Raw genomic sequence first — 46,548 nt, forward strand, 5'->3', positions numbered from 1 at the left:
GCCCGGCTGCGGTCCAGCGCCAGCCGCTGCCGCCGATGCAGCAGCAGGAACACGATCGCCAGGACCAGTCGCGGCAGCAGGCCGAGCAGGGCCAGCAGGGCCAGCAGCACCCCGGCCCACAGGCCGCGGTCGACCGCCGGCGAGCGATCGATCAGCAGCGCGGCGACGGCTTCGCGATCCGGCGCGGCGACCCCCGGCCACAGCGCGCCGACCCGGCCCAGTGCCTCGATGACCGGGGCCAGCGCATCCGGGCCGAGCAGCGTCGAGCCCCAGGCGAAGTCGAAGCGCAGGCCGATGAAGGCGGCGGCCAGCAGCAGCAGGGCGCCGGACAGGTAGCCGGCCCAGAACAGGTGGGTCGCGGCGCTGGCGATCCGAGCGCCGCCGGAGCGGCCGTACTCGGCCAGCGCGCCGGCCGCCGCCCGGCCCCGGCCGGAGGCGTCGAAGCGGCGCGCCAGCGCGGCGGCCGCCAGCCAGATCGAGCGGCCGGGCAGGCCGGTGGCGGCATTGCGCGGCCACAGCCAGGCGACCAGCCAGATCGCCAGCATCAGCGACGGCAGGCCGAGCAGCGTCAGCAGCGCCCACGAAAGCTGGACCACGCCGTCGCCGCCGAGCAGCGCCCGGGCCGCCGCAGCACCGAGCAGCGCGCCCAGCACGGCCAGTACGAGCAGGCCGATCCGCACCCCGGCCAGGGCCCGGCGCAGCGATTCGCCGAGGCGCACCCCGGCCGGATGCAGCCGGGCCCTGAGCGCGATCCGCTCGGTCAGGCCGCCGTCGCTACGCGCCGCCCGGCGGGTCGCCGGGTCGTCGAGCGAGGGACCGCCTTCGGCGTCCTCGAAACGGCGCAGCGCCTCGCAGCGCAGCCAGTCCGATGGAGCGAGCGGCATGTCGGCGGGCGGTCGGTGGTGGGCGGTATCCATGAGCGGCAAGGATACCCCGGTCGATGATTCGGGCCGCGTTCGTGGCCGGCCGCGTGAAGAGTTGACACCGATCAACTCGACCCGATCGCCGGGCCACGAGAATGTCGCCCGAACGCTGCCATCGGAATAAAAAGCTCATGGAACAAGCAACGACGTACGATGATCGGGTCGCGTCCGGGGCCACGGCCACGACCTACAACGATCGGGTGGTCAAGCAGTTCGCGGTCATGACCGTGGTCTGGGGGATCGTCGGGATGACGGTCGGTGTCCTGATCGCCGCGCAACTGATCTGGCCCGACCTCACCTACGGCATCGAGTGGCTGAGCTACGGCCGTCTGCGTCCGCTGCACACCAACGCGGTGATCTTCGCGTTCGGCGGCTCGGCGCTGTTCGCCACCAGTTACTACGTGGTCCAGCGCACCTGCCACGCGCGATTGTTCGGCGGGCCGCTGGTCGGCTTCACCTTCTGGGGCTGGCAGGCGGTGATCGTCGGCGCGGCGGTGACCCTGCCGCTGGGCATCACCATGGGCAAGGAATACGCCGAGCTCGAATGGCCGCTGGCCCTGCTGATCGCCGTGGTCTGGGTGTCCTACGCAATCGTGTTCTTCGGGACGATCGCGAAACGGCAGATCAAGCACATCTACGTGGCCAACTGGTTCTACGGCGCGTTCATCCTGACCATCGCGGTCCTGCACATCGTCAACAACCTGTCGATTCCGGCCGGCATGTGGAAGAGCTACCCGGTCTACGCCGGTGCCGTTGACGCGATGGTGCAGTGGTGGTACGGCCACAATGCGGTCGGCTTCTTCCTGACCGCCGGGTTCCTCGGCATGATGTACTACTTCGTGCCGCGCCAGGCCGGCCGTCCGATCTACTCCTACCGGCTTTCGATCGTCCACTTCTGGTCGCTGATCGCGATCTACATGTGGGCCGGTCCGCACCATCTGCACTACACCTCGCTGCCGGACTGGGCCCAGACCCTCGGCATGGTGTTCTCGCTGATCCTGCTGGCGCCGAGCTGGGGCGGCATGATCAACGGGATCATGACGCTGTCCGGCGCCTGGCACAAGCTGCGCACCGACCCGATCCTGCGTTTCATGATCGTCGCGCTGTCGTTCTACGGCATGTCGACCTTCGAAGGGCCGATGATGTCGATCAAGACGGTCAACTCGCTGTCGCATTACACCGACTGGACGATCGGCCACGTGCACTCCGGTGCGCTGGGCTGGGTCGCGATGATCTCGATCGGCAGCCTCTACACCCTGTTCCCACGGCTGTGGGGCGTGGAGAAGATGTATTCGATCAAGGCGATCGAGTGGCACTTCTGGACCTCGACCATCGGCACCGTGCTGTACATCACCGCGATGTGGGCCGCCGGCCTGATGCAGGGCCTGATGTGGCGCACGTTCAACGATGACGGCACGCTGACCTACACCTTCATCGAGGTCCTGAAGCGCACCGAACCGTTCTACATGCTGCGCCTGCTCGGCGGTGTCGTGTTCCTCAGCGGCATGGTGTTCATGGTCTGGAACGTCTACAAGACCTGGCAGAACGCGCCGGAACGCAACAAGGCCGTGGCCATCCCGCAGCCGGCCTGAAGGAGAGACCGACATGGCACATGAAACAATCGAGAAGAACATCGGCCTGATGGCCGTGCTGATCCTGGTCGTCATCAGTCTCGGCGGGTTGACCCAGATCGTTCCGCTGATGTTCAAGGCAACGATCGTCGAGCCGGCCGATGGCGTGGAACCCTACAGCGCGATCGAGCTGGCCGGCCGCGACGTCTACATCGCCGAGGGTTGCTACGGCTGCCACAGCCAGCAGATCCGCCCGTTCCGCTCCGAGACCGAGCGCTACGGCCACTACTCGGTCGCCGGCGAGTTCGTCTACGACCGGCCGTTCCAGTGGGGTTCGAAGCGCACCGGGCCGGACCTGGCCCGGGTCGGCGGCAAGTACTCCGACGATTGGCACGAGCTGCATCTGATGGACCCGCGCGCGGTGGTGCCGGACTCCAACATGCCGGCCTACCCGTGGCTGGCCGAGAAGCGGGTCGACCCGGCCGAGATCCAGGGCCGGATGCGTGCGTTGCGCCGCGTCGGCACGCCGTACACCGACGAGCAGATCGCTGCGGCCGGCGACGACCTGGTCGGCGTGACCGAACTGCAGGCGGTGATCGCCTACCTGCAGGGCATGGGGCAGGACTGGACCGGTCAGCGCACCGCGCCGGTGGTCGCCGGAGGCAGCCAGTGAGCGGCGGCATCGTCACGCTGCTGTCGCTGCTGGGTTTCCTGGCCATCGTCGTCTGGGTCTTCATTGTCAAGCGCCGCGAGGATTTCGACGAGCAGGCCCACCTGCCGCTCGAGGATTCCGACGAACAGGGCGACGCCGCTGAACACGAGCATCGGGAGAAGGAGTCATGAGCACGTTCTGGCACTGGTACATCATCGCGCTTACGGTCGGCACGCTGATCGTCACGGTCTGGTTCCTGGTCTGGTCCCAGAAGCTGCGCATCGAATCGAAGAAGGAAGACGACGGCAGCGAGACCACCGGACACGTCTGGGACGGCGACCTGCGCGAACTGAACAACCCCCTGCCGCGCTGGTGGCTGGGCCTGTTCTGGATCACGATCGCGTTCTCGATCATCTACCTGATCCTGTATCCGGGTCTCGGTCGCTACGAAGGCGTACTCGGCTGGACACAGGAAAAACAGTACGAGGAAGAGATGGCCGATGCGCGTGCCGCCTTCGAGACGCAGTTCGCCGAGCTGGCCAACATGGAGCTCGAGCAGCTGGCCGTCAACGACCAGGCCGTGGACATGGGCCGCAACCTGTATGCCCACAACTGCTCGACCTGCCACGGCGTCGACGCGCGCGGTGCGACCGGTTATCCCAACCTGACCGACGACCACTGGATCTGGGGCTCGGAGCCGCAGCAGGTCCTGACCTCGATTCTCAACGGTCGCCGTGCAGCGATGCCGCCGTTCGGTGACGCGCTGGGCGCCGAAGGCGTGACGCGGACCGCCGTCTACGTCCAGCAACTGGCCGGTCAGGAGGTCGACGCGTCGATGGCCGCCGCGGGTCGGCAGCACTACATGCAGGTCTGCGCGGCCTGCCACGGACCCGAGGGCAAGGGCAACCCGATCCTCGGCGCGCCGGACCTGACCGCCGGGGTCTACACCTACGGCGGCGACCTGGATACGATCCGCGCGACCATCCGGAACGGACGGGCCGGCGTGATGCCGGCGCAGAAGGACCTGATCGGCGAGACCCGGACGCGCCTGGTCACGGCCTACATCCTGAGCATGCAGGACCGGTTCGGCGGAGAGTGACGGCGTGAGCGAATCGACGAGCGGCTTCATCGAGCATCCGCCGCGCCCCCTGGCCCAGCGCCTGGGGGCGATCCTCTGGCCCTCGTTCTTCGGCGCCGGCGTGGCCACCATGGTGCTGTTCGCCTTCGTCGATCCGATCGACCTGGCGATGATCAGCTTCCCCGAGGTCGAGATCTCGCGCGAGGCCGGCTACACCATCGCCTTCATGGGCTTCTGGGCCGGCTTCGCCTCGGCCTGCACCTTCACCTGGCTGCTGCTGAGGCCGCGGTCCCGGTTCCATTGATGCCTGGAAGCCTTTTTCGAAAACGTCCGAACCGCAGATCACCGCAGATGACAAAAGGAGAAGCGGAGCAATCGAGATGCCGGCCGGCAGGCCGGACAGCGAGTATCGAGCGGCGGAGCGCAGACCCGGGTGGTCCCTTTCTTGCTGCTGGTCCTCTGCGTGTCTCCGCGAAATCTGCGGTTCACTGTTTTTCCAGGATCTCAACATGAGCACGAGTGCACCCGACGAACTGAAGCTCTACGTCAAGGCCCCCAAGGTCTACCCGCGCGAGGTGTCGGGGCGTTTCTCGCGGCTGCGGGTGCTGGCCGCCTGGGTGTTGCTGGGGCTGTTCTACGTGCTGCCCTGGATCAACCTGGGCGGGACGCAGATCGTGCTGTTCGACCTGCCGGCCCGCGAGTTCCACGTGTTCGGGCTGACCTTCTGGCCGCAGGACTTCTTCATGCTGGCGCTGCTGCTGGCGATCGCGGCGATCTCGCTGTTCTTCTTCACCGCGCTGGCCGGGCGCTTGTGGTGCGGGTATGCCTGTCCGCAGACGGTCTGGACCGAGGTGTTCCTGTGGATGGAACGCTTCGCCGAGGGGCCGCGCAACAAGCGCATGAAGCTCGACAAGGCACCGTGGACGGCCGAGAAGGTGCGCAAGAAGGCACTCAAGCAGTTCCTGTTCATCACCTTCTCGTTGTGGACGGGCATCACCTTCGTCGGCTTCTTCACGCCGATCCGGGAACTCGTGCCGTCGCTGCTGGCCTTCAACGCCGGCGGCTGGGAGGTGTTCTGGACCTTCTTCTACGGCTTTGCCACCTACGGCAACGCCGGCTACCTGCGCGAGCAGGTCTGCAAGTACATGTGCCCCTACGCCCGCTTCCAGTCGGCGATGTTCGACGACGACAGCCTGGTCATCTCCTACGACCGCGAGCGGGGCGAGCCGCGTGGCAAGCGGCGCAAGGATGCCGACAAGGACGCGCTGGGTCTCGGCGACTGCATCGAGTGCCAGGGCTGTGTCCAGGTCTGTCCGACCGGCATCGACATCCGCGACGGCCTGCAGATCGAGTGCATCGCCTGTGCGGCCTGCATCGATGTCTGCGACGAGGTCATGGACAAGATGGGCTATCCGCGCGGGTTGATCCGCTACACCACCGAGAACGCGCTGGCCCACAAGCCCACCCGCGTGCTCAGGCCGAGGCTGTTCATCTATCTCGGCGTGCTGCTGGCGCTGATTGCATTGTTCGGCCTGGTCCTGACCGGCCGCGAGGCAATCCATCTCGACGTGCTGCGCGACCGCAACGCGCTGTACCGCCTGGCCGGTCCGGAGATCGAGAACCCGTTCTCGCTGAAGATCACCAACCGCACCGAGCAGATGCAACGCCTGACCGTGACCGCCTCGGGTCTGGAGGGATTGCGCGTGGTCACGCCGACCGGCGCGATCGAAGTGCCCGCCGGCGAGGTCGTCGACCGACCGATGACGCTCTCGGTGCCGGCCGACCGGGTCGGTCCGGGCATGCAGACGATCGAGATCCGGCTCGACGCCGAAGACGAGGACGGCCCCGACACCACCGCCGAGACCCGGTTCTTCGTGCCGTCCGGCGGCTGACGCCGATTCGATCGGCGCGCTCGGTCAGCCGCCGCATCGATCGGCCTTCCGCTTGCAGATCGGCTCATCCGATCGGCCGGGCCGATCGAATTCGGCGCGTACAATGGCGTGAAGGTTTGACGCCCATCAACCCGGCGGCCCGGATCGTCGGGGAAGATGCGCAAAACGCCGGAGACCCGCGATGCAGCGCACCGATTCCACCCCCTGGTACAAGCAGTTCTGGCCCTGGTTCATTCTCGCGATCCTGGGCTGGGGCGTGGTGTCGGCGACCACCACGCTGGTCTTCGCGGTGCTCAATCCGCCGCAGATGATGACCGGCGACTACGCCAGGCTCGGCAAGGCGCTGGTCGACACCCACGTCCGCTTCGACCGGGCCGAAGCGCTGGGGCTGGCCGGCCGCCTGGCGCTGAGCGGCGACGAGCTGCGGCTGGACCTGCAGTCGGTCGAGGCCGATGCGCTGGCCGATACCGTCCTGCTGCTGGCCCAGCACCCGACCGACGCGTCGCGTGATCGCCAGCTGATGCTGATCCGCACGGCCGACGGGCGCTATGCCGGCCGGGTCGAGTCCCTGCCGCCGCGTGGCCGGATGATCGTGTCCGACCTGGAGCAGAGCTGGTGGATCTCGTCGGCCTATGAGCTCGAGGACGGCGTGGTGGACATCCAGCTCGTCCCGGAACATCTCTGACCGCGGCGCGCGGTCGGTCTTGGACGACGTTCACGTTCGGGTCATGAAATCGATGCCGGTGATTCTTCGATGAGTGAAACTTCCTGCTTCCACTGCGGCGAACCGGTGCCGCCCGGGGTCGAGCTGTCGGTCGAGATCGACGGCGAGGCCCGGCCGATGTGCTGCAGCGGCTGCCGGGCCGTGGCCACCTTGATCCACGAATCCGGCCTGGGCCGCTACTACGACTTCCGTGACCGCCTGCCCGAGCGCCCCGAGGCCGACCGGGCCGGCGACTACCTGGCCTGGGATCGAGACGCGGTGCTCGACTATCACGCCACGGCGCCCGGCGCGGACCGGCGCAGCATCGTGCTGGTGCTGGAAAATGTCCATTGCGCGGCCTGCGCCTGGCTGGTCAACCACTACCTGTCGGGGTTCCCCGGCGTTGCCGAGAGCCGGCTCGACGTCGGCGACGGCCGCCTGCGGCTGACCTTCGATCCGGCCGCCACGCCGCTTTCGCAGCTGGCCGCGGCGCTCGATCGGCTGGGCTACCCGCCGCACCTCGACACCCCGGATTCCGGCGTCGAACGCGATCGCAACGAGCGCCACCGGATGCTGCGCTACCTGATGGTCTCGGCACTGGGCATGATGCAGGTCATGAGCTACGCGCTGGCCAAGTACATCGGCGCCTTCCAGGGAATGGATGCCCAGACCGAGGAGTTCTTCCGGCTGATCAGCATGCTGGTTGCCGTGCCGGTGGCGCTGTATGCCGGCCAGCCGTTCTACCGATCGGCGCTGCGGCATCTCATGCAGCGCCATCTCGGCATCGATGTGCCGGTGGCCGCCGCGCTGCTGATCGCGCTGTTCTCCAGCGTGCTGATCACGCTGTTCGGCGAGGGCGAGGTCTACTTCGACTCGGTCGTGATGTTCCTGTTCTTCCTGCTGCTCGGCCGATTCGCCGTGATGGTGGCGCGCCAGCGTTCCGGCGCGGTGCACAGCGCGCTGGCCCGGGCGCTGCCCGACCAGGCGCGGCGGGTCACCGACCGCGGCACCGAGACCGTGGGCGTGGTCGAACTGGCCGCCGGCGACCGCGTGCTGGTCGGCGATGGTGAAGTCGTGCCGGCCGACGGTCGGGTCGTCGAGGGCCGCGGCCGGGTCGACGAGTCGCTGCTGTCGGGCGAATCCGAACCGCGCGGCCGCGTGCCCGGCGATGCCGTGCTGGCCGGCAGCCTGGTGGCCGGCGGCTCGCTGACCGTGCGGATCGAAGCGGTCGGCCAGGCCACCGTGATCAGCGGCATCATCGAGCTGCTCAGCGAAGCGCGTCGACGTCGCCCGAGGCTGGCCCTGCTGGCCGATCGTGCGGCCGGCATCTTCATCGCCGTGATCCTGGCCTCCTCCGTCGTCGCCGGCGTCGCCTGGGGCCTGCACGATCCGTCGCGGGTGATTCCGATCACGCTGGCGATGCTGGTCGTGGCCTGCCCCTGCGCGCTGGCTCTGGGCACGCCCACGGCGCTGGCCGCGGCCACCCGCAGCCTGGCCGAGCAGGGCGTGCTGACCGCGAACCCCGATGCGCTGGAAGCCCTGCCGGACATCACCCACGTGATGCTCGACAAGACCGGCACGCTGACCGAGCCGAGAATGGCCATCGTCGATGTCCGCGCCGCGCAGCCCGACCGCGCGCTGGCCGTCGCCGCAGCCCTCGAGCGGGCCAGCGCGCATCCGATCGCAAGCGCATTCCGGACCCACGACGACGGCCGCCCGGTCATCGACGCCGACAGCGTGGCCGGGGCCGGGGTCAGTGCCGAAATCGATGGCCGCCGATGGTGGCTCGGCCGGGCCGACTGGGTCGCCGGGATGGCCGGGCATGCGATCGAGGTACCGGCCGAAGGGATCTGGATTGCGCTGGCCAGCCACGACCCGGCGTCGATCGCGACCTTCGGCATCGACAGCCGGTTGCGCCGCGGTGCCCGCGAACTGGTCGCCGGCCTCGAGCAGGCCGGCATCGAAGTCCACCTGGCCTCCGGCGACCGCGCCGTGAACGTGCGGCGGATCGCCGAGCAACTCGGCATCGAGCACGCCGAGGCCGGCATGTCGCCGCAAGACAAGCTCGCGCGCGTGGCCGAACTGCAGGCGCAGGGCGCACGGGTGGCCATGGTCGGCGACGGGATCAACGACGCTCCGGTGCTGGCCGGCGCCGACATCGCGATCGCACTGGCCGAAGGCGCGGCGATCGCACGCACCCAGGCCGACCTGGTGGCCACCGGGCGCGACCTGCGGCCGCTGGTCGACCTGTTCCGGCGCGCCCCGAAGGTTCGCCGCGTGATCCGCCAGAACCTGACCTGGGCGCTGACCTACAACATCTCCGCGCTGCCGCTGGCGGCGGTCGGCCTGGTTCCGCCATGGGCCGCGGCGATCGGCATGTCGGCCAGTTCGCTGGCCGTGGTGCTGAACGCGCAGCGGCTGGGCCGCCGGACGGTGCCGGCCCGCGGCGCTGCGTCGATGGCCGCCGGCGAAACCGCGCCGGGCGCGGCATGAACATCATCTACCTGCTGATTCCGCTGTCGCTGCTGCTGCTGTCGCTGGCGGTCTGGGCCTTCTTCTGGGCGGTCCGCAACAACCAGTTCGACGACCTCGAAACGCCGGCCCTGGACGTGCTCGAAGACGAAGACGATGTGCGCAAGCGTCGGTCGTCACGGCAGGCCGCCGGCTCCGGCGAGAACTCGACGGCGGACGAGGACCGGGAATGACCCCGGGTGCGGCGCTGGTCACCGGACTGCTCGCCGGGCTGTTCGGTTCGCCCCACTGCGTGGCGATGTGCGGCGGGATTCTCGCCGTGCTGCACGGCCAGGTGCCGCGCGGCCGGGACGCCCTGGCCGCGGGGTTCCACGTCGGTCGCCTGACCAGCTACCTGATTCTCGGCCTGTTGCTGACTGCACTGGGCATGCTGCCCGAGCAGGTCCTGCCGGCCGGCGGCGTGGTCGTCTTCCGGGTGGCGCTGGGCCTGCTGCTGCTGCTGATCGCCGCCTACATCGCGCTGCCGGGCCGGCTGCGCGACGTGCTGGGCGAGGCCGCCGCGCCGCTGACCCGCCGGGTCATGCCGCTGTTCGCCCGCATGCTGCCGGCCGATCGCTTCGACAAGGCGGTCGGCCTGGGGCTGCTGTGGGGGCTGCTGCCGTGCGGCCTGCTGTACGGCGTCCTGGCCGCGGCCTGGTTGCTCGGCGACCCGGTCGCCACGATCGCGCTGGTGCTCGGCTTCGGCCTGGGCACGCTGCCGCTGCTCGTCGGGGGCGGGCTGGCCGTGGCCCGGTTGCGCAGCCGGCTGCGGGCGGTGTGGCTGCGCGGCACGGCCGCCACGGTCGTTGCGCTGACCGGTGTGCTGGTCGCCGCCGGCCCCTGGCTGGCCCACGCGACCGATCACTCGGCGGTGCGCTTCCTGGTCGACTGCGTCAGCGGTTGATGCACGAAATCTTCGGCAAAGTTGATTGCGGTCAATGATTGACCGGTCGACGCTCCCTAGACTGCCTAGCCATCGGAAACCGCAGCAACTGCCCTCCAGATCGCGATGAGCCAAGCGATGCGACCACGATTCGATGCCGACCTGATCGCCCGTTACGGCGGCGAAGGGCCGCGCTACACCTCCTACCCGACTGCCCTGCAGTTCGACGACGCGTTCGACGCGCGCGCCTGGAAACGTGCCCTGGGCGAGAGCAACCGGCTGCCGATTCCGGCCGACCTGTCGATCTACGTCCACGTGCCGTTCTGCTTCAGCCCGTGCTTCTATTGCGGCTGCAATCGGGTGATCACCCGCTCGCCGTTCGCCGGCCAGGAGTTCCTCAACGACCTCGAGCGCGAGATCGACCTGGTCGCGCCGAACATCGACGACGATCGCGAGGTCCGCCAGGTGCACCTGGGCGGCGGCACGCCGACTTTCCTGCAGCCGATGCAGATCGAGCAGTTGATCCGGATGCTCAAGGCCCGGTTCCGGTTCGCCTCGGATGCCGAAATCGGTCTCGAGGCCGATCCTCGTTCGCTGGAGCCGGAAGACCTGCCGCAGTTGCGGCGGATCGGCTTCAACCGCCTGTCGCTGGGCATCCAGGACCTGGATCCGGACGTTCAGCGCGCGGTCAACCGGGTGCACGACCTGGCCCGGATCGCCTCGATCTTCGGCGCGGCGCGCGCGGTCGGCATCGACTCGATCTCCGTCGACCTGATCTACGGCCTGCCGCTGCAGACCACCGAGGCCTTCGCCCGGACGGTCGAGGACATCCTGAACGAGCTTCGCCCGGACCGGATCTCGCTGTTCAACTACGCCCACATGCCCCATCGCTTCAAGGCCCAGCAGCGGATCAAGGGCGAGGACCTGCCGACCCCGACGGTCAAGCTGGCGCTGTTTCGCAATACCTTGTCGCGTCTTCTCGATGCCGGGTACGAGTTCATCGGCATGGATCATTTCGCCTTGCCCGACGACGATCTGGCCCGAGCCCACCGCGACGGCACCATGACGCGCAACTTCCAGGGCTATTCGACCCATGGCGGGCTCGACCTGCTGGCCTTCGGTCCGAGCGCCATCGGCCAGGTCGGCGACGCCTTCGCGCAGAACCATCGAGGGTTGCCGGACTGGCAGGCCGACGTGCGCGCCGGCCGGCTGCCGATCGCGCGCGGCCTGGTCCGGACCACCGATGATCGGCTGCGCGCCGAGGTCATCAGCACGATCATGTGCACCGGTGAGGTCCGCTACGCCGATTTCGAGCAGCACTACGAGTTCCGCTTCCGCCGCTATTTCGCCGACGCGCTGGCGCGTCTCGAGCCGCTGGTCGACGACGGTCTGATCGAATGGGTCGAGGACGGGTTCCGCGCGACTGCGGCGGGCCTGCTGTTCCTGCGTGCGGTCGCGATGGCGTTCGACGCCTACCTCCAGCCGGCCGGAGACTCCAGCGGTCCGCGTCGGTTCTCACGGATCATCTGAGCGCCCTGGATCCGGGCCGAAGGGCGACGGCCGGGCCCGCATCGGCGATCGGAAAAACATCGGCGATTCCATTGTCTGACCCTGCTGCGTGAAGGACGCATCGTCTGCTATCCTTCGAATATCAGCAGGTGATGATCCAAGGAGTCCGGCGATGAGTGAACCGATTTCCCTGAAAGAAGCCGGCCAACCGACGACATCATGCCGCGACTGCGGCCTGTTCGACCTGTGCTTCGCCCAGGATGTGGCCGAGTCGCGCCGCGACGACCTGGACCGGATCATCCGCCGGCAGCGCCCGCTGGGCCGGGATGTCCATCTCTTTCACGCCGGCCAGAAGCTCAAGAGCATCTGCGTGGTTCGTTCCGGGACCGTCAAGACCTACCAGATTTCCCGCGATGGCGACGAGATCGTCACCGGCTTTCACTTGCCCGGCGAGCTGATCGGTCTTGATGCGATCGGCAACGAGGCCCATCCGGAGTTCGCGGTGGCGCTCGAGGACAGCCGGTACTGCGAGATCCCGTACCGCGAGCTGCAGAAGATTCTCGACGACAGCCCGGACCTGAACCATCTGCTGCTGAAGCTGCTGTCGATCGACATGGCCGAGACGCGCGAACTGATGCTGGTCATCAACCGGCTCGACGCGCGGGCCCGCGTGGCGACCTTCCTGCTGAACCTGTCGCGCCGCCTCACGCGGCGCGGCAAGGACGGCGACAGGTTCCGGCTGGCGATGGACCGGCGCGATATCGCCAACTACCTCGGCCTGACCATCGAGACCGTCTCGCGCACGCTGAGCTGGATGCAGAAGCAGGGCATGCTCGCCGTGCGCGGCAAGCTGGTGTCGATCGTCGAGTCCGACGCGCTGCTCGACGTGGCCGGCCGGGAACACGAGGACCTGGTGGCCGGCACCGGCTGATCGAGGCCCGGCCCGGACCCGACCCGGATCCTCGAGCCGGGCCGCAGCCCGGCTCGTTTCGTTGTTCCTTCAGGATCGCGCCGCGGCGGGTTACGGTCGGTTTGTCCGCCGGACCTGCTGGCCGTGGAACAGCGCGTTGGCCAGCAGCCGCTCGGCGCCGGCCCAGTAGCCCCGGAACACCACGTCGTCGGCAATCCGAACGACCAGGCCACCGCCGAAGCGGTCGGCGCCGATCGCGGTGGTGGCGGCCAGCTCCTCGGCGACCGGAGCCGCCAGATAGCCGGCCACCAGCGGTGATTCTGTGTAGCGCGCCGGACGCGCGTAGCGATTGTCGGTGGTCTTCAGCACGTGCGCGCCCTGGCGGAACAGCACCAGGCGACGATTGTCGCGACGATCGTCGCGACGATCGTCGGCATCATCGCTCCGGGCCCGGCCATAGCCCCAGCCCAACGGGTGGGTAGGGTCCAGCGTCACCGCCAGCGCCGAGCCGCCGATCAGTCGCCGAGCGGCGTCGAGCTCGAAGTCGGCGTAGCGCGCCGGGGTGGTGTCCGGGTCGGCGTCGCCTGCCTCTTCGTCGATGAACGACCAGCCCAGGTCCAGCGACTCGACCCAGGCGGCGGCATTGCGCACGGCGATCAGCTGGCCGCCGCCGCGGACGAACTCGACCAGCCGCGCTTCGAACGCGTCGCCGAACCCGTCGTAGCGGCCGCCCGGCAGCAACAGGTGGGTGTAGTCGTCGAGTTCGCCGGGCAGGTCGGTGACATCCAGCATCGTCACCGGCTGGTCGAGGTGAACGTCGAACCAGCGCCAAAGGGCGCCGGCGCTGTAGGGGTTCAGCCCGTCGCCGGTCAGCAGCGCCGCGCGCGGCGGCTCGATCACCGGCAGGCTCGGGCTGCCGAGGTCGAGGCCGTCGCGGGCCAGGCCGGAGCGGACCGCGTGGATCGCGACGGCGTGTCGCTCGCCCAGGGCGGCCAGTCGTTCGGCGACCGGCGCCAGGTGGTCGGGCTGGATTCCGCCGTGCACCACCACGCTGCCCCGATCGAAGTCCAGCGTGCCCGAGCTCGTCTGCAGGGTCATCGGCGCCTCGGCGGCCTGGACGCGGTAGCCGTCGGCCAGCAGGGCGGCGAGCACGGCCGGCGCCCGGTGCTGGCGCCAGTCGATGGCCCAGGCCACGGCGTCGACGGCCGGGCTGTCCGGCGCCGGCCCTGCCAGCGTGGCCTCGGTCAGCGCTGCGCCGGTCGCCGGCAGGCGGCGGACCGGCTCCAGCGGCAGGTCGAAGGCGTACTGCAGCGGCCAGGCCGAGACGTCGTAGAAGGTCTCCATCGGCAGCTCGGTCGGCGTGTCGAAGATCGCCTCGACGAATCGGCCGAGGTCCTGGCGGGCGGGAATCGCCCAGGCCGAGCCGGCCGGAAACTCCCTGCCGTCGATCGAGATCGCGCCGCTGACCGTACGCACGTCGATGCCGTGACCGACCAGCATTGCCAGCAGCCGTTCGGCGCGGGCCGGGTCGCCGCCGTCACCGAGCAGCCAGCCGCCGCGGCGGTCGTTGTCCAGCGCCTCGGCGAAGAAGTCGGCCTGGTGGGCGCGCAGCTCGTCGCGCAGCGCCACGCTCGCCTCCAGCGTCGACAGCGAGGTCCGGACCTGGTTGGCGATGGCCTCGGCGAAGGTGCGCCGGCCGTAGGGCGTGTCCATCACGTGACCGCGCGACGAGCCCTGCTCGAACAGGATGCCGACGCCGCCGGTCAGGTCGGGGTAGGTCGAGCCCTTGCCGAGGTAGTAATCGTCGAAGCTTTCCCGGCTGTAGTACGGTTCGCCGGCGGCGTCGAGCCGCTCGGCATGGTACTCGGCGATGCGGGCGGTCAGCGCGTAGACGCGCTCCGGCGTGGCCGGGTTGTTGCGCTCCGGAATGCCGGGCTGGAAGAAATAGGTCGACCGCGATCCCATCTCGTGGACGTCGGTCAGCACGTGCGGGCGCCACTGCCGGTAGTGCCGGATGCGGTTTCGCGAGACCGGGTGGGTCAGCGGCAGCCAGTCGCGGTTCAGGTCGAACCAGTAGTAGCTGGTCCGACCGTTCGGCCAGCCCTCGTTGTGCTCGCGGTCGTTCGGATCGGCCGACGGGTTGCGCCCGCGGTGCATGTTGGCCCAGTGCGCGAAGCGGTCGACGCCATCGGGATTGATGACCGGCTCCATGACCACGACCACGTGCTCCAGCCAGGCCGCGACCTCGGGGTCGTCGCTGGCCGCCAGCCACCAGGCGACGATCGGCGCGGCCGACGCACCCGAAGCCTCGTTGCCGTGAACCGAGTACCCGAGCCAGACCACGACCGGCCCTTCGCCGTCCCGGCTGGCCTCGATCCGGCCGCGGCGCAGATCGTCCAGTCGGGCCAGTCGATCGGGCGTGCCGAACACTGCCAGCACCTGTTCGCGGCCGCCGCTGGAGCGGCCGATGGTCTCGATCGTCATTCGGTCGGAGACCTCGGCGAGCGCCCGGTAGTACCGCACCAGTTCGTCGTTGCGCGGGTGGCGCGCGCCGGGCTCGAAGCCGAGCAGCGTGTTCAGCGTCGGCAGCCCGGGGCGCGGCGCGGCCGGCCGGTCGAGCCCCGGCAGATCGTCTGCGCCGACCGCCGAGGCCGATAGCATCAGCAGCGTGGCGGCGCAGAAAAACGCGGTGAAGCGAGGACGGCGGGGAGTGCACTGGGTCATGGAAGCAGCCTGTTGGAATGGACGTAGGTCGTCGGCAGCGCCGGGTCGGCCTGCGACGGGGGCCACCGGAAGAACGGTCTCCCTGACAATCCTTCCGATCGTCCGAGTAGGATACCGAGGTCGCATCGACGAGTTTTTCTTCCGGTCCCACGTTCGACGAGGTGAACATGAAGCTCAATTCCAACGACATCCAGGACGGCCGGCCGATCGATCCGCGCTTCGCGTTCGGTCGCCTGTCCGACGACGCGCCGATGGAGCTGTCCGACAACGTCAGTCCGCACCTGGCCTGGGACGACGTGCCCGAGGGCACCCGCTCGTTCGCGATCCTGTGCGTCGATCCCGACGTGCCGTCGATGGCCGACGACGTCAACCGGGAAGGTCGGACGGTCCCGGCCACGCTCAAGCGTGTCGACTTCTATCACTGGGTCATGATCGACCTGCCCGCCGACCGTCGCGAACTCGAGACCGGTGAATGCGGCCGCGGCGTCACGCCGGGCGGCAAGCGCCAACCGCCGGGCCCGGCCGGCACCCGCCAGGGCCTGAACGACTACACCTCGTTCATGGCCGGCGACGAACGGATGGCCGGCCAGTACTACGGCTACGACGGCCCGTGCCCGCCGTGGAACGACGAGCTGCTCCACCACTACCGTTTCGTCGTCTACGCGCTGGACGTCGATCGCCTCGAAGTCTCGCCCGACTTCGATGGCCGCGAAGCCGCCGAGGCCCTGCGCGACCATATCCTGGCCGAGGCCAGCCTGACCGGCACCTACACGCTGAATCCGGAGGTGGGCTGAAATCGGCGGTTTCCGGTTTCCGATTCCCGGTTGTTGGTTGTTGGTTGTTGGTTGTTGGTTGTTGGTTGTCGGTTGTCGGTTGTCGGTTGTCGGTTGTTGGTTGTTGGTTGTCGGGAAGACCGCTCGGAATGGATGCAATGATCTGCGATCGTGAGTTCGACCCCGGAGTCCGGAACCCGTGAACCCCTCCGCTGAAGGCGCCGACCCGTCGTGACGTTCTTCCAGCTCATCGTGCTGGCCCTGATCCAGGGCGTCAGCGAGTTCCTGCCGGTGTCCAGCTCGGCCCATCTGGCGCTGGTCGCGCCGCTGACCGGCTGGGCAGACCAGGGGCTGGCGTTCGATGCGGCGGTGCACGCCGGGACGCTGGTCGCGGTAATGCTCCACCTGCGGCCCGAGCTGACCGGGCTTCTCCGGGACGGGCTGCCGGGCCGCGACCCGGTACAGCGCGTGCTGCTGATCGGCCTGGTGATCGCAACGCTGCCGGCGCTGCTGGTCGGTGCGTTCGCCGCCGACTGGATCGAGGCCTGGCTGCGCAGTCCGCTGCTGATCGCGGTGACCACCATCGTGTTCGGGCTGCTGCTCGGCGCGGCGGATCGCTGGGGGCGGGGCGCCCGGCCGGTCGAGTCGGTCGGCTGGCGCAGCGCCCTGCTGATCGGCCTGGCGCAGACCCTGGCGCTGATTCCGGGCACGTCGCGCTCGGGTGTAACGATCACCGCCGGCCTTGCGCTGGGCCTGGCCCGCGAGGCCGCGGCGCGCTACTCCTTCCTGCTTTCGATCCCGATCATCGCCGCGGCCGGCAGCTGGGGCTTCGTTCGCGGCCTGCGCGACGGCGGAAGCTTCGAGCTGGCCCAGTTCGCGCTGGCCGCGGCGGTCTCCGGCCTGTTCGCCTGGCTGACCATCGCGGCGTTCCTGGCCTGGCTGCGCCGGGCCGGCATGCTGCCGTTCGTGGTCTACCGCCTGATACTGGGCATCGCGCTGCTGGTGCTGTTCTGGCCGCAGCCCGGCTGAGCCGACCCGGACCGCAGGGCTCAACGGATCGAGCCCCTGCGCGCGTCCTCGGCGGCCCGGCCGATCCAAACAATCGAAACAATCGAAAAATCCTCTCGTGTGGTGCCGCGAGGCGCGCGCCAATCCGCTACCATACTTTTGCCTCCCATTCAACAAGGACGACTGTCCCATGAGCGCTGATGACATCCTGAAACGCATCAAGGATGACGAGATCGAATTCGTCGACCTGCGGTTTACCGACACGCCGGGCAAGGAGCAGCACGTGACCCTTCCGGCCTCCGCCGTCGACGCCGACCTGCTCGAAGAAGGCAAGATGTTCGACGGCTCGTCGATCACCGGCTGGAAGGGCATCAACGAGTCCGACATGGTCCTGATGCCGGACCCCTCGACCGCCTTCCTCGACCCCTTCGCCGAACACGCCACCCTGAACGTCACCTGCGATGTGCTCGAGCCGGACACGCTGCAGGCCTACACCCGCTGCCCGCGCTCGCTGGCCAAGCGTGCCGAGGCCTACCTGGCCGCCAGCGGCATCGCCGACGCCGCCTACTTCGGCCCGGAGCCGGAGTTCTTCGTCTTCGATGATGTCCGCTGGAAGAACGACATGGCCGGCTGTTCCTACCACATCGATTCCGAGGAAGCGGCCTGGAACACCCACAAGGAATACGGCGAGGGCAACACCGGCCATCGCCCGAAGATCAAGGGCGGCTATTTCCCGGTGCCGCCGGTCGACAGCCTGGCCGACCTGCGCTCGGTCATGTGCATGACGCTGGAAGCCTGCGGTATCCCGGTCGAAGTGCATCATCACGAAGTCGGCACCGCCGGCCAGTGCGAGATCGGCACGCGCTTCAACTCGCTGACCCGCAAGGCCGACGAGCTGCTGATGCTGAAGTACATCGTGCACAACGTCGCCCACCTGCACGGTCGGACCGCGACCTTCATGCCGAAGCCGCTGGTCGGCGACAACGGCTCGGGCATGCACGTCCACCAGTCGCTGGCCAAGGAGGGCAAGAACCTGTTCTCCGGCGACGGCTACGGCGGTCTTTCGGAAACCGCGCTGCACTACATCGGCGGCATCTTCAAGCATGCCCGCGCGATCAACGCCTTCTCGAACTCGACCACCAACAGCTACAAGCGCCTGGTGCCGGGCTTCGAAGCGCCGGTGCTGCTGGCCTATTCGGCCCGCAACCGCTCGGCGTCGTGCCGGGTGCCGTGGGTGGCCAACGCCAAGGCACGACGGATCGAAGTCCGCTTCGGCGACGCCTCCGGCAACCCCTACCTGACCTTCGCGGCGATGATGATGGCCGGCCTGGACGGCATCATGAACAAGATCGACCCGGGTTCGCCGATGGACAAGGACCTGTACGACCTGCCGCCGGAAGAAGAGCGCGACATTCCGCGCGTCTGCCATGCGCTGGACCAGGCGCTGGACGCACTCGACAAGGACCGCGACTTCCTGAAGGCCGGGGACGTGTTCTCCGACGACCTCATCGACGGCTACATCGCGCTGAAGATGAACGAAGTCACCCGGTTCCGGATGGCGACCCATCCGATCGAGTTCGACATGTACTACTCCGCCTGAACCGGCGGATGGGCGGCGCCGGTCTTCCGGCGCCGCTGTTGTCGGGGTTGCGAATCCGGCTCGCGCGCCGGAACCATCGGTCCCGGACATCGTCCAATGTCGTGAACCGGAAGCGCGCCGTGGCGACACGGCATTGCTTCCATGGAATCCAGTCCGGACCCGACTGGCCGGAGGAGTCGACCCCCATGTCCCGAATCAAGTGCCTGAAATTCCTGCCGAATCCGACCGCTATCCTGGTCGCGCTCGTGCTTTCGCTGATCCTGGCTCCCTGGGCGATTTCCGTGGGGCAGGCGCAGCAGATCTACAAGACGGTCGACGAGAACGGCAACGTAGTCTACACCGATCAGAAGCCCTCGGACGATGCCGAACCGATTCCCCTACCGGAGTTGACCGTCGTCGATCCGGTCGATCTCGGCAACCCGGCCGTTGCCAGCGATGACGACGAGCCGGAGCCGCGGACGATCGAAATGTCGATCGTCTCGCCGCTGGCCGATGAGGTCATCATCAATACCGCGTACCGACTGGACGTCGAAGTCGAATTCGATGCCGAACTGCCGCGCGGGGTGGAGATCGTCTATCGCATCGACGGCGAGGAACGGCTGACCAGCCGCGAGCGGTCGGTGACGATCGACGAGGTGATTCGCGGCCCGCACACCGTCAGCGCAGAGCTGCGAACCACCGACGGCCGGGTGCTCGGGCGGACCGAACCGGTGAGTTTCTTCATGCGCCAGCAGTCGGCGCTGTACAACCGCCCGGGTTGAGCCCGGCTCAGTCCACCTCCAGCCAGAACGTGACCGGGCCGTCGTTGACCAGGTGAAGCTGCATGTCGGCGCCGAATACGCCGAAGCCGGTGCCCGGCCAGGCGTCGTCGGCCTCGTTCTTCAAGGTCTCGAACAGTGCCCGACCCCGGTCCGGCGCGGCCGCCGGAGTGAAGCTCGGCCGGTTGCCCGAATCGGTGTCGGCCGCCAGCGTGAACTGCGGCACCAGCAGCAGCCCGCCCTCGATGTCGCGCAGGCTGCGGTTCATGCGGCCCTGGTCGTCGGCAAAGATCCGGTAGTTGAGCAGCCGCTCGACGAAGCGCGGAATCCGTTCGGCGCGATCGCCGGTGCGGAAGCCGACCAGCACCAGGCTGCCGCGCCCGATCCGGGCGACCTCGCCGCCGTCGATGACCACGCGGGCTTCGGAAACGCGTTGAATCAGACCGATCATGACAGGCAGCCATCCGGCGGAGGATCAGCCGCCGGATGGTAGCATTCCGGGCCATGAAGATCGCCGTGTTCCGACTGCTGCTGGGCCTGCTGGCCCGGCTGCCGCTGTCGCTGGTCCGGATCGCGGGGCGCGCGCTCGGCGCGCTGCCGTTCGGCGGTCGACGGCGCCGGGTGGCGGCGAACCTGGCGCTGGCGTTTCCCGAACTCGATCCCCCCGCCCGGGCCCGGTTGGCCCGTCGCAACCGGCAGGCGATGGTGACCACCGCGCTCGAGACGGGCCCGCTGTGGGGGCGTTCGCGCGACTGGGTGATGCGGCACTGGGGGCCGGCCGAGAACCGCGCCTGCGTCGACAGCGCGCTCGCGTCCGGCCGCGGCCTGCTGCTGATCGGAGGTCACCTCGGCCACTGGGAGGCGAGCATCCTGTACGGCACCCTCCAGCTTCCGATCACCTACCTGTACAAGCCGCCGGGCGACCCGGCGCTGGACCGTGCGCTGACCGCGCGCCGCAGCCGTTTCGGCGGCGAGTTCGTCGCTACCGGCAGCGCGGGCATGCGTCGGGCGCTGCGCCGCCTGCGGGCCGGCGAGGCGGTCGGCCTGCTGTTCGATCAGCTGCCGAAGGGCGGTGAGTTCGTCGAGGCGCCGTTCTTCGGCCGCGACGTGCCGACCATGACGCTGGCCTGGCGGCTGGCCCGTCGGACCGGGTCTGCGGTGGTCCTGGGCCACGTGCTGCGCACCGAGGCCGGCTGGCAGGCCCGGTTCCGGGCACTGGACGGGCTGGCCGACGAAACCGACCCGGTCGGTGCCGCGGTGCGGATGAACGCGGCGCTGGAGCAGGAGATCCGCCGCGCGCCCGAGCAGTACCTGTGGCGCTACCGGCGCTTCGACCCGGTCAGTCGCCCGACGCCTCGCGATCCAGCCGCCGCAGCCAGACACCGATGACCTTCTCCGATTGCTTGTCGCCGTTGGCCTGAGCGGCGGTTTGTCCGCGCTCCCACGCAGCGCGGGCGCCGTACGGATCGCCCAGTTCGTTCAGGCATCGCCCCAGTTCCTGCCAGGCCGCGGTGCGCGACGGCTCGTGCCCGGTGGCGGTCCGGAAGTGCGCCGCGGCCCGCTCCAGGTCCCCTGCCGCCCGCCGCGCCTGCCCGGCCGCCAGCCGCGCCTCGTAGCCGTCGCGGCCGTTGTCGATCAGCTTTTCGATGGTTTCGGGATTCATGGGGCATGACGCTAGCACGTCGAGCTGATCCGAGGCAGGGCTACGGGTGGCCGCACGGCAGAAAACGATCAAACCGCGGATGAACGCGGATGAATGCGGATTCGGAACAGAGGAAATCGACCGCCCGGACGAGCTCCATTCTGCGCGAGCGGTGACGGAGTTCGGGTCGCGAAGATGATCGAGTCATGCCGCAGGGTTCGGCCAACGGTCGAGTGTGTTCGACCTGGCCTGCTTCCGGACTCCAGCGAACGGGCTGGAGAAACGGCGAACACGTTTGCGGGTGGTGATGAGGCAGGGCTCGGCGTCGGCCGAAGCCCCGGTTTTTCATCTGCGCTTATCTGCGTTCATCTGCGGTTCGATCGAAGGAACGCCATCCAGTGCGCAGCGCGGCCGGAAAAGAAAACGCCGGCACCCAGGGGGATGCCGGCGAATGGACATGGGAGATGTCCGGGATGGAGAGGGTCAGAAGCGGAAGCCGACCGCGGTCGTCAGGACCCACGGGTCGATGTCGACGTCCAGGGTGCTGTTGAAGATGACCTCGGAGCCGTCGGTGTCGAAGGTCCGGGTGCGCAGCGAGGCATCGGCCTTGATGTCGATGTAGCGGGCGTCGAAGTTCAGGAACCACTTCTCGTTGAGGTCGATGTCGACCCCGGCCTGGAACGCCAGACCGAACGAGTCGTCGATGCTCAGCTTGGTCGCACCGCCGGAGTACGAGGTGCCGAGGGCACCGTTGGCGGTCCCGACGATGCCGTCCTGCAGGCTCTGGGTGGTGTCTTCGTCGAAGAAGAGCGTGTAGTTGATACCGGCGCCGACGTACGGACGAATGGTCTGGTTCGGCGCGAAGTGATACTGGATTCCCAGCACCGGCGGCAGGTGCTTGGTGCTGCCCAGCTTGCCGAGTGCGGTCAGCGCACGGTCGCCGTCGATGTCGTGCTCGAACGGCGTGGCCAGCAGCAGTTCGACGCCCCAGTTCGGCGACAGGAAATAGGTGATGTTGAAGCCCAGCCCCAGCTTGTCGTCGACTTCGGCCTGGAAGCCGTCGAGCGCGGTGCCTTCGAACACCAGGTTGCCGCTGTCCGAATTCGGTGCCACGTAGGTCGCGCCGATGCGGAACAGCCAGTCGCCGGCTTCCTGGGCCATTGCCGGTGCGGTCACGGACGAGGCGATGACCGCGGCGGCCAGCAGGGTACGGGGGGTGAGAGTTTTCATTGGGCTACGCTCCTTGAGCGGGTTGAGAAGACGGGTGTAGTGTGCGGAGTCTGAAGGGTCGAGCTATTGATGGGTGTCAAACCACCCTTTGATCCCGATCAAATTGCCGTATTGACGCCGATCGAACCGGCCATCGGCGACACTTGCAGACCTTTCGGAGGAATCCCGATCGCATGCCGCGTCTGTGCCTCGTCCTCGGCGACCAGCTGTCGCCGTCATTGTCCTCGCTCGCTGCCGTCGACCGGGGAACCGACCACGTGCTGATGGCCGAGCTGGCCGACGAAGCGAGCTACGTCCGGCACCACCGCAAGAAGATCGCGCTGATCTTCGCTGCGATGCGCCACTTCGCGGCATCGTTGGAAAACGACGGCCACCGCGTGTTCTACCGTCGCTTCGATCCCGAGTCCGAGGTCCGCAGCTTCTCCGATGCGGTCCGCGCCCACTGCGCCGAGCATTCCATCGACGACATCGTGGTCACCTGGCCCGGGGAATGGCGCGTGCTCGAGCAGCTCCGGTCGCTCGAGCGGGACATCGGGGTGCCGGTCCACCTGCTCGAGGACGATCGCTTCGTGTCCACGCCGAAGGACTTCGCCGACTGGGCACAGGGCCGCAAGACGCTCCGGATGGAGTTCTTCTATCGGGAAATGCGCAAGCGCACCGGCCTGCTGATGGACGACGGCAAGCCGGCCGGCGGGCAGTGGAACTTCGACGCCGACAACCGCAGGAAATGGACCGGCGACCCGCCGGCCTCACGGCCGATGCGCTTCACTCCCGATGAAACGACTGCCGAGGTGCTGGCGCTGGTCGCCGATCGGTTCGACGGCTTCGGCGAGATCGAGGGCTTCGATTTCCCGGTCACCCGGGGACAGGCGCGCCGCGCGCTGGCCCACTTCGTCGAGCACGCGCTGCCGTGGTTCGGCGATTTCCAGGATGCGCTGCCCGACGATGAGGACTGGTTGTTCCACAGCCGGGTTTCGATCGGCCTGAACCTGGGCCTGCTCGATCCGATCGAGGTCTGCGAGGCCGCCGCGCAGGCCTGGCGCGACGGCCACGCGCCGATCAACGCGGTCGAGGGCTTCATCCGCCAGGTCATCGGCTGGCGCGAGTTCATCCGCGGCATCTACTGGCTGAAGATGCCGGACTACGCCGAGGCGAATTTCTTCGCCAACCGCGAAGACCTGCCGATCTGGTACTGGAGCGGCGAGACCGGCATGCGCTGCCTGCAGCGCGCCATCGACGCGACCCGACGCAATGCCTACGCACACCACATCCAGCGGCTGATGGTCACCGGTAATTTCGCGATGCTGCTCGGCGTGGTGCCGGAGCAGGTCAGCGAGTGGTACCTGGCCGTCTACGCCGATGCTTTCGAGTGGGTCGAATTGCCGAACGTCGTCGGCATGGCGATGTTCGCCGACGGCGGCAGCTTCGCCTCGAAACCCTACGCGGCCAGCGGCAAGTACATCCAGCGGATGGGCGACCACTGCGCGAACTGCCGATACAAGGTCGGAAAGCGGACCGAGGACGATGCCTGTCCGTTCAACGCGCTGTACTGGGATTTCCTGATGCGCCACGAGGACCGGCTGGCCGGCAACGGCCGGATGACGATGATGTACCGCAACGTGGCGCGGCTTGCGCCGGCCGACAAGGCCGCGATCACCCGCCGCGCGAACTGGATCCGCGCCAACGTCGAGTCGCTGTAGCCCCGGCGCAGCGGCCGGGAGGGATCAGAAATCCTCGAGCTGGGTCGTGCCGATGCCGCGGTCGGGCAGCAGCACCGGCACGCCCTGGTCGACGGCGTAGACGACCTTGCCGTCGCGGCGGATCAGCGCTTCGCCCAGCGCGCCCTCGACGGCCGAACCATCGACGAACTGCACGTTGCCGGCTTCGATCGCCCGGTTCAGTGCGTTCAGGCGCTTGCGTTCCAGCGGACGCAGCGGCTCGTGGCTGACCGGGCAGCAGAGGATATCGAGCAGGGAGTCTGGAATCGTCATGCGCGTAGTGTACCCGGAACGCAGCGCTTCGCCAGCCGTCGGCGCGAGTGGGTGAAGGTCCGGTTTCACGGCCCCTTCTGCTACCATCGGCGCTTGTGTTCGAGGACCGGAACCCGCGATGACCACGACTGCCCGCGTCGGCCTGATCATGGGCTCGAAGAGCGACTGGCCGACCCTGGTCAGGGCCGCCGAGGTGCTCGATGCGCTCGGCATCGACTACGAGACCGAGGTCGTCTCCGCGCACCGCACGCCCGACAGGATGCTCGAGTATGCGAAGACGGCCGCGGCACGCGGGCTGAAGCTGATCATCGCCGGGGCCGGCGGTGCGGCCCACCTGCCGGGCATGGTCGCTGCGTCCACCGAACTGCCGGTGCTCGGCGTGCCGGTCAAGTCCAAGACGCTCAACGGACTGGACTCGCTGCTGTCGATCGTCCAGATGCCGAAGGGCGTGCCGGTCGCGACGCTGGCGATCGGCGAAGCGGGCGCGGCCAACGCCGGCCTGCTGGCCGCCTCCATCCTGGCCCTGGACGACCCGGCGCTGGCCGAGCGCTACCGCGATTGGCGAGCGGCCCAGACCGACCAGGTGCTGGCGAACCCGGACCCGCGCGCGTCGTGAAGGTCGGCATTCTCGGCGGCGGACAGCTGGCCCGCATGCTGGCCGAGGCCGGCCACCCGATGGGCCTGTCGTTCCGGGTCGTCGATCCGAAGTCCGGCGCCAGCGCCTCGCAGGTCGCCGAGCAGCTCGTGGCCGACTACGACAGCGCCGAGGCCCGCGACGCGCTGGCCGAGTGCGACGTGGTGACCTGTGACTTCGAGAACGTGCCGGCCGCGGCGCTGGAGGCGCTGGCCGAGCGCGTGCCTGTCCGTCCGTCGGCCGCCGCGCTGGCCGCGGCCCAGGATCGCTTCGTCGAGAAATCGCGGTTCCAGCAGCTCGGCATGGCCACGCCGGCCTTTGCCGCCGTCGACAGCCGGCCGGACCTGCTGGCCGCGCTCGACCGGATCGGCCTCCCGGCCGTTCTGAAGACCCGTACGATGGGTTATGACGGCAAGGGCCAGGCGGTGCTGCGCGACCGCGAGGACCTCGAGGCCGCCTGGCAGCAGCTCGGCGGCCGCCCGCTGATTCTCGAGCAGTGGGTGGCCTTCGATCACGAGTGCTCGATCACCGTGGTGCGCGGCGCGGACGGAAACAAGCGCTTCTATCCGCTGTCGCGCACCTGGCATGCCGACGGCATCCTGCGTCTTGCGGTGGCGCCGTGCCCGAACGCCGGTCGGCTGCAGGCCGAGGCCGAGCGGATGGCCGGCCGGCTGGCCGACGATCTGGACTACGTCGGCTGCCTGACGCTGGAGCTGTTTGCCTCCGGAAACGAATTACGCGCCAATGAGTTCGCACCACGTGCGCACAACTCGGCCCACTGGACCATCGAGGGCGCGCGCTGCTCGCAGTTCGAGAACCACCTGCGCGCCGTCTGCGGCCTGCCGCTCGGCGATCCGGGCCTGCGCGGCGGCATCAGCGTGCTGTTCAACTTCATCGGTGAACTGCCCGAGGTCGGCGACTGGCTGGTCGTCGACGGCCTGGCCTGGCACGACTACGGCAAAGCGGCCCGGCCGGGCCGGAAGGTCGGCCATGCGACGCTGGTCCTCCCCGACCGCCACGCGCTGGACGCGGCACGTGCGCAGCTCGGCGACCGGCTGCCGGCCGACCTGCGCGGTGCGCTGGACCGGATCCTGCCGCCGGGTGACGGTCGAGCAGGCCCGGATTGACTCAAGTCGTCCCGCACACGGTGCGGGGAGACGATCACCGCAGCCTCAGGCCGTCCCCTCGATCGCCGCGGACTGCTGCGGGTCGAACAGGACCAGGTGGTCGGCGTCCAGCGTGATGCCGATCGTGCGGCCGGGTTCGTGGTTGTCGTGGCTGGGAAACAGCGCGCCGACCTGTTCGCCGCCGGGCAGCTCCAGCCGGTAGAGGATGTCGGCGCCCTGGAACTGGCGCGCGATCACCCGGGCCGGGCAGCCGTCGTCGTCGAGCCGGATGTCGTCGGGCCGGATCAGCAGCTCCAGTTCGTCGCCGGGCGCGGCCTCGATGTGCCCGGGCAGCGGTGAGCGGCCCAGCGCGTGCCGGATGCCGGCCTCGTCGACCTCGGCGCGGATGTAGCTGCCGCGGCCGGTGAACGCCGCGACGTAGCGGCAGAACGGCCGGTGGTAGAGCTGGTAGGGCGTGTCCCACTGCAGCATCCGGCCGTTGAACATCAGGCCGATCCGGTCGGCCAGGGCGAAGGCTTCCTGCTGGTCGTGGGTGACCAGCAGCGTGGCCGTGCCGCGCGAGGTCAGCAGACTACGGATTTCGTCGCCCATCTGGCGGCGCAGCCCGGTGTCGAGGTTGCTGAACGGCTCGTCCATCAGCAGCACGGCCGGCTCCGGCGCCAGCGCGCGGGCCAGCGCGACGCGCTGCTGCTGGCCGCCCGAGAGCTCGTGCGGGTAGCGCTTGTCCAGTCCGCTCAGCCCGGTCAGGGCCAGCAGCTCGCCGATCCGCTCCCTGCGGGCGGCGCGGTCGAGCCTGCGGATGCCGAAGCCGATGTTGGCCTCGACGGTCAGGTGGGGGAACAGCGCGTGGTCCTGGAACACCATGCCGACCCCGCGGCGCTCGGGTGCGACCCGGACATCGCGGGCGCTGACCACCCGGCCGTCGATCCGGATCGTGCCGCGGTCCAGCGGCTCGAAGCCGGCGATCGCGCGCAGCGCGGTGGTCTTGCCGCAGCCCGAGGCGCCGAGCAGGCAGCCGATCTCGCCGGCATCCAGCTTGAAGTCGAGGCCGCAGACGACCGGCGTGCCGTCGTAGCCGAGCTGGATGTCCTCGACCTCCAGCCTCATCGGCCCAGCACGCCGTCGGCGACCGCATCGGCGATGGTCCGGGCCTGGTCGGCATCGATGATCAGCGGCGGCAGCAGCCGGATGACCCGCTCGTGGGTGACGTTGATCAGCACGTGCTGCTTCAGCGCGTGGTCGCGCACGTCGCCGGCCGGGTCGGCCAGTTCGACGCCGATCATCAGGCCGCGGCCGCGAATCTCGACCACCCGCTCGCAGCCGGCCAGCCGCTCGCGCAGGCGTTCGACCAGCCGCGCGCCCATGGTTTCGGCGCGCGCGTTCAGGTCCAGTGCCTCCATTCGGTCGAGCACCGTCAGCGCGGCGCGGCAGGCCAGCGGGTTGCCGCCGTAGGTGGTGCCGTGGCTGCCGGGCGTCAGCACCTCGGCGGCTGCGCCGCGGGCCAGGCAGGCCGCCACCGGCACGCCGTTGCCCAGCGCCTTGGCCGAGGCCAGTACGTCGGGCCGGCAGTCCGGTTCGTGCTGGTGGGCGTACCAGCGCCCGGTCCGGCACAGGCCGGTCTGGATCTCGTCGACCATCAGCAGCGCCCGGTGCTCGTCGCAGGCCCGGCGCAGCGCGGTCAGGTAGCCGTCCGGCGGGCGCTTGACGCCGCCTTCGCCCTGGATCGGCTCGAGCAGCATGGCGACGATGGACGGATCGCCGGCCAGCGCGGCGCGCGCCGCGTCGGCGTCGCCGTAGGGCACCCGGACGAAGCCGTCGACCAGCGGCGCGAAGCCGTGCTGCAGCTTGCCCGGGGCCGAGGCGCTGATCGCGCCGAGGGTGCGGCCGTGGAAGGCCCCTTCGACGACCAGGATCTTCGGCTGCTCGATGCCGCGCTCGAAGCCGAACCGACGGGCCAGCTTCAGCACCGTTTCGATCGCCTCGGCGCCGGTGTTGGTGATGAACGCGCGGTCCATGCCGGTGATCGTGCACAGCCGCTCGGCCAGCCGTTCCTGCAGCCGGATGTGGCCGAGGTTGGCGGTGTGGATCAGCGTGCGGGCCTGGTCGCACAGCGCATCGGCCAGCACCGGGTCGGCGTGGCCGAGACTGCACACGGCGATGCCGCTGATCGCATCGAGATAGCGGGTGCCGTCCTCGTCGTACAGCCAGGCGCCTTCGCCGCGCACGAAGGCGACGGGCAGCCGGGCATAGGTCTTCATCAGATGGTCGCTCACGCGGTGGATTCTACGCGTTCGCACGGTCGGGGGATGCGAAATCGCCGGGCCGCGGGGCGGCCCGGCGAGGTCGGATCCGGTCGATGGACGAGACCGATCGAGCGGGCCGATCAGTCGTTCATCTGGCTGGCGACGAACTCCCAGTGGACCAGGTTCCAGAACGCGTCCAGGTACTTCGGACGGGCGTTGCGGTAGTCGATGTAGTAGGCGTGTTCCCAGACGTCGCAGGTCAGCAGCGGCGTCGCCGAGCCGGTCAGCGGCGTTTCGGCATCGTCGGTGTTGACGATCGCCAGACTGCCGTCTTCGTTCTGCACCAGCCAGGTCCAGCCGGAGCCGAAGTTGCCGATCGCGCTTTCGGTGAACTTTTCCTTGAAGGTGTCGAAGGCGCCGAAGTCGCGATCGATGGCCTCGGCCAGCGCGCCGCTCGGGGCACCGCCGCCGTTCGGGCTCAGGCAGTGCCAGTAGAAGGTGTGGTTCCAGACCTGGGCGGCGTTGTTGAACAGTCCGCCGGATGCACTCCTGATGATTTCCTCGAGCGACTTGTCGGCATCCGGCGTGCCCTCGACCATGCCGTTGAGCTTGTCGACGTAGGTCTGGTGATGCTTTCCGTAGTGGTAGTCCAGCGTCTCGGCGGAAATATGCGGCTCCAGTGCGTCCTTCGCATAGGGAAGGTCGGGAAGCGAAAACGACATGTCGATCTCCTCGGAATGGGTGGCGTGGATGGGCGCCCGAAACGGGCCGGCCGTATCGGGCCCTACCCGAGAAATGGTACCGTACCGTTCGAGATCAAGGTGTCGAGCCCGACGAGGACGCGCGATGTCCCAGTCCGAAGCCGCGGAGCGGATCGAACTGGCGGTGTTCGAAAGCCGCCTGGCGGCGCTGTGCGAAACCATGGGCGCGGTGCTTCGCCGCTCGGCGTTCTCGCCGAACATCCGCGATCGGCTGGATTTTTCCTGCGCGCTGTTCGATGCCGGCGGCGCGCTGCTCAACCAGGCCACTCACATCCCGGTCCACCTGGGCTCGATGGCCTGGGCGATGCGCGACCTGGTCGATCGCTTCGACTGGCGTCCGGGCCACCGGCTGATCCTCAACGACCCCTTCGCCGGCGGCACCCACCTGCCCGACGTCACGCTGATCGCGCCGGTCTTCCATGGTGAAGAATTGGTGGGATTTGTCGCCAACCGCGCCCATCATGCCGACATCGGCAGCGAAACGCCGGGATCGATGCCGCTCAGCGGGACGCTCGCCGACGAGGGCGTGCTGATCGAGCCGACCTGGCTGTACCGCGACGGGGTGCGCGTGGATGCCGCGTTCGAGGCGATCTGCGCACCGATGCGCGACCCGGCGCTGGCCGGCGCCGATTTCCAGGCCCAGGTGGCCGCCTCGGCCAGCGGCGAGCGGGCCTTGACGGCGCTGCTCGACGAGTACGGCCCGGACCGGTTCCGGGCCCTGTGCGACGGCCTGAATGCCTACGCGGAACGGCTGGCCGCGGCAGCGCTGGCGGCACTGCCCGGCGGTGTCTACCGCGCCGAGGATGCAATGGACGACGACGGCGCCGGTGGCCCGGGCCCGGTCCTGCGGGTCGCGGTCGAGGTCGGCGACGACGGCCTGCGGGTCGACTTCGCCGGCACCGACCCGGCCGTGCCCGGCAACCTGAACTGCCCGATGAGCGTGACCGCCGCGGCGGTGTTCTACGTGGTTCGTTGCCTGCTGCCCGCGGCGACGCCGGCCTGCGCCGGTGCCATGGCCCGGTTGGCGCTGGACGCGCCGGTCGGCTGCCTGGTCAATGCCCAGCGGCCGTCGGCGACCGCCGCCGGCAACGTCGAGACCAGCCAGCGGATCGTCGATGTGCTGCTGCGCGCGCTGGCGCTCGCGGTCCCCGGGCGGATTCCGGCCGCCAGCCAGGGCACCATGAACAACCTCGGGCTCGGCAGCGCCCGCTGGAGCTACTACGAGACCCAGGCCGGCGGTTGCGGGGCCAGCGCCGGGCACCCCGGCCGGAGTGCGGTCCACAGTCACATGACCAACACCCTGAATACTCCGGCCGAAGTGCTCGAGCGGCGTTTCCCGCTGCGGCTGGTCGAGTACCGGATCCGCCGCGGCAGCGGCGGCGAAGGCCGACGGCGCGGCGGCGATGGCCTGATCCGGACCTTCGAGTTCCTCGAGCCGGCCGAGGTGACGCTGATCACCGAGCGCCGGCGGCTTGCGCCGTGGGGGCTGGAAGGCGGCGGCGACGGGTTGCCTGGCGAGAACCGGCTCGACGATCGAGTGCTGCCGGCCAAGGTCGGTCTTCGGGTCGAGGCAGGGCAGCGGCTGCGGATCGAGACGCCCGGCGGCGGCGGCTACGGGGCGCCCGGGCCCTGAACGCCGACTCAGCCCTTGGCCAGCGTGGCCGGATCCAGTCCGCCGAGTGCCTGCCAGCGGTTGACGATGGTGCAGAACAGCTGCGCGGTGCGTTCGGTGTCGTAGCGCGCCGAGTGCGCTTCTTCCGATTCCCAGTCCAGTCCGGCGGCCTGCACGGCCCGCGCCAGCACGGTCTGACCATAGGCCATGCCGCCCAGCGTGGCGGTGTCGAAACTCGAGAACGGGTGGAACGGGCTGCGCTTGTAATCGACCCGAGCGATCGCCGCGTTGAGGAAGGCCAGGTCGAAGGCCGGGTTGTGGCCGACGAGGATCGCCCGCTTGCAGCCGGTCTCGCGCAGCCGACGCCGGATCGGCTGGAACACGTCGCTCAGCGCCTGTCGCTCGGGCACCGCCATGCGCAGCGGGTGATCGGGCTTGATGCCGGTGAACTCCAGCGCGGCCTGCTCGATGTTGGCACCCTCGAACGGCTCGACGTGGCGCATGACCAGGTCGCCGGGCACCAGCCGGCCGTCATCGTCCATCTCGATGATGCAGGCGGCGATTTCCAGCAGTGCGTCGGTGTCGGCATTGAAGCCGCCGGTCTCGACATCGACGGCCACGGGCAGGAAGCCGCGGAAGCGGACCTTCAGATCGATCATGAATTCTTGACGGGGCGAGCGTGAGCATACGCTACCAGATCGCCGAGGGCTCCAGTATGGCTTCGTGCCGCTGTTTCGACCGCGCGCCTGGAACGGCACGCCGCGCCGGACTGCGATGGATTCGCCGAGGGCTGGTCGGGCTGGCGCTGCTGCTTGCAAGCGCGCCGCTGTCGGGGCAGGTGTTCTACACCGTCGAAACCGGCGACGGCCGGCTCAGCTGGCTGCTGGGGACCCTCCATACCGAGGACCCGCGCGTGCTGGACCTGCCGCCGGTGCTCGTGCAGGCGCTGGCCGACGCCGAACGAATCGCGCTGGAACTGGTGCCCGACGCCGAGATGCTCGGGGCCCTGAACGTGGCCATGATGCTGCCGCGTGACGAGCGTCTGTCGGCGCTGCTCGACGAGCGCCTGTACGCCGACATCCTCGAGCTGCTCGACCCCTATGGCCTCGGGCCCTCGGCGGTCGAGCGGATGCGGCCCTGGGCGGTGGCCATGACGCTGGCCCTGCCGCCGCCGGAAACCGGTCTGTTCATGGACATGGCGCTGGCTTTCCGCGGCGTCCGCCACGGGGCCGATATGGTGGCGCTGGAGACGCTCGACGAGCAGCTGGCCTTCCTGACCGGTCTCGGTCGGGACGCGCACATCGAGATGCTGGCGCTGGCGGTCGACGACCTGAAGCGCGGCCGGACCCTGTTCGAGACCCTGATCCGCGCCTACCTGGCGCGCGATGCCGATCGGCTGCGCGAACTGACCGAACGTGAGCTGGCGCGGATGGGGCCCGCGATCCGCGAGCGCTTCGAGCGCGAGGGCCTGACCGAACGCAACGCCCGGATGGCCGAGCGGGCCGCGCCGCTCATCGACCAGGGTCGGACCCTGGTCGCGGTCGGTGCGCTGCACCTGCCCGGTGAAGACGGGCTGGTGGCCCGTTTGCGGGCGATGGGCTATCGGGTCGAGCCGATCTACTGACGCGTCGGTCGGCGGCTTCAGCCCCGCAGTCGCTGGACCACGGCCGCCGCGGCCGCGGCCAGCAGCAGCACCACGCCCCACAGCGGAATCAGGTAGATCAGCGCAAGGCCCGGGACCAGCAGCGCCAGCGACAGCGCGAGCAGGTCATCGCGGCGCGCCTGGACCAGGTCGGCGCGCTGGCCGAAGCTGATCAGCGCGTGGTCGAGACTCAGCTTGCCGCCGCCCATGAAGACCAGCGGCAGCAGCATGGCCAGGAACAGCATCGGGATGCGGAAGTTGCCGCGGAACTCGCCGTCCTCCATGACCCGCGAGACCGAATAGCCTTCCCAGAGCTGGCCGAGGCCGGACCAGGATTCCGGCCAGTGGGTGGAGACGATCGCGACGGTCGTCACCATGACCAGCGAAAACGCCGCGAAGCGGGTGAACAGGCCGAGCATCAGCGCGATCGCGGCCAGGATCTCGGTCCAGGTCACCATCGCCCAGTTGACGCCGGCCGGCAGCCAGTCGAACGGCAGCGGAAAGCCCTTGTTGGCGAACCAGCCCGGCACGCCGTCGGCGCCGGCCTTGCCGAGTCCGGCCTTCAGGAATTCATGGCCCAGCAGCAGGCGCAGGCCGAGCGGGGCGATCCAGTCGCCGGCCGAGCGCAGGCGGTCGGTGAGGCGGTCGTAGGCTTCGATCAATGCAGTCATCTTCGGGCTCCGGTTGAATCCAGTGTCTGATGGCCGGAGTTCGCCCGTGCCCGTCAGTCGGGGGCGGTGCCGAGGATCAGCTCGCGTGTCTGCAGGTCGTCGAGCAGGGTCCGGCCGTGGTCGATCAGCGTCGCCGGGTCGGCATGGTCCAGCTCCCCGGCGATACGTTCCAGTGCCATTCGACCGGTGCCCGAGGCATCTTCTTTCAGAATCTCGATCAGGCGGCCGGTGACGGCGTTGATCTGCAGTCGCGCGAGGCGATCGTCGCGGGTCCGCCAGATCGCCAGCACGGTGGCGGCCGGCTCGGGCGCGGCCCGGTCGGCCCGGATCGCGTGGACCGGCCAGCGGTAGGCGGCCAGCGCGAGCGTGGGGTTCAGCCGGGGTCGGCCCTCGACCGGATCGCCGTGCGGGTCGGCCTCGATCTCGGCCGGGTCGTGCTCGTCGTTGCGCACGGTGGTGTTCAGGAACTGCCAGTGGGCCAGCTCGGCCAGCCACGGCCACTCGGGGTGGCGCTCCGGCTGCTCGGCCAGGAAGCGGACGAACTCGCGGCCGATCTCGGGAAACAGCGGCGTGGTCGCGCGGTGCTCGGCGAGAAACGCGCCGATCAGCTCGTTCCAGCGCGGGTCGGGCACGATTCGCCGGACCACGGTGAAGTTCTTCGAAAACAGGCTCGAGAGGTTGTTGAAGAACAGCCGGCGGTAGATCGCCAGCCGTCGCTCCTCGACGCCGTCCGGCGCCGGGTTCGAGGCCGGGTCTCGAATGTGGTCGGCAAAGCGCTTCTGCAGCGCCGCCAGCCGCTCAGGAGGCCCGGACATGCCGCTCGGACCGCTCCGGATGCCGGGCCTGCAGGCGGTGAATGGTCCGCACCTCGTCGAGCAGCTGCTCCACGGCCGGGAAGTTGAAGTCGCGCTCCAGCAGCGTCGGCACCGGGCCGAGTTTCTGGTAGGCGGCGTCGAGCAGGTCCCAGACCGGGTCGATGACGTCGGCGCCGTGGGTGTCGACGATCAGGTCTTCGGCCTCGTTGTGGTGGCCGGCGACGTGGATGTAGGCCACCCGATCGGCCGGCAGGCCGTCGAGGAAGGCCCGGGCGTCGTAGCGGTGATTGACGCTGTTGACGTGGATGTTGTTGACGTCGAGCAGCAGGTGGCAGTCGGCGCGTTCGAGCACCGCGTTGATGAATTCGAGTTCGCTCAGTTCGGTGGTCGGCTGGGCATAGTAGGAAATGTTCTCCACCGCGATTTTCCGACCGACCAGGTCCTGGGTCCGGCGGATGCGCGCGGCGACCCAGTCGACCGCTTCTTCGGTGAACGGGATCGGCATCAGGTCGTACAGGTGGCCGTGCTCGGAGCAGTAGCTCAGGTGCTCGGAGTACAGCCGGATGTCGTGGGCATCGAGAAAACGCCGCACCCGCTTCAGGAAGGTTTCATCGAGCGGTTCCGGCGCGCCCAGCGACAGCGACAGGCCATGGCAGACGAACGGCAGCCGTTCGGTGTAGCGACGAAAGGCCTTGCCGCGCGCGCCGCCGACCCCGATCCAGTTCTCGGGTGCGACTTCCATGAAGTCGACATCGCTCAGGTCGGCATGCTCCAGCGGGCCCAGCAGGGCCCGCCGCAGCCCGAGTCCCGCGCCCCGGAGGGGTGGTCGGGCACTCATGGTTCGTTCGGTTCGGTCCCGCGGGCCGCTCAGGCGGCGCCGCAGGAGCCCTCGCCGCAGGAACCTTCACCACAGGCGCCTTCGGCGTCGTCGCCTTCGCCGCAGGACCCTTCACCGCAGGACCCTTCACCGCAGGAACCTTCCTTGTCGTCACCCTCGCCGCAGGAGCCTTCCCCGCACGAGCCTTCACCACAGGAACCTTCCTTGTCGTCGCCTTCGCCTTCGCCTTCACCGCACGAGCCTTCGCCACAGGCGCCTTCCTTGTCGTCGCCGTGGTCGTCGAAGCCGATCTTGCCGGCCGACAGGGTCGACAGGTCATCGGCCTGGAACGGATTGGCGGTCGAATCGCCGGCGAATGCGCTCAGGGCGAACGAGGCACCGGCGACAGCACCGATGGCGGTAACGAGTTGCGTCTTCTTCATGATCAGCCTCCAACAGCTTCAGGAAAGGGTCCGGACCTTGCCGAACCCGGAGAACGGGCGCATACCGGATGCGCCTGCCCGAACAGACCGCGGCCGGGGAGGATTCCTTTCACCGGATTCCACCGATGCGATCGAAACGTAAAGGATCGGATCCTCCACCAACGACGGCCGGCCCCGGAGCGGGACGCTACTGATAGCACATCTGCATGGCTGCCAGCAAGAACTCAGTCGGCCGCGGCCGGGGCGTCGGGTGTCCCGGGGGTCTTGTTCGTGAAATTGCACAGATCGGCGACCGGGCAATGCGGACAGTCGGGCCTGCGCGCCTTGCAGATGTAGCGGCCGTGCAGGATCAGCCAGTGGTGGGCATGCTGCAGGTACTCGGCCGGCACCCGCTTCAGCAGCGCCTTCTCGACGGCCAGCGGGGTCCTGCCGGCCGCCAGACCGGTCCGGTTGGCGACCCGGAAGATGTGGGTGTCCACGGCCATGGTCGGCTCGCCGAACGCGGTGTTCATGACCACGTTGGCGGTCTTCCTGCCCACTCCGGGCAGCGCTTCCAGCGCGGCCCGCTCGCGCGGGACCTCGCCGGCGTAGAGCTCGACCAGCGCCTTGCACGTACGCATGACATTGCGGGCCTTTGAATTGAACAGCCCGATCGTCTTGATGTGCTCCTTGAGGCCGTCCTCGCCGAGTTCGAGAATGGCCTGCGGCGTGTTGGCGACCGGGAACAGCCGCCGGGTGGCCTTGTTGACGCCCACGTCGGTGGCCTGTGCCGAAAGGATCACCGCGATCAGCAGCTCGAAGGTCGATGAATATTCCAGCTCGGTGGTCGGCTCGGGGTCCAGTTCGGCCAGTCGCCGGAAGAACTCGGCACGGTTGTCGGGGTTCATCGGGCGGGGCATGGTTGCTTCCTTCGCTGATCGTCGGGCTGTGCGGACCGCTGAGGTTCAGGCGGTTTCGGGCCCTGGGGCCGAGGTGCCGGCGGGCTCGGTCGATGGCGCGGACCGGGGCGCCGGGCGGCGGGTGTGCAGGTGCTGTCGCAGTGCGACCAGCAGGCCCAGGCCGATGAAGGCGCCGGGCGGAAGGATCGCCAGCAGCAGGCCGTGCTGCTCGGGAAACAGCTGCAGGGTCAGCCCGGCGGCCGCCGGCCCGAACAGCTGGTCGGCCCCGGCCAGCAGCGAGCCCTGGCCGATCAGTTCGCGCAGGGAGCCTAGCACCACCAGCACCAGCAGGAAGCCGAGCCCCTGGGCCAGGCCGTCGTGCAGCGCATCGATCACCGGCCGACGCGAGGCGAAGGCCTCGGCCCGGGCCAGCAAGGTGCAGTTGGTGACGATCAGCGGGATGAAGATGCCCAGCGTGGTCCACAGGTCGTAGAAGAACGCGGCCAGGATCCGGTCGACCACGGTGACCAGCGTGGCGATGATCAGCACGAAGACCGGAATGCGCAGTTCCGCGGCGACCTGGTGGCGCAGCAGCGAGACCAGCACGTTGCTGGCCGCGAGCACCGCCAGCGTGGCCAGGCCGAGGCCGAGCCCGTTGATCGCGGTGCCGGTGACTGCCAGCAGCGGACACAGGCCGAGCAGCTGGACCAGGCCGGGGTTGTTGGTCCAGAGGCCGTCGCGCCACAAGGTTCGGGTTGTTGCGTTCATTCCTGACTCGCCGGAATCTCGAAGATGCGCTCGCGGTTGGCGCGCTGCCAGGCCAGCACCCGGCCGATGGCATCGATGACCGCAGCGGAGGTGATCGTCGCGCTCGACAGTGTATCGAAGGCGCCGCCGCGACGGTCGGGACGCCAGTCCCCGGCCGGCGGATCGCCGAGCGCGCGGCCCTCGAACTGCCGGATCCAGTCCGAGCGGTCCGATTCGATGCGGTCTCCGAGGCCGGGCGTCTCGCGGTGCTCGAGCACGCGCACGCCGATGACTTCGCCGTCGGGTCGCAGCGCGATCAGCAGCCGGATCGGACCGCTGTAGCCCTCGGTGGTGGTCACGTCGGCCAGCAGCGCGATCGGCTCGCCGGCGCGCCGGGCCCGATGGATCGTCGACGGCGGCTCGAGACCGGCGATCCAGGCCGGGAACCGGTCGTGGATCGGGTCGTTGTCGTAGCTGCCTTCGGCCAGCAGCTGGGTCAGCGTGGCGTGTGCGCGCTGCTCGGCCTGCTCGGCGATCGGCCCGGCCGTCCACTGGTGGACGCCGGCCAGCAGCACGGCCGCGGCCGCTGCGACCAGGCCCAGGACCGGAAGAGGGTGCTGTCGGAAGGACCTCATGAGCCGTCCCGGTCGCTGTCATGGCCGTAGGTCCGCGGCCGGGTCAGCCGGTCGATCATCGGCGCGGCCATGTTCATCAGCAGCACCGCGAACGCGACGCCGTCCGGGTAGCCGCCGAAGCGGCGGATGGCCAGCGTCAGGATCGCCACGCCGGCGCCGAACACCAGCCGGCCGCGCATTGTCGAACAGCCCGAGACCGGGTCGGTGGCGATGAAGAACGCGGCCAGCACCAGCGCGCCGGAAAACACGTGCTGCAGCGGCGAAGGGTGGATGTCCGGCCCGAGCAGCCACATCGGCGTGGAGACCAGCAGGGTGGTGCCGATCACCGCCACCGGCACGTGCCAGGAGATCACTCGCCGCCAGACCAGGTAGAGGCCGCCGAGCGCGTAGAAGTTGGCGATCCACTCCCAGCCCAGGCCGCCGAAATCGCCGAAGATCGGCGCGGCGCGGATCTCGGTAACCAGCCGGTTCTCGGCCACGCCGGTTCTCAGCGCATCCAGCGGCGTGGCCTGGCTGATCGCGTCCCAGCCCACCGAAGGCGGCAGCTGGCCGGTGAAGATCGCGATCGCGGTCTCGCCGATGCCGGGCAGGCCGGGCGTCAGCGAGCGGGGCGCCAGCCATTGCGACAGCTCGATCGGAAACGCGATGATCACCGCGGCGAAGCCGACCATCGCCGGGTTGAACAGGTTCGAGCCCAGCCCGCCGTACAGGTGCTTGGCGATGACGATCGCGAACAGCATGCCGGTCAGCGCGATCCACCACGGCGCCAGCGGCGGGACGCACAGCGCGAACAGCACCGCGGTGACCACCGCGCTGTAGTCGGACAGGAAAGGCTTCAGCGGCCTGTCGCGGAGCGTGAGCATCGCGGCTTCCAGGGCCAGCGCGAAGGTCACGGCCAGGGCGATCTGGAACAGGATGCCGACGCCGAAATAGACCACGTGGGCGACGATGCCGGGGACCAGGGCGTAGAGCACCTGGCGCATCACGCCGCCGACCGTGCTGATCGGGGGCAGGTGCGGGGCGCCGGCCAGCGACAGGTTCATGCGTCGTTGTCCCCCGCGTCGCCGGTGTCCTTCTGCGCCCGGGCCCGGGCGCGCTCGATTGCGGCCCGGACTTCGTCCTGCGCCCGGTCGGCGTCCTTGAGGCGGCGTTCGCGCGCTTCGCGTTGTTCTCGTCGCGCGGCCTCGCGCTCGGCCAGCCGCGCCTCGCGCGCCTCGAAGCGGGCTTTCGCCCGGGCCGCGCGGGCGTCCTCGATGCCGCGTTCGCGCAGCACGCCCTTGCCGTGGCGGTAGTGGTCGACCAGCGGAATGTGGCTGGGACAGACGTGGGCGCAGCAACCGCATTCGATGCAGTCGAACAGGTTCAGTTCCCGGGCAGTGTCGAAGTCGTCGGCGACCAGGTGCTTGTAGAGCATCTGCGGCAGCAGGCTGGCCGGACAGACCCGGATGCACTCACCGCAGTTGATGCACGGCATCACCGGCTGTTCGCGCGCGGTGTCTTCGGGCCTGAGCGCCAGGATGCAGTTGCTGCCCTTGGTGATCGGAATCCGGTCCGAGGCCAGCGGCAGGCCCGACATCGGGCCGCCGAGCACCAGCCGATCGATCGCGCCGGTGGTGCCGTCGGCGGCGGCGATCAGCCCGGCGATCGGTGTGCCCAGCCGAACAACGAAATTGCGCGGATGCCGGATGCCCGGCCCGCTGACGGTGACGATGCGCTCGATGACCGGCCGGCCGTCGATCAGGATGTCGCGGGCCGCCGCGGCGGTGGCCACGTTCAGGCAGACCAGGCCGAGGTCCTGCGGCAGCCCGTCGTGCGGCACCTCCTGGCCGGTCAGCACCTGGATCAGCTGTTTCTCACCGCCTTCCGGATAGATCGTCGTGACCTGGACGACCCGGATCGGCGCCTCCGCGTCGACGGCCCGGATCGCTGCGTTCAGGCGCTTGCGGACTTCGCCCATCTGGTCCTCGATCGCGATCACCACGTCGTCGGCGCCGGTGGCCCGGGCCAGCATCCGCGCACCCTCGATGATTGCCTCGGGGCGGCTGCGCATGAGCATTTCGTCGCAGGAAATGTAGGGCTCGCACTCCGAGCCGTTCAGGATCAGCGCCCGGATCGGCGGAAACTCGCCGCGCAGCTTGGCCGCGGTCGGGAAGACCGCGCCGCCGAGGCCGGCCAGTCCCCCGGCCCGCAGTCGTTCGATCAGTGCATCGGTTGATTCGTAGGTCCAGTCTTCCGGCACGTCCAGCGGCTCGAAGCGGTCTTCGCCGTCGGGGATCAGCACGATGCAGCGCGCCTGCCCGCCGGGCGGCCAGCTGACCGGTCCGTCGCGCAGCGCCTCGACGGTGCCCGAGGTCGGCGCGTGGATCGGCACTTCGCGATCGCTGCGGGCGCGGGTCAGCGGCTGGCCGCCGACGACCCGGTCGCCGGGCTCGACCAGGCATTCGCCGGCCGGTCCCTGGTGCTGGGCCAGCGGCAGCCACAGGCGCTCGGGCAGCGGAGCGGGCGTCAGCGGGTCGCGGCAGGCGATCTGCTTGTGGTGGCGCAGCTTCAGGCCGCCCGGGAAGCGGTACAGGTGGCGTCCGAGCTCGAACTCAGCCATGCCGCACCTCGATCGGGATCGAGCGGCGGGGTGCATCGGGCTCGGGCCAGATGAACGGGGCCGGCCGCGGCACCAGGTCGATGCAGTCGACCGGGCAGGGCGGCAGGCAGAGTTCGCAGCCGGTGCAGTCGGCCTCGATGACGGTGTGCATGCGCCTGGCCGCGCCGACGATCGCGTCGACCGGGCAGGCCTGGATGCACAGCGTGCAGCCGATGCAGCGGTCTTCGTCGATCAGGGCCACCTGCGGTGGCTTGGTCTCGCCGCGTTCGGCGTCCAGCGGCTTCGGCTCGCGGCCGAGCAGCTCGGCCAGCTCGCGCACGCCGGTCTCGCCGCCGGGCGGGCACTGGTTGATGTCGGCCTCGCCGCGGGCAATCGCCTCGGCGTAGGGCCGGCAGCCGGGGTAGCCGCACTGCGCGCACTGGGTCTGCGGCAGAACGGCATTGATCCGCTCGACCACCGAATCCTCGTCGGGCGCCAGCCGCTTCGCGCCGATCCGGAGCACCAGGCCGATGCCCAGCAGCAGGGCCAGCAGCACGACCAGTGCGGTCAGAACGCCGCTCACAGCTTGGCGAACCCGGCGAAGCCCATGAAGGCCAGCGCCATCAGTCCGGCGGTGATCAGCGCGATCGGCGCGCCGCGGAAGCTGGCCGGGACGTCGGCCAGGTCCAGCCGCTCGCGGGCCGCGGCCAGCAGCACCAGCACCAGCCCGAAGCCGGCCGCCGCGCCGAAGCCGTACAGCGCCGACTCGACCAGCGAGTGCTGTTCACGCACGTTCAGCAGCGCCACGCCGAGTACCGCGCAGTTGCTGGTGATCAGCGGCAGGTAGATGCCGAGCACGCGGTGCAGCATCGGCGCGGCGTGGCGCAGGACCAGCTCGGTCAGCTGGACCAGGCCGGCAATGACCACGATGAAGGCCACGATGCGCAGGTAGCCCAGCCCCAGCGGCTCCAGCACCCAGGCGGTCAGGACGTAGCTGGCCACGGCCGAGAGGGTCAGTACGAATGCCGTGGCCATCGCCATGCCGGCCGCGCCCTCCAGCCGTCCGGACACGCCGAGGAACGGGCACAGGCCGAGAAACTGCACCAGCACGAAGTTGTTGACCAGCGCGGCGCTGACGACGATGAGCAGGAGATCCATGGCACCTGCGATTGTGCCATCGGCGCTGCAAAGCTGCGCGCGACGGACCGGCTCGGCCTCGACCGGAAACGAACGACCCCGCGGCGGGGCGGGGTCGGGGTGGGTCGGTTCAGAGCTGCTCGGCGGGCCTGCCCGAGGGCGCGGGCGCGTCGTCGTCGCCGGAGCCGGTCGGCGGCGGGCTGCCGCTGTCGTTCCAGCCCTCGGGCGGATCGGGCTCGTTGCCGTCCATGATCTGATCGATCTGCCTGGCGTCGATGGTCTCGTAGCGCATCAGCGCATCGGCCATCAGGTGCAGCTGTCGATCGTGCTCGGTCAGGATCTCCTTGGCGCGCTCGTAGGCCCCGTCGATGATCGTGCGCACTTCCTTGTCGATCATCCGATGCGTTTCGTCGGAGATGTTCTTGTGCTGGGTCACCGAGCGGCCGAGAAAGACCTCGTCCTCGTTCTCGTCGTAGGACAGCGGGCCGAGTACGTCGGACAGGCCCCACTTCGAGACCATGTTGCGGGCGATGGCGGTGGCCCGTTCGATATCGTTGCTGGCGCCGGTGGTGACCTTGGCCTTGCCGTAGATCAGCTCCTCGGCCACGCGGCCGCCGAACAGGCTGGCCAGCTGCGATTCGAGCTGGGTCTTGTTGAGGCTGTACTTGTCTTCCTCGGGCAGGAACATGGTCACGCCCAGCGCGCGACCGCGCGGGATGATCGTGACCTTGTAGACCGGGTCGTGCTCGGGGACGATCCGGCCGACGATCGCGTGGCCGGCCTCGTGGTAGGCGGTCAGGCGCTTGTCGTCCTCGTTCATGACCATGGACTTGCGCTCCGCGCCCATCATGATCTTGTCCTTGGCCCGCTCGAAGTGGTCCTGGGCGACCGTCCTGGAATCCTCGCGCGCGGCGAACAGCGCGGCCTCGTTGACCAGGTTGGCCAGATCGGCGCCGGAGAAGCCCGGCGTGCCGCGCGCGATGTTGCGCGGGTTGACGTCGTCGTCGATCGGCACCTTGCGCATGTGCACGGTCAGGATCTGTTCGCGGCCCTTCAGGTCGGGCAGCGGCACCACGACCTGGCGGTCGAAGCGGCCCGGGCGAAGCAGCGCGGGGTCGAGCACGTCGGGCCGGTTGGTCGCGGCAATCAGGATGATGCCCTCGTGGCCGTCGAAGCCGTCCATCTCGACCAGCAGCTGGTTCAGGGTCTGCTCGCGCTCGTCGTGACCGCCGCCGAGACCGGCGCCGCGGTGACGGCCGACCGCATCGATCTCGTCGATGAAGATGATGCACGGGGCGTGCTTCTTGGCCGTCTCGAACATGTCGCGGACGCGAGAGGCACCGACGCCGACGAACATCTCGACGAAGTCCGAACCCGAGATCGAGAAGAACGGCACCTTGGCCTCGCCGGCGATGGCGCGGGCCAGCAGGGTCTTGCCGGTGCCGGGCGGGCCGACCATCAGCACGCCCTTGGGAATCTGGCCGCCGAGCTTCTGGAACTTCGACGGGTTGCGCAGGAACTCGACCAGTTCGACGACCTCGTCCTTGGCTTCCTCGACGCCGGCAACGTCCTTGAAGGTGACCTTGACCTGGTCCTCGCCCTGCAGCTTGGCGCGCGACTTGCCGAAGCTCATCGCGCCGCCGCGGCCACCTGCGCCGCCCTGCATCTGGCGCATGAAGTAGATGAACAGGAACACCAGCAGCAGCACCGGAAGCAGGCTGATCATGATGTCGACCAGCACCGAGCGACCCTCCGGCGGAACCGCGGAGTGCTTGACCCCGTTGTTCTCCAGATCGGCGATCAGGCCCGGGTCGTTCGGCGGCGCGAAGGTCTCGTAGCTTCGACCGTCGGTGGTCTGCCCGGTGATCTTCTGGCCGCCGGTCTGGGCCTGGACGATCGCCGTATCGATCTGCCCGTTCCGGACCTGTTCGAGGAAGGTCGAGTAGTCCACGGGCTGCGCCGCGGTCTCGGTCTCGGCGTAGTGCTGGAAGATGCTCATCAGGACCATCGCGATGATGATCCACATCAGAAGGTTCTTGGCGAGCTGGCTCAACGTCGGGCTCCTGGGCTGTCACGTGCGCTGCGGCCGTTCGGGGGCAGCGCGGAATTCGGGGTTTCGACCGGTCAGGACGGCTTCAGACCGTCGCCGACCAGGTAGACCTCGCGGCTCTCTCGCCGGGAGGCGTTCGGCTTGCGGATTCGAACGACTCTGAATGTAGCACGCGCTTCGCGAACGAACGCGTCAAAGCCTTCACCCTGAAACAGCTTGACCACGAACCGTCCGTTCGGTTCCAGCCACTGGCGGGCGAACTCCAGCGCCAGTTCGGCCAGGTGCATGCTGCGGGCCTGGTCCGCGACCGCAATGCCGGAGAGATTGGGGGCCATGTCGGAAAGCACAAGGTCGACCCGCTCGCCGACCCGGGCTTCGAGCTGCTCGAGCACCGGCTGCTCGCGGAAATCGCCCTCGATGACCTCGACGCCGGGCAGCGCATCCATCGGCAGGATGTCCAACGCCACCACCCGGCCGGTCTCGCCGACCTTCTCGGCGGCGACCTGTGCCCAGCTGCCCGGTGCCGCGCCGAGGTCGACCACCTTCAGGCCGGGCCGCAGCAGGCGGTCCTTTTCGTCGAGCTCCAGCAGCTTGAAGGCCGCACGGGCCCGGTAGCCGGCCGCGCGGGCCTGCTTGACGTAGGGGTCCTTTTCCTGGCGGGCCTTCCAGCGGTTGGAGCTCATCGGTCCGGTCCTCGGTTGGAGTGCTCGGCGATCGGGTTCATCGATTATCCCACCCAGTATCGCATCCGGGCCCCCATGCGATAATGTCGGGCTTTCCGAGACCGACCGAGACATCCATGAGTCGCCGCCGCATCCTGGTCACCGCCGCGCTGCCCTACGCCAACGGTCCGATCCACCTCGGCCACATGCTGGAATACGTCCAGACCGACATCTGGGCCCGGTTCCAGCGTGCGCGCGGCCACGAGGTCGTGTTCGCCTGGGCCGACGACGCGCACGGCACGCCGATCATGCTCAACGCCGAGAAGCGCGGCATGACGCCGGAGCAGCTGATCGAGTTGTTCGGCGAGCAGCACGAGCGCGACTTCCGCGATTTCGGTATTTCCCACGACAACTTCTCCTCGACCCACAGCGAGACCAATCGCGAACTGGTCGAGGAGATCTGGCAGAAGCTCGTCGACGGCGGCAGCGTGGTCACGCGGACCATCGAGCAGTTCTTCGACACCGAGAAGAGCCTGTTCCTGCCCGACCGCTTCATCCGCGGATCCTGCCCGCGCTGCAAGGCGCCGGAGCAGTACGGCGACTCCTGCGAGAGCTGCGGGGCGACCTACGAACCGACCGACCTGATCGAACCGCGCTCGGTACTGTCGGGATCCACCCCGGTCATGAAGTCCACCGAGCACCACTTCGTCACCCTCAAGCCCTTCGAAGAGGGCCTGAAGGCCTGGATGCGCTCCGGCCCGCTGCAGGACGAGGTCGCCAACAAGCTCGACGAGTGGTTCGAGGGCGGCCTGCGCGACTGGGACGTGACCCGCGACGCGCCGTACTTCGGCTTCCGGATTCCCGGCACCGAGGACAAGTACTTCTACGTCTGGCTGGATGCGCCGGTCGGGTATCTCTCGAGTTTCAAGGAAGTCTGCCGGGCGCGCGGCCTGGACTTCGACGCCTGGGTGCGGCCCGGGGCCGACGCCGAGATGCACCACTTCATCGGCAAGGACATCATCTACTTCCACTGCCTGTTCTGGCCGGCGATGCTGGAAGGTGCCGGGTTCAAGCGCCCCGACACCGTGCACGCGCACGGCTTCCTGACCGTCAACGGCACCAAGATGTCGAAGTCGCGCGGCACCTTCATCATGGCCCGCACCTGGCTGGACCACCTGCCGCCGGACGTGCTGCGCTACTACTTTGCCGCCAAGCTGGGCCCGGGCCTGGCCGATCTCGACCTGAACTTCGACGACTTCATCAACCGGGTCAACTCGGATCTCGTCGGCAAGCTGGTCAACATCGCCAGCCGCGCCGCCGGTTTCGTCCACAGGCTCGGCGGCGGAACGCTCTCGGCCACCCTGCCGGACGCCGACCTGTACCGCGAGTTCACCGACGCCAGCGAGGCCATCGCCGAGGACTACGAGCAGCGCAACTTCGCCTCGGCCATCCGCCGCATCATGGCGCTGGCCGACCGCGCCAACCAGTACGTCGACGAACACAAGCCGTGGAAGATGGCGAAGGAAGAAGGCCGGGCGGTCGAGGTCGTGGCCGTCTGCACCCAGGCGCTGAACCTGTTCCGCGTGCTGACCACCTGGCTGTCGCCGGTCATCCCGACCATTGCCGAAAACGCCGGCACCTTCCTGAACGACGACCTGATGAGCTGGGCCGGCCTGGACGAACCGCTGCTCGATCACCGCATCGAGAACTTCCAGCCGCTGGCCCGCCGGGTCGAACCCCGACAGATCGAGGCATTGATGAACGACGCGAAAGAATCGCTCGAGTCCACCGAGTCATCGTCCGACACCGCAGAGACCGCGCCGAAGCTCGAGCTGGCGCCGGAAATCACCATCGACGACTTCATCAAGGTCGACCTGCGCGTGGCGCGGATCGCCGAGGCCGGCTTCGTCGAAGGCGCCGACAAGCTGCTGCGCCTGGTCCTCGACCTTGGCGGCGAGACCCGCCAGGTCTTCGCCGGCATCCGCGGCGCCTACGAACCGGCCGACCTCGAGGGCCGGCTGACCGTCATGGTCGCCAACCTCAAGCCGCGCAAGATGCGATTCGGGATGTCCGAGGGCATGGTGCTGGCGGCCGGCGGCGACGACGGCGGGCCGTACCTGCTCTCACCGGATTCCGATGCGCAGCCGGGCATGCGGGTGAAGTAGGTTTTCCGGGCGCTGCCCCGGGGCCCGCTTTTCACTTTTTCCTGTTCGAGGCCGCTCGCGGGCGAAGGGCGGCCGATTCGGTTCGCGCGCAAGCGCCCTCCAACCGTCGATCGGATCGAGGCGGCTGGAGCTTCCTGTTGGAGGCCGCTCGCGGGCGAAGGGTGGCCGATTCGGTTCGCGCGCAAGCGCCCTCCAACAGTCGATCAGGGCGAAGCGGCTCGATTCACCTGTTGGAGGCCGCTCGCGGGCGAAGGGTGGCCGATTCGGTTCGCGCGCAAGCGCCCTCCAACAGTCGATCAGGGCGAAGCGGCTCGATTCACCTGTTGGAGGCCGCTCGCGGGCGAAGGGTGGCCGGTGCGGTTCGCGCGCAAGCGCCCTCCAACAGTCGATCAGGGCGAAGCGGCTCGATTCACCTGTTGGAGGCCGCTCGCGGGCGAAGGGTGGCCGATTCGGTTCGCGCGCAAGCGCCCTCCAACAGGTGAATCAGCGCCGAGGCCGGATCGAAGGTCTGTTGGAGGCCGCTTGCGGGCGAAGGGTGGCCGATTCGGTTCGCGCGCAAGCGCCCTCCAACAG

46 protein-coding genes are annotated in these 46,548 nt (G+C 68.9%); 23 read left to right on the forward strand and 23 right to left on the reverse strand.

Annotated features, from left to right (window positions below):
* Positions 1-884 (reverse strand): DUF2868 domain-containing protein (locus tag HFP89_RS09375; RefSeq protein WP_168717402.1); only part of this gene is annotated, 884 nt, incomplete at its 3' end.
* A gap of 170 nt (positions 885-1,054) precedes the next feature.
* On the opposite strand from HFP89_RS09375, the gene ccoN reads away from it, so the two are divergent.
* From ccoN to fnr, 12 genes are all read left to right on the forward strand, one after another.
* The gene (gene ccoN, locus HFP89_RS09380; protein WP_168717403.1) at positions 1,055-2,515 is read left to right on the forward strand and encodes a cytochrome-c oxidase, cbb3-type subunit I; all 1,461 of its coding nucleotides are present in this window, start codon (positions 1,055-1,057) and stop codon (positions 2,513-2,515) included.
* Positions 2,516-2,528: 13 nt separating this feature from the next.
* On the forward strand, positions 2,529-3,167 hold the full coding sequence (gene ccoO, locus HFP89_RS09385; protein WP_168717404.1) for a cytochrome-c oxidase, cbb3-type subunit II: 639 nt from the start codon (positions 2,529-2,531) through the stop codon (positions 3,165-3,167).
* Positions 3,164-3,337, forward strand: coding sequence for a CcoQ/FixQ family Cbb3-type cytochrome c oxidase assembly chaperone (locus HFP89_RS09390; RefSeq protein WP_168717405.1), 174 nt, complete (start codon positions 3,164-3,166; stop codon positions 3,335-3,337). The genes ccoO and HFP89_RS09390 overlap by 4 nt, the downstream gene beginning before the upstream one ends.
* Positions 3,334-4,245 (forward strand): cytochrome-c oxidase, cbb3-type subunit III, encoded by a 912-nt coding sequence (gene ccoP, locus HFP89_RS09395; protein ID WP_168717406.1) that lies wholly within the window; start codon positions 3,334-3,336, stop codon positions 4,243-4,245. The genes HFP89_RS09390 and ccoP overlap by 4 nt, the downstream gene beginning before the upstream one ends.
* A gap of 4 nt (positions 4,246-4,249) precedes the next feature.
* Positions 4,250-4,528 (forward strand): hypothetical protein, encoded by a 279-nt coding sequence (locus tag HFP89_RS09400; RefSeq protein WP_168717407.1) that lies wholly within the window; start codon positions 4,250-4,252, stop codon positions 4,526-4,528.
* A gap of 205 nt (positions 4,529-4,733) precedes the next feature.
* Positions 4,734-6,116: a cytochrome c oxidase accessory protein CcoG gene (gene ccoG / locus HFP89_RS09405; RefSeq protein WP_168717408.1), complete on the forward strand. Its 1,383-nt coding sequence runs from the start codon at positions 4,734-4,736 to the stop codon at positions 6,114-6,116.
* 181 nt (positions 6,117-6,297) lie between these two features.
* Complete coding sequence (locus tag HFP89_RS09410) at positions 6,298-6,801, forward strand: FixH family protein (protein WP_168717409.1); 504 nt, start codon at positions 6,298-6,300, stop codon at positions 6,799-6,801.
* 69 nt (positions 6,802-6,870) lie between these two features.
* Positions 6,871-9,312 (forward strand): heavy metal translocating P-type ATPase, encoded by a 2,442-nt coding sequence (locus HFP89_RS09415; protein WP_168717410.1) that lies wholly within the window; start codon positions 6,871-6,873, stop codon positions 9,310-9,312.
* The gene (gene ccoS / locus HFP89_RS09420; RefSeq protein WP_168717411.1) at positions 9,309-9,524 is read left to right on the forward strand and encodes a cbb3-type cytochrome oxidase assembly protein CcoS; all 216 of its coding nucleotides are present in this window, start codon (positions 9,309-9,311) and stop codon (positions 9,522-9,524) included. The genes HFP89_RS09415 and ccoS overlap by 4 nt, the downstream gene beginning before the upstream one ends.
* A complete protein-coding gene (locus tag HFP89_RS09425) occupies positions 9,521-10,234 on the forward strand; it encodes a sulfite exporter TauE/SafE family protein (protein WP_168717412.1) in 714 nt (237 codons plus the stop codon). The genes ccoS and HFP89_RS09425 overlap by 4 nt, the downstream gene beginning before the upstream one ends.
* Before the next feature lie 117 nt (positions 10,235-10,351).
* Positions 10,352-11,743, forward strand: coding sequence for an oxygen-independent coproporphyrinogen III oxidase (hemN, locus tag HFP89_RS09430; protein ID WP_206212297.1), 1,392 nt, complete (start codon positions 10,352-10,354; stop codon positions 11,741-11,743).
* Between the two features lie 151 nt (positions 11,744-11,894).
* Positions 11,895-12,653, forward strand: coding sequence for a fumarate/nitrate reduction transcriptional regulator Fnr (gene fnr / locus HFP89_RS09435; protein WP_168717414.1), 759 nt, complete (start codon positions 11,895-11,897; stop codon positions 12,651-12,653).
* Between the two features lie 90 nt (positions 12,654-12,743).
* Here the strand turns inward: fnr and HFP89_RS09440 are convergent, their stop codons facing one another.
* Positions 12,744-15,356 (reverse strand): M14 family zinc carboxypeptidase, encoded by a 2,613-nt coding sequence (locus HFP89_RS09440; RefSeq protein ID WP_168717415.1) that lies wholly within the window; start codon positions 15,354-15,356, stop codon positions 12,744-12,746.
* A gap of 167 nt (positions 15,357-15,523) precedes the next feature.
* Here HFP89_RS09440 and HFP89_RS09445 point away from each other — a divergent pair, with 167 nt between their 5' ends.
* The 4 genes from HFP89_RS09445 to HFP89_RS09460 all read left to right on the forward strand — a co-directional run bounded on the left by HFP89_RS09445 (position 15,524) and on the right by HFP89_RS09460 (position 19,498).
* Entirely contained in the window at positions 15,524-16,150 is a 627-nt protein-coding gene (locus HFP89_RS09445; RefSeq protein ID WP_168717416.1) for a YbhB/YbcL family Raf kinase inhibitor-like protein, read from the forward strand.
* A 210-nt stretch (positions 16,151-16,360) separates the two neighbouring features.
* Complete coding sequence (locus HFP89_RS09450) at positions 16,361-17,158, forward strand: undecaprenyl-diphosphate phosphatase (RefSeq protein ID WP_168717417.1); 798 nt, start codon at positions 16,361-16,363, stop codon at positions 17,156-17,158.
* 169 nt (positions 17,159-17,327) lie between these two features.
* A complete protein-coding gene (gene glnA, locus HFP89_RS09455) occupies positions 17,328-18,737 on the forward strand; it encodes a type I glutamate--ammonia ligase (RefSeq protein WP_168717418.1) in 1,410 nt (469 codons plus the stop codon).
* Between the two features lie 185 nt (positions 18,738-18,922).
* Positions 18,923-19,498 (forward strand): DUF4124 domain-containing protein, encoded by a 576-nt coding sequence (locus tag HFP89_RS09460; RefSeq protein WP_168717419.1) that lies wholly within the window; start codon positions 18,923-18,925, stop codon positions 19,496-19,498.
* 7 nt (positions 19,499-19,505) lie between these two features.
* Here the strand turns inward: HFP89_RS09460 and dtd are convergent, their stop codons facing one another.
* Positions 19,506-19,946, reverse strand: coding sequence for a D-aminoacyl-tRNA deacylase (gene dtd / locus HFP89_RS09465; protein WP_168717420.1), 441 nt, complete (start codon positions 19,944-19,946; stop codon positions 19,506-19,508).
* A gap of 35 nt (positions 19,947-19,981) precedes the next feature.
* Between dtd and HFP89_RS09470 the strand changes: the two genes are divergently transcribed.
* Positions 19,982-20,884: a lipid A biosynthesis acyltransferase gene (locus HFP89_RS09470; RefSeq protein WP_168717421.1), complete on the forward strand. Its 903-nt coding sequence runs from the start codon at positions 19,982-19,984 to the stop codon at positions 20,882-20,884.
* Here the strand turns inward: HFP89_RS09470 and HFP89_RS09475 are convergent.
* On the reverse strand, positions 20,835-21,158 hold the full coding sequence (locus tag HFP89_RS09475) for a tetratricopeptide repeat protein (RefSeq protein WP_168717422.1): 324 nt from the start codon (positions 21,156-21,158) through the stop codon (positions 20,835-20,837). The genes HFP89_RS09470 and HFP89_RS09475 overlap by 50 nt on opposite strands.
* Positions 21,159-21,620: 462 nt before the next feature.
* A complete protein-coding gene (locus tag HFP89_RS09480; protein WP_168717423.1) occupies positions 21,621-22,367 on the reverse strand; it encodes an OmpW family outer membrane protein in 747 nt (248 codons plus the stop codon).
* 173 nt (positions 22,368-22,540) lie between these two features.
* Between HFP89_RS09480 and HFP89_RS09485 the strand changes: the two genes are divergently transcribed.
* Entirely contained in the window at positions 22,541-24,067 is a 1,527-nt protein-coding gene (locus HFP89_RS09485) for a cryptochrome/photolyase family protein (protein ID WP_168717424.1), read from the forward strand.
* A 24-nt stretch (positions 24,068-24,091) separates the two neighbouring features.
* Here HFP89_RS09485 and HFP89_RS09490 read toward each other — a convergent pair whose 3' ends face one another.
* The gene (locus HFP89_RS09490) at positions 24,092-24,358 is read right to left on the reverse strand and encodes a Trm112 family protein (RefSeq protein ID WP_206212298.1); all 267 of its coding nucleotides are present in this window, start codon (positions 24,356-24,358) and stop codon (positions 24,092-24,094) included.
* Between the two features lie 118 nt (positions 24,359-24,476).
* On the opposite strand from HFP89_RS09490, the gene purE reads away from it, so the two are divergent.
* The gene (purE, locus tag HFP89_RS09495; RefSeq protein WP_168717425.1) at positions 24,477-24,974 is read left to right on the forward strand and encodes a 5-(carboxyamino)imidazole ribonucleotide mutase; all 498 of its coding nucleotides are present in this window, start codon (positions 24,477-24,479) and stop codon (positions 24,972-24,974) included.
* Positions 24,971-26,119 carry a 5-(carboxyamino)imidazole ribonucleotide synthase gene (locus HFP89_RS09500; protein ID WP_206212299.1) on the forward strand — a complete coding sequence of 383 codons (1,149 nt, stop codon included), beginning with the start codon at positions 24,971-24,973 and terminating at the stop codon, positions 26,117-26,119. Before purE ends, HFP89_RS09500 begins: the two co-directional genes overlap by 4 nt.
* A 45-nt stretch (positions 26,120-26,164) precedes the next feature.
* Here the strand turns inward: HFP89_RS09500 and HFP89_RS09505 are convergent, their stop codons facing one another.
* From HFP89_RS09505 to HFP89_RS09515, 3 genes are all read right to left on the reverse strand, one after another.
* Positions 26,165-27,226, reverse strand: coding sequence for an ABC transporter ATP-binding protein (locus HFP89_RS09505; RefSeq protein WP_168717426.1), 1,062 nt, complete (start codon positions 27,224-27,226; stop codon positions 26,165-26,167).
* Entirely contained in the window at positions 27,223-28,392 is a 1,170-nt protein-coding gene (locus HFP89_RS09510) for an aspartate aminotransferase family protein (RefSeq protein ID WP_168717427.1), read from the reverse strand. The genes HFP89_RS09505 and HFP89_RS09510 overlap by 4 nt, the downstream gene beginning before the upstream one ends.
* A gap of 110 nt (positions 28,393-28,502) precedes the next feature.
* Entirely contained in the window at positions 28,503-29,084 is a 582-nt protein-coding gene (locus HFP89_RS09515; RefSeq protein WP_168717428.1) for a Fe-Mn family superoxide dismutase, read from the reverse strand.
* Between the two features lie 124 nt (positions 29,085-29,208).
* On the opposite strand from HFP89_RS09515, the gene HFP89_RS09520 reads away from it, so the two are divergent.
* Positions 29,209-30,756: a hydantoinase B/oxoprolinase family protein gene (locus HFP89_RS09520; RefSeq protein WP_168717429.1), complete on the forward strand. Its 1,548-nt coding sequence runs from the start codon at positions 29,209-29,211 to the stop codon at positions 30,754-30,756.
* 8 nt (positions 30,757-30,764) lie between these two features.
* Here the strand turns inward: HFP89_RS09520 and rnt are convergent, their stop codons facing one another.
* Positions 30,765-31,394, reverse strand: a complete 630-nt coding sequence (rnt, locus tag HFP89_RS09525) for a ribonuclease T (RefSeq protein ID WP_168717430.1) — start codon at positions 31,392-31,394, stop codon at positions 30,765-30,767.
* 20 nt (positions 31,395-31,414) lie between these two features.
* Here rnt and HFP89_RS09530 point away from each other — a divergent pair, with 20 nt between their 5' ends.
* A complete protein-coding gene (locus HFP89_RS09530; protein ID WP_168717431.1) occupies positions 31,415-32,359 on the forward strand; it encodes a TraB/GumN family protein in 945 nt (314 codons plus the stop codon).
* Positions 32,360-32,376: 17 nt separating this feature from the next.
* Here the strand turns inward: HFP89_RS09530 and HFP89_RS09535 are convergent, their stop codons facing one another.
* The 13 genes from HFP89_RS09535 to HFP89_RS09595 all read right to left on the reverse strand — a co-directional run bounded on the left by HFP89_RS09535 (position 32,377) and on the right by HFP89_RS09595 (position 43,831).
* A complete protein-coding gene (locus tag HFP89_RS09535; RefSeq protein WP_168717432.1) occupies positions 32,377-33,048 on the reverse strand; it encodes a DoxX family protein in 672 nt (223 codons plus the stop codon).
* 53 nt (positions 33,049-33,101) lie between these two features.
* Positions 33,102-33,863 (reverse strand): putative DNA-binding domain-containing protein, encoded by a 762-nt coding sequence (locus tag HFP89_RS09540; RefSeq protein ID WP_168717433.1) that lies wholly within the window; start codon positions 33,861-33,863, stop codon positions 33,102-33,104.
* Positions 33,847-34,701: a DUF692 domain-containing protein gene (locus tag HFP89_RS09545; RefSeq protein WP_168717434.1), complete on the reverse strand. Its 855-nt coding sequence runs from the start codon at positions 34,699-34,701 to the stop codon at positions 33,847-33,849. The genes HFP89_RS09540 and HFP89_RS09545 overlap by 17 nt, the downstream gene beginning before the upstream one ends.
* 29 nt (positions 34,702-34,730) lie before the next feature.
* Positions 34,731-35,123, reverse strand: a complete 393-nt coding sequence (locus HFP89_RS16320; protein WP_168717435.1) for a hypothetical protein — start codon at positions 35,121-35,123, stop codon at positions 34,731-34,733.
* Positions 35,124-35,347: 224 nt separating this feature from the next.
* Positions 35,348-36,010, reverse strand: coding sequence for an endonuclease III (gene nth / locus HFP89_RS09555; protein WP_168717455.1), 663 nt, complete (start codon positions 36,008-36,010; stop codon positions 35,348-35,350).
* A 57-nt stretch (positions 36,011-36,067) separates the two neighbouring features.
* Complete coding sequence (locus HFP89_RS09560; RefSeq protein ID WP_168717436.1) at positions 36,068-36,769, reverse strand: electron transport complex subunit E; 702 nt, start codon at positions 36,767-36,769, stop codon at positions 36,068-36,070.
* Entirely contained in the window at positions 36,766-37,383 is a 618-nt protein-coding gene (locus tag HFP89_RS09565) for an RnfABCDGE type electron transport complex subunit G (RefSeq protein ID WP_168717437.1), read from the reverse strand. The genes HFP89_RS09560 and HFP89_RS09565 overlap by 4 nt, the downstream gene beginning before the upstream one ends.
* Positions 37,380-38,426: an RnfABCDGE type electron transport complex subunit D gene (locus HFP89_RS09570; RefSeq protein WP_168717438.1), complete on the reverse strand. Its 1,047-nt coding sequence runs from the start codon at positions 38,424-38,426 to the stop codon at positions 37,380-37,382. The genes HFP89_RS09565 and HFP89_RS09570 overlap by 4 nt, the downstream gene beginning before the upstream one ends.
* Positions 38,423-39,982: an electron transport complex subunit RsxC gene (gene rsxC / locus HFP89_RS09575; protein ID WP_168717439.1), complete on the reverse strand. Its 1,560-nt coding sequence runs from the start codon at positions 39,980-39,982 to the stop codon at positions 38,423-38,425. Before rsxC ends, HFP89_RS09570 begins: the two co-directional genes overlap by 4 nt.
* Positions 39,975-40,544 (reverse strand): electron transport complex subunit RsxB, encoded by a 570-nt coding sequence (gene rsxB / locus HFP89_RS09580; RefSeq protein ID WP_168717440.1) that lies wholly within the window; start codon positions 40,542-40,544, stop codon positions 39,975-39,977. The genes rsxC and rsxB overlap by 8 nt, the downstream gene beginning before the upstream one ends.
* Positions 40,541-41,119: an electron transport complex subunit RsxA gene (rsxA, locus tag HFP89_RS09585; RefSeq protein ID WP_168717441.1), complete on the reverse strand. Its 579-nt coding sequence runs from the start codon at positions 41,117-41,119 to the stop codon at positions 40,541-40,543. Before rsxA ends, rsxB begins: the two co-directional genes overlap by 4 nt.
* A 109-nt stretch (positions 41,120-41,228) precedes the next feature.
* Positions 41,229-43,151, reverse strand: a complete 1,923-nt coding sequence (gene ftsH / locus HFP89_RS09590) for an ATP-dependent zinc metalloprotease FtsH (protein ID WP_168717442.1) — start codon at positions 43,149-43,151, stop codon at positions 41,229-41,231.
* A gap of 71 nt (positions 43,152-43,222) precedes the next feature.
* Positions 43,223-43,831: an SAM-dependent methyltransferase gene (locus HFP89_RS09595; protein ID WP_168717443.1), complete on the reverse strand. Its 609-nt coding sequence runs from the start codon at positions 43,829-43,831 to the stop codon at positions 43,223-43,225.
* A 116-nt stretch (positions 43,832-43,947) separates the two neighbouring features.
* Between HFP89_RS09595 and metG the strand changes: the two genes are divergently transcribed.
* Positions 43,948-45,975 carry a methionine--tRNA ligase gene (metG, locus tag HFP89_RS09600; RefSeq protein ID WP_168717444.1) on the forward strand — a complete coding sequence of 676 codons (2,028 nt, stop codon included), beginning with the start codon at positions 43,948-43,950 and terminating at the stop codon, positions 45,973-45,975.
* The last annotated feature ends 573 nt before the right edge of the window (positions 45,976-46,548 follow it).

The organism is Wenzhouxiangella sp. XN79A, from assembly GCF_012272825.1.
Classification (GTDB): domain Bacteria; phylum Pseudomonadota; class Gammaproteobacteria; order Xanthomonadales; family Wenzhouxiangellaceae.

What these genes read in the sequence shown, in the direction of transcription:
- ccoN (WP_168717403.1), top strand. Translation starts at nt 1,055, where the DNA reads ATGGAACAAGCAACGACGTACGATGATCGGGTCGCGTCCGGGGCCACG.
- ccoO (WP_168717404.1), top strand. Translation starts at nt 2,529, where the DNA reads ATGGCACATGAAACAATCGAGAAGAACATCGGCCTGATGGCCGTGCTG.
- ccoP (WP_168717406.1), top strand. Translation starts at nt 3,334, where the DNA reads ATGAGCACGTTCTGGCACTGGTACATCATCGCGCTTACGGTCGGCACG.
- ccoG (WP_168717408.1), top strand. Translation starts at nt 4,734, where the DNA reads ATGAGCACGAGTGCACCCGACGAACTGAAGCTCTACGTCAAGGCCCCC.
- HFP89_RS09410 (WP_168717409.1), top strand. Translation starts at nt 6,298, where the DNA reads ATGCAGCGCACCGATTCCACCCCCTGGTACAAGCAGTTCTGGCCCTGG.
- HFP89_RS09415 (WP_168717410.1), top strand. Translation starts at nt 6,871, where the DNA reads ATGAGTGAAACTTCCTGCTTCCACTGCGGCGAACCGGTGCCGCCCGGG.
- ccoS (WP_168717411.1), top strand. Translation starts at nt 9,309, where the DNA reads ATGAACATCATCTACCTGCTGATTCCGCTGTCGCTGCTGCTGCTGTCG.
- HFP89_RS09425 (WP_168717412.1), top strand. Translation starts at nt 9,521, where the DNA reads ATGACCCCGGGTGCGGCGCTGGTCACCGGACTGCTCGCCGGGCTGTTC.
- hemN (WP_206212297.1), top strand. Translation starts at nt 10,352, where the DNA reads ATGCGACCACGATTCGATGCCGACCTGATCGCCCGTTACGGCGGCGAA.
- fnr (WP_168717414.1), top strand. Translation starts at nt 11,895, where the DNA reads ATGAGTGAACCGATTTCCCTGAAAGAAGCCGGCCAACCGACGACATCA.
- HFP89_RS09440 (WP_168717415.1), bottom strand. Translation starts at nt 15,356, where the DNA reads ATGACCCAGTGCACTCCCCGCCGTCCTCGCTTCACCGCGTTTTTCTGC.
- HFP89_RS09445 (WP_168717416.1), top strand. Translation starts at nt 15,524, where the DNA reads ATGAAGCTCAATTCCAACGACATCCAGGACGGCCGGCCGATCGATCCG.
- glnA (WP_168717418.1), top strand. Translation starts at nt 17,328, where the DNA reads ATGAGCGCTGATGACATCCTGAAACGCATCAAGGATGACGAGATCGAA.
- HFP89_RS09460 (WP_168717419.1), top strand. Translation starts at nt 18,923, where the DNA reads ATGTCCCGAATCAAGTGCCTGAAATTCCTGCCGAATCCGACCGCTATC.
- dtd (WP_168717420.1), bottom strand. Translation starts at nt 19,946, where the DNA reads ATGATCGGTCTGATTCAACGCGTTTCCGAAGCCCGCGTGGTCATCGAC.
- HFP89_RS09470 (WP_168717421.1), top strand. Translation starts at nt 19,982, where the DNA reads ATGGTAGCATTCCGGGCCATGAAGATCGCCGTGTTCCGACTGCTGCTG.
- HFP89_RS09475 (WP_168717422.1), bottom strand. Translation starts at nt 21,158, where the DNA reads ATGAATCCCGAAACCATCGAAAAGCTGATCGACAACGGCCGCGACGGC.
- HFP89_RS09480 (WP_168717423.1), bottom strand. Translation starts at nt 22,367, where the DNA reads ATGAAAACTCTCACCCCCCGTACCCTGCTGGCCGCCGCGGTCATCGCC.
- HFP89_RS09485 (WP_168717424.1), top strand. Translation starts at nt 22,541, where the DNA reads ATGCCGCGTCTGTGCCTCGTCCTCGGCGACCAGCTGTCGCCGTCATTG.
- HFP89_RS09490 (WP_206212298.1), bottom strand. Translation starts at nt 24,358, where the DNA reads ATGACGATTCCAGACTCCCTGCTCGATATCCTCTGCTGCCCGGTCAGC.
- purE (WP_168717425.1), top strand. Translation starts at nt 24,477, where the DNA reads ATGACCACGACTGCCCGCGTCGGCCTGATCATGGGCTCGAAGAGCGAC.
- HFP89_RS09505 (WP_168717426.1), bottom strand. Translation starts at nt 27,226, where the DNA reads ATGAGGCTGGAGGTCGAGGACATCCAGCTCGGCTACGACGGCACGCCG.
- HFP89_RS09515 (WP_168717428.1), bottom strand. Translation starts at nt 29,084, where the DNA reads ATGTCGTTTTCGCTTCCCGACCTTCCCTATGCGAAGGACGCACTGGAG.
- HFP89_RS09520 (WP_168717429.1), top strand. Translation starts at nt 29,209, where the DNA reads ATGTCCCAGTCCGAAGCCGCGGAGCGGATCGAACTGGCGGTGTTCGAA.
- rnt (WP_168717430.1), bottom strand. Translation starts at nt 31,394, where the DNA reads ATGATCGATCTGAAGGTCCGCTTCCGCGGCTTCCTGCCCGTGGCCGTC.
- HFP89_RS09535 (WP_168717432.1), bottom strand. Translation starts at nt 33,048, where the DNA reads ATGACTGCATTGATCGAAGCCTACGACCGCCTCACCGACCGCCTGCGC.
- HFP89_RS09540 (WP_168717433.1), bottom strand. Translation starts at nt 33,863, where the DNA reads ATGTCCGGGCCTCCTGAGCGGCTGGCGGCGCTGCAGAAGCGCTTTGCC.
- HFP89_RS09545 (WP_168717434.1), bottom strand. Translation starts at nt 34,701, where the DNA reads ATGAGTGCCCGACCACCCCTCCGGGGCGCGGGACTCGGGCTGCGGCGG.
- HFP89_RS16320 (WP_168717435.1), bottom strand. Translation starts at nt 35,123, where the DNA reads ATGAAGAAGACGCAACTCGTTACCGCCATCGGTGCTGTCGCCGGTGCC.
- nth (WP_168717455.1), bottom strand. Translation starts at nt 36,010, where the DNA reads ATGAACCCCGACAACCGTGCCGAGTTCTTCCGGCGACTGGCCGAACTG.
- HFP89_RS09560 (WP_168717436.1), bottom strand. Translation starts at nt 36,769, where the DNA reads ATGAACGCAACAACCCGAACCTTGTGGCGCGACGGCCTCTGGACCAAC.
- HFP89_RS09565 (WP_168717437.1), bottom strand. Translation starts at nt 37,383, where the DNA reads ATGAGGTCCTTCCGACAGCACCCTCTTCCGGTCCTGGGCCTGGTCGCA.
- HFP89_RS09570 (WP_168717438.1), bottom strand. Translation starts at nt 38,426, where the DNA reads ATGAACCTGTCGCTGGCCGGCGCCCCGCACCTGCCCCCGATCAGCACG.
- rsxC (WP_168717439.1), bottom strand. Translation starts at nt 39,982, where the DNA reads ATGGCTGAGTTCGAGCTCGGACGCCACCTGTACCGCTTCCCGGGCGGC.
- rsxA (WP_168717441.1), bottom strand. Translation starts at nt 41,119, where the DNA reads ATGGATCTCCTGCTCATCGTCGTCAGCGCCGCGCTGGTCAACAACTTC.
- HFP89_RS09595 (WP_168717443.1), bottom strand. Translation starts at nt 43,831, where the DNA reads ATGAGCTCCAACCGCTGGAAGGCCCGCCAGGAAAAGGACCCCTACGTC.
- metG (WP_168717444.1), top strand. Translation starts at nt 43,948, where the DNA reads ATGAGTCGCCGCCGCATCCTGGTCACCGCCGCGCTGCCCTACGCCAAC.